48 protein-coding genes (2 of these 48 only partly in view) are annotated in these 56,633 nt (G+C 68.0%); 27 read left to right on the forward strand and 21 right to left on the reverse strand.

Annotation, left to right across the window (positions count from 1 at the left end; all coding sequences use genetic code 11):
• The 9 genes in view from CLM74_RS00475 to CLM74_RS00515 are tightly spaced (at most 27 nt apart) and all read right to left on the reverse strand, a layout consistent with a single transcriptional unit that may run on beyond the window.
• Window positions 1-1,577, reverse strand: the 5' portion of a protein-coding gene (locus CLM74_RS00475; RefSeq protein WP_105163216.1) for a hypothetical protein. Its footprint begins 235 nt before the window's first position; 1,577 of the gene's 1,812 nt are visible here — the first part of the coding sequence; its start codon is at window positions 1,575-1,577; its stop codon lies beyond the left edge, outside the window.
• Window positions 1,574-3,739 carry a hypothetical protein gene (locus tag CLM74_RS00480; protein WP_105163217.1) on the reverse strand — a complete coding sequence of 722 codons (2,166 nt, stop codon included), beginning with the start codon at window positions 3,737-3,739 and terminating at the stop codon, window positions 1,574-1,576. The genes CLM74_RS00475 and CLM74_RS00480 overlap by 4 nt, the downstream gene beginning before the upstream one ends.
• Complete coding sequence (locus CLM74_RS00485; protein WP_080150263.1) at window positions 3,736-4,857, reverse strand: BatA domain-containing protein; 1,122 nt, start codon at window positions 4,855-4,857, stop codon at window positions 3,736-3,738. The genes CLM74_RS00480 and CLM74_RS00485 overlap by 4 nt, the downstream gene beginning before the upstream one ends.
• Window positions 4,854-5,750: a DUF58 domain-containing protein gene (locus tag CLM74_RS00490; RefSeq protein WP_105163218.1), complete on the reverse strand. Its 897-nt coding sequence runs from the start codon at window positions 5,748-5,750 to the stop codon at window positions 4,854-4,856. Before CLM74_RS00490 ends, CLM74_RS00485 begins: the two co-directional genes overlap by 4 nt.
• 7 nt (window positions 5,751-5,757) lie before the next feature.
• Entirely contained in the window at window positions 5,758-6,741 is a 984-nt protein-coding gene (locus CLM74_RS00495; protein WP_033832691.1) for a MoxR family ATPase, read from the reverse strand.
• Between the two features lie 13 nt (window positions 6,742-6,754).
• Entirely contained in the window at window positions 6,755-7,462 is a 708-nt protein-coding gene (locus CLM74_RS00500; RefSeq protein ID WP_025876014.1) for a DUF4159 domain-containing protein, read from the reverse strand.
• Window positions 7,462-8,796, reverse strand: a complete 1,335-nt coding sequence (locus CLM74_RS00505; RefSeq protein ID WP_099786305.1) for a TldD/PmbA family protein — start codon at window positions 8,794-8,796, stop codon at window positions 7,462-7,464. Before CLM74_RS00505 ends, CLM74_RS00500 begins: the two co-directional genes overlap by 1 nt.
• A gap of 21 nt (window positions 8,797-8,817) precedes the next feature.
• A complete protein-coding gene (locus CLM74_RS00510; protein ID WP_105163219.1) occupies window positions 8,818-10,452 on the reverse strand; it encodes a TldD/PmbA family protein in 1,635 nt (544 codons plus the stop codon).
• 27 nt (window positions 10,453-10,479) lie between these two features.
• Complete coding sequence (locus CLM74_RS00515) at window positions 10,480-12,111, reverse strand: TldD/PmbA family protein (protein ID WP_025876008.1); 1,632 nt, start codon at window positions 12,109-12,111, stop codon at window positions 10,480-10,482.
• A 775-nt stretch (window positions 12,112-12,886) separates the two neighbouring features.
• Between CLM74_RS00515 and CLM74_RS00520 the strand changes: the two genes are divergently transcribed.
• On the forward strand, window positions 12,887-13,501 hold the full coding sequence (locus CLM74_RS00520) for a DUF938 domain-containing protein (protein WP_105163220.1): 615 nt from the start codon (window positions 12,887-12,889) through the stop codon (window positions 13,499-13,501).
• A gap of 88 nt (window positions 13,502-13,589) precedes the next feature.
• Here CLM74_RS00520 and CLM74_RS00525 read toward each other — a convergent pair whose 3' ends face one another.
• On the reverse strand, window positions 13,590-17,276 hold the full coding sequence (locus tag CLM74_RS00525; protein ID WP_105163221.1) for an indolepyruvate ferredoxin oxidoreductase family protein: 3,687 nt from the start codon (window positions 17,274-17,276) through the stop codon (window positions 13,590-13,592).
• A gap of 171 nt (window positions 17,277-17,447) precedes the next feature.
• Here CLM74_RS00525 and CLM74_RS00530 point away from each other — a divergent pair, with 171 nt between their 5' ends.
• A complete protein-coding gene (locus CLM74_RS00530; RefSeq protein WP_105163222.1) occupies window positions 17,448-18,083 on the forward strand; it encodes a hypothetical protein in 636 nt (211 codons plus the stop codon).
• A 575-nt stretch (window positions 18,084-18,658) separates the two neighbouring features.
• On the opposite strand, the gene CLM74_RS00535 is transcribed toward CLM74_RS00530, so the two are convergent.
• On the reverse strand, window positions 18,659-20,143 hold the full coding sequence (locus CLM74_RS00535) for an AAA family ATPase (protein WP_025875996.1): 1,485 nt from the start codon (window positions 20,141-20,143) through the stop codon (window positions 18,659-18,661).
• Between the two features lie 123 nt (window positions 20,144-20,266).
• On the opposite strand from CLM74_RS00535, the gene CLM74_RS00540 reads away from it, so the two are divergent.
• From CLM74_RS00540 to CLM74_RS00580, 9 genes are all read left to right on the forward strand, one after another.
• Window positions 20,267-20,896 carry a ParA family protein gene (locus CLM74_RS00540; protein WP_025875994.1) on the forward strand — a complete coding sequence of 210 codons (630 nt, stop codon included), beginning with the start codon at window positions 20,267-20,269 and terminating at the stop codon, window positions 20,894-20,896.
• Window positions 20,897-20,933: 37 nt separating this feature from the next.
• Window positions 20,934-21,410 (forward strand): histidine phosphatase family protein, encoded by a 477-nt coding sequence (locus CLM74_RS00545; RefSeq protein WP_032977995.1) that lies wholly within the window; start codon window positions 20,934-20,936, stop codon window positions 21,408-21,410.
• A gap of 4 nt (window positions 21,411-21,414) precedes the next feature.
• A complete protein-coding gene (locus CLM74_RS00550) occupies window positions 21,415-22,032 on the forward strand; it encodes a YceI family protein (protein ID WP_033832699.1) in 618 nt (205 codons plus the stop codon).
• Window positions 22,029-24,086: a phospholipase D family protein gene (locus tag CLM74_RS00555; RefSeq protein WP_025875988.1), complete on the forward strand. Its 2,058-nt coding sequence runs from the start codon at window positions 22,029-22,031 to the stop codon at window positions 24,084-24,086. The genes CLM74_RS00550 and CLM74_RS00555 overlap by 4 nt, the downstream gene beginning before the upstream one ends.
• Window positions 24,087-24,096: 10 nt before the next feature.
• Window positions 24,097-24,531, forward strand: coding sequence for a hotdog fold thioesterase (locus CLM74_RS00560; RefSeq protein ID WP_105163223.1), 435 nt, complete (start codon window positions 24,097-24,099; stop codon window positions 24,529-24,531).
• 119 nt (window positions 24,532-24,650) lie between these two features.
• Window positions 24,651-25,442: a lysophospholipid acyltransferase family protein gene (locus tag CLM74_RS00565; protein WP_025875984.1), complete on the forward strand. Its 792-nt coding sequence runs from the start codon at window positions 24,651-24,653 to the stop codon at window positions 25,440-25,442.
• 7 nt (window positions 25,443-25,449) lie between these two features.
• The gene (locus tag CLM74_RS00570) at window positions 25,450-26,484 is read left to right on the forward strand and encodes an alpha/beta fold hydrolase (protein ID WP_025875982.1); all 1,035 of its coding nucleotides are present in this window, start codon (window positions 25,450-25,452) and stop codon (window positions 26,482-26,484) included.
• 56 nt (window positions 26,485-26,540) lie between these two features.
• Window positions 26,541-28,619 (forward strand): tetratricopeptide repeat protein, encoded by a 2,079-nt coding sequence (locus CLM74_RS00575; protein ID WP_025875980.1) that lies wholly within the window; start codon window positions 26,541-26,543, stop codon window positions 28,617-28,619.
• Between the two features lie 10 nt (window positions 28,620-28,629).
• Window positions 28,630-29,241: a YbhB/YbcL family Raf kinase inhibitor-like protein gene (locus CLM74_RS00580; protein WP_105163224.1), complete on the forward strand. Its 612-nt coding sequence runs from the start codon at window positions 28,630-28,632 to the stop codon at window positions 29,239-29,241.
• 110 nt (window positions 29,242-29,351) lie between these two features.
• Here the strand turns inward: CLM74_RS00580 and CLM74_RS00585 are convergent, their stop codons facing one another.
• The 3 genes from CLM74_RS00585 to CLM74_RS00595 form a co-directional block, all read right to left on the reverse strand.
• On the reverse strand, window positions 29,352-29,807 hold the full coding sequence (locus tag CLM74_RS00585; RefSeq protein ID WP_234003406.1) for an META domain-containing protein: 456 nt from the start codon (window positions 29,805-29,807) through the stop codon (window positions 29,352-29,354).
• Between the two features lie 155 nt (window positions 29,808-29,962).
• On the reverse strand, window positions 29,963-30,790 hold the full coding sequence (locus CLM74_RS00590) for an META and DUF4377 domain-containing protein (protein WP_025875974.1): 828 nt from the start codon (window positions 30,788-30,790) through the stop codon (window positions 29,963-29,965).
• 73 nt (window positions 30,791-30,863) lie between these two features.
• Window positions 30,864-31,658, reverse strand: coding sequence for an undecaprenyl-diphosphate phosphatase (locus CLM74_RS00595; RefSeq protein ID WP_033832703.1), 795 nt, complete (start codon window positions 31,656-31,658; stop codon window positions 30,864-30,866).
• Between the two features lie 219 nt (window positions 31,659-31,877).
• Here CLM74_RS00595 and glnA point away from each other — a divergent pair, with 219 nt between their 5' ends.
• The 4 genes from glnA (at window position 31,878) to CLM74_RS00615 (ending at window position 36,529) form a co-directional block, all read left to right on the forward strand.
• The gene (glnA, locus tag CLM74_RS00600; RefSeq protein ID WP_059063220.1) at window positions 31,878-33,287 is read left to right on the forward strand and encodes a type I glutamate--ammonia ligase; all 1,410 of its coding nucleotides are present in this window, start codon (window positions 31,878-31,880) and stop codon (window positions 33,285-33,287) included.
• Window positions 33,288-33,632: 345 nt separating this feature from the next.
• Complete coding sequence (locus tag CLM74_RS00605; RefSeq protein ID WP_004134334.1) at window positions 33,633-33,971, forward strand: P-II family nitrogen regulator; 339 nt, start codon at window positions 33,633-33,635, stop codon at window positions 33,969-33,971.
• Between the two features lie 22 nt (window positions 33,972-33,993).
• The gene (gene amt, locus CLM74_RS00610; protein ID WP_093820204.1) at window positions 33,994-35,424 is read left to right on the forward strand and encodes an ammonium transporter; all 1,431 of its coding nucleotides are present in this window, start codon (window positions 33,994-33,996) and stop codon (window positions 35,422-35,424) included.
• Window positions 35,425-35,782: 358 nt separating this feature from the next.
• Window positions 35,783-36,529, forward strand: a complete 747-nt coding sequence (locus CLM74_RS00615) for an N-acetylmuramoyl-L-alanine amidase (RefSeq protein WP_025875963.1) — start codon at window positions 35,783-35,785, stop codon at window positions 36,527-36,529.
• Between the two features lie 78 nt (window positions 36,530-36,607).
• On the opposite strand, the gene CLM74_RS00620 is transcribed toward CLM74_RS00615, so the two are convergent.
• Both CLM74_RS00620 and CLM74_RS00625 read right to left on the reverse strand, forming a co-directional pair.
• The gene (locus CLM74_RS00620; RefSeq protein WP_059063147.1) at window positions 36,608-37,315 is read right to left on the reverse strand and encodes a LytTR family DNA-binding domain-containing protein; all 708 of its coding nucleotides are present in this window, start codon (window positions 37,313-37,315) and stop codon (window positions 36,608-36,610) included.
• Window positions 37,303-39,012 carry a sensor histidine kinase gene (locus CLM74_RS00625; protein ID WP_105164910.1) on the reverse strand — a complete coding sequence of 570 codons (1,710 nt, stop codon included), beginning with the start codon at window positions 39,010-39,012 and terminating at the stop codon, window positions 37,303-37,305. The genes CLM74_RS00620 and CLM74_RS00625 overlap by 13 nt, the downstream gene beginning before the upstream one ends.
• A gap of 127 nt (window positions 39,013-39,139) precedes the next feature.
• Here CLM74_RS00625 and CLM74_RS00630 point away from each other — a divergent pair, with 127 nt between their 5' ends.
• From CLM74_RS00630 to CLM74_RS00665, 8 genes are all read left to right on the forward strand, one after another.
• Window positions 39,140-40,648 carry an alpha/beta hydrolase gene (locus tag CLM74_RS00630; RefSeq protein WP_059063224.1) on the forward strand — a complete coding sequence of 503 codons (1,509 nt, stop codon included), beginning with the start codon at window positions 39,140-39,142 and terminating at the stop codon, window positions 40,646-40,648.
• A gap of 67 nt (window positions 40,649-40,715) precedes the next feature.
• Window positions 40,716-41,873 (forward strand): MltA domain-containing protein, encoded by a 1,158-nt coding sequence (locus tag CLM74_RS00635; RefSeq protein ID WP_105163225.1) that lies wholly within the window; start codon window positions 40,716-40,718, stop codon window positions 41,871-41,873.
• Window positions 41,874-41,982: 109 nt separating this feature from the next.
• Window positions 41,983-42,285, forward strand: a complete 303-nt coding sequence (locus CLM74_RS00640; protein WP_025875959.1) for a hypothetical protein — start codon at window positions 41,983-41,985, stop codon at window positions 42,283-42,285.
• An 83-nt stretch (window positions 42,286-42,368) separates the two neighbouring features.
• The gene (locus CLM74_RS00645) at window positions 42,369-44,414 is read left to right on the forward strand and encodes a TonB-dependent receptor (RefSeq protein WP_105163226.1); all 2,046 of its coding nucleotides are present in this window, start codon (window positions 42,369-42,371) and stop codon (window positions 44,412-44,414) included.
• Window positions 44,415-44,571: 157 nt separating this feature from the next.
• Window positions 44,572-45,633 (forward strand): ATP-binding protein, encoded by a 1,062-nt coding sequence (locus CLM74_RS00650; protein ID WP_105164911.1) that lies wholly within the window; start codon window positions 44,572-44,574, stop codon window positions 45,631-45,633.
• Window positions 45,626-47,074, forward strand: a complete 1,449-nt coding sequence (gene ntrC, locus CLM74_RS00655) for a nitrogen regulation protein NR(I) (RefSeq protein WP_100437163.1) — start codon at window positions 45,626-45,628, stop codon at window positions 47,072-47,074. The genes CLM74_RS00650 and ntrC overlap by 8 nt, the downstream gene beginning before the upstream one ends.
• 93 nt (window positions 47,075-47,167) lie before the next feature.
• Window positions 47,168-47,737, forward strand: coding sequence for a superoxide dismutase family protein (locus CLM74_RS00660; protein WP_025875951.1), 570 nt, complete (start codon window positions 47,168-47,170; stop codon window positions 47,735-47,737).
• Between the two features lie 33 nt (window positions 47,738-47,770).
• The gene (locus CLM74_RS00665; RefSeq protein WP_105163227.1) at window positions 47,771-48,403 is read left to right on the forward strand and encodes a superoxide dismutase family protein; all 633 of its coding nucleotides are present in this window, start codon (window positions 47,771-47,773) and stop codon (window positions 48,401-48,403) included.
• Between the two features lie 133 nt (window positions 48,404-48,536).
• Here CLM74_RS00665 and CLM74_RS00670 read toward each other — a convergent pair whose 3' ends face one another.
• Entirely contained in the window at window positions 48,537-49,607 is a 1,071-nt protein-coding gene (locus tag CLM74_RS00670; RefSeq protein ID WP_033832714.1) for a TonB family protein, read from the reverse strand.
• A gap of 99 nt (window positions 49,608-49,706) precedes the next feature.
• Window positions 49,707-50,594, reverse strand: a complete 888-nt coding sequence (locus tag CLM74_RS00675; protein ID WP_105163228.1) for a hypothetical protein — start codon at window positions 50,592-50,594, stop codon at window positions 49,707-49,709.
• Window positions 50,595-50,687: 93 nt separating this feature from the next.
• On the opposite strand from CLM74_RS00675, the gene CLM74_RS00680 reads away from it, so the two are divergent.
• Window positions 50,688-51,983, forward strand: coding sequence for an acetyl-CoA C-acetyltransferase (locus CLM74_RS00680; RefSeq protein WP_105163229.1), 1,296 nt, complete (start codon window positions 50,688-50,690; stop codon window positions 51,981-51,983).
• A gap of 152 nt (window positions 51,984-52,135) precedes the next feature.
• On the opposite strand, the gene CLM74_RS00685 is transcribed toward CLM74_RS00680, so the two are convergent.
• The 3 genes from CLM74_RS00685 to CLM74_RS00695 all read right to left on the reverse strand — a co-directional run bounded on the left by CLM74_RS00685 (window position 52,136) and on the right by CLM74_RS00695 (window position 55,323).
• On the reverse strand, window positions 52,136-53,443 hold the full coding sequence (locus CLM74_RS00685; protein WP_105163230.1) for a heme biosynthesis HemY N-terminal domain-containing protein: 1,308 nt from the start codon (window positions 53,441-53,443) through the stop codon (window positions 52,136-52,138).
• 6 nt (window positions 53,444-53,449) lie between these two features.
• Window positions 53,450-54,430, reverse strand: a complete 981-nt coding sequence (locus CLM74_RS00690) for a uroporphyrinogen-III C-methyltransferase (protein ID WP_105163231.1) — start codon at window positions 54,428-54,430, stop codon at window positions 53,450-53,452.
• Between the two features lie 104 nt (window positions 54,431-54,534).
• Window positions 54,535-55,323 carry a uroporphyrinogen-III synthase gene (locus tag CLM74_RS00695; RefSeq protein ID WP_105163232.1) on the reverse strand — a complete coding sequence of 263 codons (789 nt, stop codon included), beginning with the start codon at window positions 55,321-55,323 and terminating at the stop codon, window positions 54,535-54,537.
• A gap of 33 nt (window positions 55,324-55,356) precedes the next feature.
• Here CLM74_RS00695 and CLM74_RS00700 point away from each other — a divergent pair, with 33 nt between their 5' ends.
• The 3 genes in view from CLM74_RS00700 to CLM74_RS00710 are tightly spaced (at most 57 nt apart) and all read left to right on the forward strand, a layout consistent with a single transcriptional unit that may run on beyond the window.
• Window positions 55,357-55,824 carry a YiiD C-terminal domain-containing protein gene (locus CLM74_RS00700; protein ID WP_032951885.1) on the forward strand — a complete coding sequence of 156 codons (468 nt, stop codon included), beginning with the start codon at window positions 55,357-55,359 and terminating at the stop codon, window positions 55,822-55,824.
• 32 nt (window positions 55,825-55,856) lie between these two features.
• Complete coding sequence (locus CLM74_RS00705) at window positions 55,857-56,288, forward strand: hypothetical protein (RefSeq protein ID WP_032978037.1); 432 nt, start codon at window positions 55,857-55,859, stop codon at window positions 56,286-56,288.
• Window positions 56,289-56,345: 57 nt separating this feature from the next.
• Window positions 56,346-56,633 carry the 5' portion of a rhodanese-like domain-containing protein gene (locus CLM74_RS00710; protein ID WP_025875933.1) on the forward strand. It continues 150 nt past the right edge of the window, so only the first 288 of its 438 coding nucleotides appear in the window; its start codon is at window positions 56,346-56,348; its stop codon lies off the right edge, out of view.

Consider the following 56,633-nt stretch of genomic DNA (forward strand, 5'->3'; position numbering starts at 1 on the left):
GCCTGGCGCGGCCACCAGCCCGCGCATCGTGCTGTGCCGGTGGTGCTGTCGACGATCAGCGGCACGCCATCGCCGCGTCCGCCGAAGGCCCGCAGCGGTGCCTGCACGCCGCACAGCGACTGCCGTTCGCCGGCCCAGGCCAGTGCCTGTGCCTGTGCCGGCCATGGACCTTCGGTACCGGGCTGCGCGCGAGCGAGGGAGGCGAACACCGTGCTCCACAACTCACCGTGGCGATCCTCGCGACCGGCCAGTACCCAGCGCCAGCTGTCCGTGATCGGCAGCAGCCCGATGCGCCCCTTGCCGACGGCGCGCCACCCACCGATGGGCTTGCCGTCGCGATCCTGCAGCAGGGGGCGGCTGTCGGCTGCCTGCAGCGCCAGGTACTCCAGCGCCGGCAGCGCCGCGGCGTGCGACGCGCGGTCGGCGTCTTCGCCATCAGCGGTGGGCAGAGTGCCGGCGGCAAGCGGCCCGCGACGTGCCTGCAGCATCGTTGCGTCACCCTCGCCGGGCATTGCCGCAACCTGGCTGCCGGCATCGCCCTGCACGGGCAGGCCGAGATCGCGCAGGCGTTGCCGTGCGCTGGCTGATGGCGCGCCGGTACTGCGCACCAGCAGGCCCAGGCCATCGCGCAGGGCCTGGCGCACGGCCGCCAGCTGAGCGGCACCGAGCGCGGCCAGGCTGCGTTCGTCGAGCAGCAGCAGATCGCTGCGCGCCAGCGTGGAGGCGTCCAACGCCACGTTGCCGTCGCCCAGGCTGAGGCCTGCGCCGGTCTCGGCCTGCACCTGTACGCGGATGCCGGCATCGGTGGCCCAGCGCCGCAGGTACTTCAGTTCGGCGCCGGGGGCAGCCGAGCGCACCAGCACGCGCAGCGGAGCGGCGGCCAGTGTCTGCTGCGGCACCGGCACGCTGTCGGCCACATGGCCCTGCGCATCCAGCAGGCGCAGTTGGAACACGCTGCGGCCCTCGGCGCGGGCGATGCCGCTGAGCTGCACATGGCCGTCCGCCGCCAGTGGTGCACGATCGACCACCGCACCGGCCGGGTCCAGCAGTTCGGCCTGCGCGCGGTCTACCCCACGTGCCTGTGCGTGCACATCGAAGCGCGCACCGGGAGCGGTGTCCACGGGCGGCTGCAGGGCGATCCATCCGTTGGCTGCAGGGGGTGCCTGCCAGCGCGTGTCGGCGGGCAGTGCGGCATCGCGGTCACGCGCGGCCAGGCCGGCACCGATCAGTGTCACCGTGGAGGACGGATAGCGGCGCAGTGCAGTGGCCAGGTCCGGCACGCGCGCTGCACCGGCCATATCGGTTGCTTCCGGCAGCAGCACCCGGGTGCCGCCGGTGGGCAGTGCACCGGTCTTGTCGGCCCCGGCGCCGATCACCACCAGGCCGGCCAGGGAGGCGCGCTGTGAGGGCGGCAGCAGGCAGACGTACAGCAGCGCAGCGGCGGCCGCCTGCAGCGTGAGCACGGCGATAAGACGGCCGCGCCTCTGCGTGGGCGAACGCAGCTGGCGCGCACTGGCGACCAGCACGATCAGCGCCAGCGCCACTGCGACCCACACGTTCAATGCCGATGTGCTCATGGCTGTGCTTCCAGCGCGTCGAGGTAGCGCTGCCCCATGGCATCTGCCGCACGGCGTCGCATCACCTGCGGCAGTGGCCGCTGCAGTGCGCGCCACAGCTGCGCGCGCAGGCGCTGCCGGCACTCGTTGCAGCCGGCGTCGATGCGTAGTTGTTCGATGGCGGCAGCCAGGTCCAGTGCATCGGGCAGGAAGGCGTTGTTGCGCTGCTGCCAGGCGGCCAGCATGTCCAGATCGGGCGTGCCGTCCTCGTCGCCCAATCGCTGCCAGGCCTCGACGACGGCCGGATCGGGCGGCGTGCGCGCGGCCAGCGGCAGGTTGCGGCTGGCCAGCCCGGCACGGTCGCCGCTCAGGCGCCGGCTCTCGTCGATCGGCGGCAGCTCCGGGCCGACGCGCGCCAGATAGATGCGCTCGGCCTGCTGCACCTGCTTGATGAACGCCAGCGCTTTGTAGGCAAACGGCAGGGCCTGCTCGGGGCGGCCCTGGCGCAGCTCGCCTTCGGCCGACCACATCTGGTCCAGCGCGGCCTTCAAGGTGGCGCGTGTCTGCGGGTCAAGCAGCGTCGCCGCCTCGGCGTGGTCGTGGGTATGCCCGTACTCGGACAGCACGTCGGTGGCGCTGCCGAACACCGGTGGCGTGTCATTGCCGCTGGCTGCGCCACCGTGGTCGTGGCCGTGCTCGTCGTGTGCGCCGGCCTCGGCGCCGTGACCGTGCTCATGATCGTCATCGTGTGCGTCTGCCGCCGGCGTATCGCTGGTGGGCAGGTCGCTGGTCGGCGGTGGCTTCGGCGCGCCCTCGCTTTCTTCGCCCAGGAACTGGCCGTAGCGCAGTCGCAGGATGCGCTGGTCGACGCCGATCGCATCGCTGCGCTTGACGAAGGTATCAGCGGCTACGCTCCGGCGTTCGCGGATCAACGCCTCGGCGTCGATGATGATCTGCCGCTGGCTGCGGAAGTACGCGGGCAGGGTCTTCTTGATGCGGCCTTCCAGTTCGGCACCGAGCACGGCCTCGGCGCTGGGCAGGCGCAGGATCACGCTGCTGCTGCGACCGACCTGTGCTGCCGGCGCGTGGTTGTCGCGCACTTCCAGTTGGGCGATCACATCGTTGCCGGGCTGTGCGCCCAGCGCGGCCAGATCAAGGGTATGGGCAAAACGCCGTGCCTTCGCCTCGCCACTGCCGCTGAGCGCCACGCTGCGGCGTACGAAGGTGATGTTCTCACCGCTGCCCTGGGTGATGGTGATCGACAGCGTCGCCTGCGCGGAGACGCCATGATCGTCGCTGGCCTCGAAGCGCAGCGTCCACTGCCGTTGCCCGGGGGTGCCCAGCACCAGGCTGGTGGCAGGCTCGATCACGCGCACCGTCGGCGCACGGTCGGCGACCACGTCGAGCCGATGCAGGCGGGTGTCGGCCAGCGCCGGTTGGCTGACCACGCGATACAGCACCGGGGTACGCGCTACGTCCTGCGCCTGCCATTCACCATTGCGCTCGCGCAACGGAAGGCGTCGACCGTCGTGGAACTGCAGCCAGGCGCTGCTGGGTGCACGGTCGAAGCGCAGTGACCAGGACAGGCGACTGTCGGCGGCGACCTTGGCGTCGAGTGCGTTCTGCGTACGCGTGGGTTGGCCGGTGTAGGCCGGTGCGTCGATGCGCAGTCGAGTGGACTGCAGGCGCAATGGACCGGCCTTGGTGCTGCTTTGCGGCGAGGCAGGCGCCGTGGGGCGCGGTGCGCCGCTGTGCGGCCAGCCCAGTGCCAGCACGGCGACGGCGATGCCGCCGATCCAGCACAGCGCCACTGCCCTGCGTGGCCAGCGTGGTCGCAGCTCGGGGAGGTTGTGTTCAAGTGCAGCCAGCACGTGGGTGCGCTGGCGCTGTTGCAATGGGTTGAGCGCAGCGCCATCGGCAAACAGCAGATCGGCGCTGTCTTCGCTGGCGCCACTGGCATCGAGCCTGCGCTGCAACCAGCGTCGGTCCAGCTGCCGGGCGCGCATCGTCGCGGCGGCCGCAATGATCAGCAGGGCCACGGTCGCCACGACGCAGGCGATATCGAAACCGGACACGCGCAGCGCGAGTGCCGCTGACGCCAGCGCCCACGGCAGGCCCAGCAGCAGGGTGATCGCCGCGCGGCGCCGACGTGCGCGCTGCCATGCCTGTTGCAGCGCCTTCATGGTGCAGCCCTGCGTCGCGCGCTGCTCGCCATCCAGCGCTCAAGCGCGAACAGCAGCACGATCACCAGCAGCAGCCAGGCGGTGGGTTCGCGCAGGGGCGGCGTTGCGGCGGGCAGGGCCGCCTGGCGTGGTGTCTGGTCCTGCGCATCACCCAGCTGCGGCGTTGATGGCGGTTGCAGGGCCTGCAGCAGGTCGCGCGGCAGGCCGTCATCGCGCAGTGCACTGTTGCGGGCCACGTTCCATTCGCCGGGCAGATGCAGCAGGCGGCCCTGGCCGATGCGTTGCTGCCACAGCAGCGGTGCATTGTCTGCATCGCGCAGCAGTACGGGTGCACCCGCTGGCGGTTTCGCAGCGGTCAGCACCGTGCCGCCCTGCTGCAGCCAGCGCTGCCAGGTGCCAGGCAGCGCATCGGTGGCGGTCCATACGCCGATCTCGCCGCGGGCAGGCAACGCGTCGTCGGCCAGGGGGGCCGCCAATGGTTGCGTGCTCCACGCGCGCTGCAACGCGCCCAGCCATTGCAGCGCAGCGGCCGGTGCATCGCTGCGCGTACGCAGGCGTGGTGCCGGGGAAGCGTGTGGCGGCGCGGTGACGGCCAGCGCGTGTGGCTGCCACTGCACCTCGCGCGACAGCTGCAGGCGGGCACCATCAAGGCCGGGCAAGGGATCCGGTACGTGTACGGTCAGCGCGGTGCCGGCCGGCAACTGCGCGTCCAGCTCGCGCAGCAGGCTGGGCAGGGCAGCAGCGTCTGCCGGCGTGGGCTGGTCGATGGTGGGGAAGCCCGGCGCCAGCCAATGCCAGTTGCGCGCATCGGTGCTGCCGCGCAGCGCGGTCGCGTCCAGGCCCGGTGCCACCACCGTCCACGCTGCTGGCACGGGCGCAGGACCGGTCAGCGCCGGGCGCGCCAGCAGCAGGGCCAGTGCGGCCAGCAACAGCAAGCGCACCAGCAACAGCGGCCAATCATCGAAGCGGATGCGCTGGCGCGGTCGCACCTGGGCGCGCAGCCAGCGCAGCGCAGCGAAATCCAGCGGCGTGTAGGGATGACGGCGGGCGAGGTGGATAAGCAATGGCAGCAGCCATGCGGCCAGCGCCGCCAGGCCCAGCGGGAACAGCAGGCTCATGCGCCGCCCCTGCGGCCGAACAGCGCCTGCAGCGGCTGGTCCAGCGGCTGATCCAGCCAACCGGTCGCGCAGGCGATGCCACTGGCCTGCAGGCGCGACTGCAGCGCGGCGCGCGCCTGGGTGAAGCGCTGCAGGTAGTCGGCGCGGATCGCGGCGCCATCGCCGAGAAGTTCATCGCCCGTTTCCGGATCGCGGAAACGATGGCCTGCGTCGAAGGGGAAATCGCGCTCGTCGGTCGTCAGCACCTGCAGCAGCATCACCTCGCGGCGGGCGCTGGCCAACTGCTCCAGCAGCACGATGCCCGCGTCGTCGAAGCCATCGCCGATGGCCAGCAGCAGATCGCCGGGGCGCACGCGCTCCCACAGCGGTCGCAGCCGCTCTGCGGCCGGCCATGCGCCGCGCGCCTGCAGGGAATGCAGCTGCAGATGCACGCGGTCGCGCTGGCGCGCGCCATGCGCGGCCGGCACCAGCTGCAGGCCTTCGCCGTTGATCGCCAGCAGGCCGAAGCGATCACCCTGCTGCAGCGTCAGCTCGACCACGCAGGCAGCCAGCTGCCGCATGTGATCCAGGCGGCTGCGTCCGGGCGCTGTATGGTCGGACTGGCCCGCCGAGGCCGTGGCATCGAGCAGCAGCCAGACGGTGATCGGGCTTTCGCGCTCGGATTCGCGCACGAAGAAGCGGTCCGAGCGCGCATACAGCTTCCAGTCGATCTGGCGCAGTTCGTCACCGGGCTCGTACGCGCGGTACTGGGCGAATTCCAGGCCGGCGCCGCGGCTGCGGCTGGCATGCTGGCCGATGCCGCTCGCACCGCTGGCCAGGCGTGGCCGCAGGCGCAGCGCACGCAGGCGCGCACGCAGGTCGGGTGGCAGCAGCAGCGGCGTGCCTGCGATCACCAGTGGATCAACCCGGGAAGGGAACGGCCTGCAGCAGTGCGGCGACCACATCGTCGGCCCGCTTCTGCTCGGCTTCGGCGGCAAAGGACAGCAGCAGGCGATGGCGCATCACCGGTGCCGCCAGCGCCTGCACATCCTCGCGGGTGGCGGCGAAGCGTCCCTGCAGCAGTGCGCGCGCCTTGGCGGCCAGTACCAGCGACTGCCCGGCACGCGGACCCGCGCCCCACTTCACCCACTGGTTGATCGCCGCCGGTGCGCCATCGCCGGGGCGGCTGGCGCGGACCAGGCGGGTGATCCAGGCCAGCACGTCGGGACTGACATGCACCTGGCGCACCGCCGCCTGCAGCGCGACCACCGCTTCGGCATCCATCACCTTCGGCACGCTTTCCGTGGCACCGCCGGTGGTCTGTTCGAGGATCTGCCGCTCTTCTTCCTCGCTGGGGTAATCGACCAGCACATGCAGCAGGAAGCGGTCCAGCTGTGCTTCGGGCAAGGGGTAGGTGCCGGCCTGTTCGATCGGATTCTGCGTGGCCAGCACGAAGAACGGCGCCGGCAGCGTGTAGGTCGTGCCGGCGTAGCTGACCGTACGCTCCTGCATCGCTTCCAGCAGCGCCGCCTGGGTCTTGGGCGGGGTGCGGTTGAGCTCGTCGGCCAGCAGCAGGTTGGTGAAGATCGGGCCCTGCTGGAAGCGGAAATGGCGATGACCGGTGCCGTGGTCTTCTTCCAGCAGTTCGGTGCCCAGGATGTCGCTGGGCATCAGGTCCGGGGTGAACTGCACGCGCCGGAACTGCAGTTCCAGTGCCTGCCCCAGCGAGCGCACCAGCAGGGTCTTGCCCAGCCCCGGCGCGCCTTCCAGCAGGCAGTGGCCACCGGCCAGCAGGCCGATCAGCAGCTGCTCGACCACGGTGTGCTGGCCGACCACGGCGTGGGCCAGGGCGCTGCGCAGCGCGTGCAGGCGCGGCAGCAGGGAATCGAGGTCGGGGGAGGTCATGGGCGTGGTCCGTTCAATTGTTCAATGCGTACATCACGATGTTGACGCCGAAGCGGGTGTTGTCTTCGGCCAGGAAACGCTTGTTGCGCCAGTCGTAGTCCCACTCGCAGCCGTAATCCTTGTTGCTGTAGAGCAGACCCAGCCGGCCATCGACCTCGATGCCTTTCAGGTAGTCGTGCACCAGGTCATCGCCCCAGCCGTTGAGCTCGAAGCTGGTCGCGGGCGGGCCGTCGGGGAAGCGGAAGAAGCTGCGGTACAGCGCGTGGCTGTTGGGCAGTTTCTGCAGCGCCTTCGGCCCGAACAGCCGGCCCATCTGCGCTTCGAACGAGGTGGCGAACAGGCCGTCGATATCGTGGTTGCAGTCGTCGACGAAGACGAAGCCACCATTGCGCACGTAGCGCACGAAGTTCTGCCGTTCGGCGGCGTTGAACTCGACCAGGGTGTGCCCGGCCAGGTAGCAGAACGGCGCCTCCAGCATGCGCGGGTCGGCCAACGCCACCACGCGTTCCTGCGGGTCCACCCGCAGGGAGGTGTAGTCGATCAGCGAGGTGATCAGGTTGGACGGCATGCGCGCGTCCACGTCCCAATCGCCGGAGTCGTACTGCAGGCGTGTGAACCAGAAGTCGTAGCGCGAACTGCGCGGGCCTGCCTGCGCCCATGCCGGCAGCGCCGCCGCCGAAGCGGCAGCGGCCAACCAGCGCAGGCAGGCCCGCCGATCCATCAGACCGCGTCGGACAACGAGGTAAAGGTGAAATCGCGCAACTTCATCGGCGGAATCATCATCACGAAGTTGGACTCGTCACCGGCCACGCGCACCGGCTTGCCCAGCTCTTCGATGTTGTTGAGCATGATCACCGGCGATTCGTTGAAGCGGAAGTTCTTCACCGGGTACTTGATCTGCCCGTTCTCGATGTAGAAGGTGCCATCGCGGGTCAGGCCGGTCAGCAGCACGGTCTGCGGATCGACCATGCGGATGTACCAGGTACGGGTGACCAGGATGCCCTTCTGGGTGCCGCGCACCAGTTCGGCGGTGCTCTTCTCGCCACCGCTCATCAGCAGGTTGCCGGGCGTGGCCTTGGCGGTCTTGCCCTGCTTCTGTGCCCAGAAGCGCGAGTAGTCGAGGTTGGCGACCTTGCCGTTCTCGATGATGGCGATGCGCTCACGCGGCATGCCCTCGTTGTCCCACGGCAGCACCGGCGCGTCCGGGTGCCACGGGTCGGCATGCATGTTCACGCGCGGATCGTAGACCTGCTCGCCCAGCTTGTTGCCACCGCCCTTCTTCGACAGGAAGCTGCGCCCTTCATCGGCCGAGCGTGCGCTGAAGAAGTTCATCATGAAGCTGATCAGGCCGGCGGCTGCTGCCGGCTCCAGGATCACCGTGTACTTGCCGGGTTCCAGTGCCTTGGCTTCCTGCGACTCGGTCGCCTTGCGCATGGCGATGCGGATGTCCTGGTCAGCCTTGAAGTCGGCAGCGTCCTTCAGGTTGCGACCCACCCAGCCCGAACCACGGCCGTCTTCGGTGCGCACGGTGCAGGTGTAGTCGAAGTTGGTGGTGCGCTGGTAGCCGAAGTTGCCATTGCTGTTGGCCGTGGCGTAGAAACCCTGGCCGTCTTCGAGGAAGCCGGCAGCGATCAGCCCGTTGCCACGGCACGGCGCGATCGAATCGGCGGCGACCTTGGCGCGGAAGGCCGGATCGATGGCGGCGGTGGATTCGCTGAAGGTCGGGCTGGGGCGGTAGGTCTGCTTGCCGATGGCCGGCATGAACTCCGGGTTTTCCGGGGCCAGGCGGGCCAGGTCTTCGGCGCGACGCACCACGCGCTGCAGCGCCGCGTCGTCGAACTCGTTGATCGAGGCGGTACCCACGCGCTTGCCGAAGGCCACGGTGACGGCCAGTTCGGTGTTGTCGACGATGCCGCTGGTGGACACGTTGTTCAGGGCGAAACGGATGTTGCCGTTGATGGAACCGGCCAGTACGGCCGTGCACTCATCGGCCTTGGACAGGGCGATGACCTTGTCGAGGATGGCCTTGGCCTGGGCTTCGGTGAAGATACTCATGGTGTAAGGGCTCCTGACCGGTCAGCCGAGGCTGCGTGCGGTGTTGATGACGTTGATGCCGTTGAAGCGCGCGGTGGACGAACCGTGCGAGACCGCCGAGACCTGGCCGGGCTGGCCCTTGCCGTCGAAGAACGAACCGCCCAGGCGATAGTCGCGTTCATCGGCCACGGCGCTGCAGGCATTCCAGAATTCCGGTGTACGGATCTGGTAGGCCACGTCTTCGAGCATGCGGGTGATCTTTCCGTTCTTGATCTCGTAGAACAGCTGGCCGCCGAACTGCGCGTTGTAGCGCTGCTGGTCGATCGAGAACGAACCATCCCCGATGATGTAGATGCCGTTCTCCACGTCCTTGATCATGTCCGACACGCTCAGCGGCGACTTGCCCGGCGCCATCGACACGTTGGCCATGCGCTGGAACTGCACGCTGGACCACGAGTCGGCATAGCAGCAGCCATCGGATTCGGTCTTGCCGAGGATGTGGGCCTGGTCGCGGATGGTCTGGTAGTCGACCAGCTTGCCGTTGCTGATCAGGTCCCAGCGCTTGCACTTCACGCCTTCATCGTCGTACGCGACGGCGCCGAGGCTGCCCGGCTGGGTCTTGTCGGCGAAGATGTTGACCTTGTCGCTGCCGTACTGGAAATGCTGCTCGCGCTTGTCCAGGGTGGCGAAGCTGGTGCCGGCGTAGTTGGCTTCGTAGCCGAGCACGCGGTCCAGTTCCAGCGGGTGGCCGATCGACTCGTGGATGGTCAGCCAGGTGTGCGACGGATCCAGGATCAGGTCGTACTTGCCGGGCTTCACCGACGGCGCCTTCAGCTTCTCCTGCGCCTGCTTGGCCGCCGCGATGGCATCTTCCTTCATGTCGTAGGACGAGCCGTAGTTGACCACGCCATTGGGCGTGAGCACCTTGCCGGCAGCCGCGCCATCGAGGTACTCGTAGCCCAGGCCCATCGGTGCGGACAGGCCTTCGCGGGTGCGGAACTTGCCGCTGGCCTTGTCGATGGCGGTGATCGTCATCGGTGCCCAGATGCGGTGCACGTCCTGGTCGATGTAGGAACCGTCGGTGGAGGCGAAGTACTTCTGCTCGTTCACCAGGAACAGCATCGAGTTGACGAAGCTGGCACCGGCGCCCATCGCCGCAGCATTGACGTCCAGCAGCAGGTCGACCTTCTCCTTGATCGGCACCTCCATCGCGTTCTTGCGGATCGGCGTCTTCCAGCTGACCTCGCCGACGCCCGGCGCCTTGGCCAGCTGCACCGGCGCGGTCTGCACGCCCGCGTTGGCCTTGGCGATCGCCGCGGCCTGCTGCGCGGCACGGGCCACGTCGGCGGTGCTGAGCGCATTGGTGGCGGCAAAGCCCCAGGCGCCGTTGACGATCACGCGGATGCCCACACCGGTGGACTCGGTGTTGACCACGTTCTGCACCTTGTCCTCGCGGGTGATCACGAACTGCCGCAGGTAGCGGCCGATGCGCACGTCGCAGTAGGTGGCGCCGGCGCTGCGCGCAGCCTGCAGGGCGGCGTCGGCCAGGCGCTTCTTCAGCGCAGGGTCGAGGCTGGACTGCAGTTGCTCGGCGGCGATCGCCTTGCCGAAGAACGACGGCACGATCAGGCCGCCAGCGGTAAGCCCGGTCAGGGCCAGGAAGTCACGTCTGTGCAAGGCTGCTCTCCATGAAGGACGGGTGGCTCAAGCGCCGAGACTGCGCGCGGTGTTGATGATGTTGATGCCGTTGAAACGGGTGGTGGACGAACCGTGCGAGACCGCCGACACCTGGCCGGGCTGGCCCTTGCCGTCGAAGAACGAACCGCCAAGGCGGAAGTCGCGTTCATCGCAGATGGCGGTGCAGGCGTTCCAGAACTCCGGCGTGCGGATCTGGTAGGCCGCATCCTCGACCATGCCGGTGATCTTTCCGTTCCTGATCTGGTAGTACAGCTGGCCGCCAAACTGCGCGTTGTAGCGCTGCTGGTCGATGGAATAGGAGCCACGGCCATGGATGTAGATGCCGTTCTCCACGTCCTTGATCATGTCCTCCACGCTGAGCGGTGTCCTGCCCGGCGCCAGCGAGACATTGGCCATGCGCTGGAACTGCACGCTGGACCACGAGTCGGCATAGCTGCAGCCATGCGAGGCATCGCGGCCGAGGATGTGCGCCTCATCGCGCGTCGCCTGGTAGTCGACCAGGATGCCGTCGCGCACCAGGTCCCAGCGCTGGGTCTTCACCCCTTCGTCGTCGTAGCCGACCGCGCCGAGGCTGCCCGGCTGGGTCTTGTCGGCGAAGAAGGTGACGATGTCGCTGCCCCAACGGAAACCAGCATCGCGCTTGTCCAGCGTGGCGAAGCTGGTGCCGGCGTAGTTGGCCTCGTAGCCGAGCACGCGGTCCAGTTCCAGCGGGTGGCCGACGTTCTCGTGGATGGTGAGGAACAGGTTGGACGGATCCAGCACCAGGTCGTACTTGCCGGGCTTCACCGAGGGCGCCTTCAGCTTCTCGCGCGCCTGGCGGGCGGCGGCGATGGCGTCCTCGACCGGGTCATAGGAATCACGGTACGCAGTGATGCCACCGGGCAGCTGCACCTTGCCGCGTGCATCGCCATCAAGGAACTCGTAGCCCATGCCCATCGGCGAGGACAGGCCCGCACGGGTGCGGAACTTGCCGCTGGCCTTGTCGATGGCAGTGGCGGTGAACGGCAGCCAGATACGGTGGATGTCCTGGTCGATGAACGAGCCGTCGCTGGAAGCGAAGTACTTCTGCTCGTTGACCAGGAACAGGGTGGAATTGATGTAGTCGGCACCCGCATTCAGTGCGGCCGCATTGAGCGCCAGCAGCAGCTCGACCTTGTCCTGGATCGGCACTTCCATCGCATTGCGGCGGATGGGTGTCTGCCAACGCACCTCGCCGACCGCCGGGGTGGGCGCCAGCTGCACCGGGCGGGACTGGATGCTGGCATTGGCGCGGGCGATGGCGGTGGCCTGTTCGACGGCGGTGCGCACCGCCGCTTCGGTCTGCTGGTGGGTGGCGGCGAAACCCCACGCACCGTTGACGATCACCCGCACGCCCACACCGGAAGATTCGCGGTTGGTCACGTTGCCGACCTGGTGCTCGCGGGTGATCACCGACTGGTTGAGGTAGCGCCCGATGCGCACGTCGCAGTAGCTGGCCTTGGCCGAACGCGCGGCAGCGAGGGCGACCTCGGCCAGGCGCCGGCGCTTGGCCGGGTCGACCGGGGCCAGCAACTGCTCGGCGGCGATCAGCCGCGAATGCGGCAGGGCCAGGCCCGCCAGGCCCAGAGCGGAAAATGCCAGGAACTCACGTCGTTGCACAGCGTCTCTCTCTCACTTCCGTGCGGCCGGCAAAGGACCGATCCGATCACGTCAACTCCTCGACTTTCGCCAGCGGCGGGCATTCGGGCAAGTGACTGCAGTCATGGTCGGGGAGGGGTTCGGCAGGGCTTGCAGCCCTGCACCTGCTGTAGTGCCGGCCGCTGGCCGGCAACCTCAGCAGCAACGTCAACGTCAAAAGCGGGCTCTCCGTGGGATGGTGGGGCGGTGTGGGGTGGCAGGACACGCCGTAAACCCGTCCATGGGGGCTCGATGGCGCCATCCATGGCGCCAACGGTCCTGCCACCCCACACCACCCCACCTCTGACAGATCTCCGTGGCTGTTGGTAGGTGTCGACCTTGGTCGACACATCTGTCAGGTATCGAAATAAATCTGGGGTCAGATCCGTTTTCCGCAGGAAAACGGATCTGACCCCAAGAGCCGTTCCAGCAGATCGCGGAAAACTGTCGAAGGCGGGATGGGTCCGGTGGCGGGGGTGTCCGCGGCATGGATGCCGCGGCCAAGCCCCCAAGGGTGAGGGCGCTTTGCTTGCGAAGCACTGCTTCGCAAGCGCCCGAACGTACAGCCGCCAGCGGCTGGGCCGGTCTGGGGGTTTACGGCGTCCCCCGCCACCGGACCCACCCCGCCATCCCGCAGGAGCCAGCTTCTGCTGTTGCTCTGGCAGTTGCCGCGGCCTCTGCAGGTGCAGGGCGCAGCCCTGCCGAGCAATACCCCCCTCGTGCACAATGAGGCCGACCCCGCCTGGACGCCGTCTCGATGTCGAGCAAGCCGTATTCAGAAGCCTGCGAACGCAACCGCGAACCGATCGCCGCTGCGCTCGACCCGTGGATGGGAGATCGCCACCGGGTGCTGGAGATCGGTAGCGGCACCGGCCAGCATGCTGCTTTCTTCGCCGAGCGCTGGCCATGGCTGCGCTGGCAGCCCAGCGACCATCCGGATCATCTGCCGGGCATCGAGTCCTGGCGCGCGGAGGCGGCGCTGCTGAACCTGCTGCCACCGGTGGCGCTGCAGGTGGAGCTGCCGCCAGCGCCCGGCCTGAGCTTGCCGAAAGGCAGCACGTTCGACGCTGCATTCAGTGCCAATACCCTGCACATCATGAGCTGGGAGCACGTGCAGGCGTTGTTTGCCGCACTTCCCCCCCTGCTGCGCCACGGCGCTCTGCTGGCGGTGTACGGCCCGTTCAACTACGGCGGTCGCTACACCAGCGACAGCAATGCGCAGTTCGATGCGTGGCTGAAGGCGCGTGATCCGCGCAGCGGCATCCGCGATAGCGAAGCGGTGCAGGCGCTGGCCGCCGACAACGGCTTTACCCGCCTGGGGGATGTGGCGATGCCGGCCAACAACCGCCTGCTGCTGTGGCGGTTGGGGTGAATCACCGGTAGTGCCGGCCGCTGGCCGGCAACACATTGTCCGGGAAGGGCAGATGCCGGCCAACGGCCGGCACTACCACCTGCCACTATTACGCCACCTGCACGATATGCAGCGCCTTCGGGTTGCGCCACTGCGCCAGCAGCACTGCTTCGCGGGCCTTGGCCTTCTCGAAGTGCGCTTCCTTGACGTGGCCGAAGCCGCGGATGTGCTCGGGCACGCTGGCAATCTCCACCGCCAGCGCCAGGCGGTCGTCATCCAGTCCGTCGATCAGCTGCTGCACGGTTGCCTCGTAATCGGTGATCAGCTGGCGCTCCATGCGATGCTCTTGGGTGCGGCCGAACACATCCAGGCGACCACCGCGCAGGAACTTCAGCTTCGCCAGCAGGCCGAACGCCTTGAACATCCACGGGCCGTATTCCTTCTTCTGCAGCCGGCCCTGTTCGTCCTTCCTGGCGAACAGCGGCGGTGCCAGATGGAAGCGCAGCTGGTAATCGCCTTCGAACTGCTGCTGCAGGCGCCGCTGGAAGTCGCCGCTGGTGTACAGGCGCGCCACTTCGTACTCGTCCTTGTACGCCATCAGCTTGAACAGGTAGCGGGCCACGGTTTCGGTCAACGCGGTGGAGCCGCCGATGCGCTCGGCTTCGGCCGCGCGTACGCGCTCGACCAGGCTGCGGTAGCGGTTGGCGTAGGCCGCATCCTGGTAGTCGGTCAGGAAGGCCGAGCGGCGCTCGATCATCTCGTCCAGCGAGCGCGACAGGCGCGCGTCGTCCAGCGGCAGGAAGGCGACATCACCACCGTGCGTCGGCAGCCCGCGCAGCTCGCGCTCGTCACCGGTGTTGCGCGGTGCGGCGGTAGCGCCCCATTCGTTGCCTTCCCATTCGCCCGGCGGCAGCGCATGCAGCGGCCCGGGCGTGTTCTCGGTGTCGGTGTGGCGGTTGCGCACCAGGCCGGCCGCCTGCTGCACGGCCTGCGGATCGACCGCGGCCAGGCGGCCCCAGGCGAAGGCCTGCTGGTTCATCGCCACGGCCGCGCCGTTGAGTTCGATGGCGCGCATCAGCGACTCGAACGACAGCGGCACCAGGCCCTGCTGCCAGGCGTAGCCGAGGATGAACAGGTTGGCGGCGATCGCATCGCCGAGCAGCGCGGTGGCCAGCTGGGTTGCGTCCAGCAGCAGCGGCTCCTCGCCACCCAGGGCCACGCGCACGCCGGCGATGATGTCGGCGGCGGGGAACTGCATGTCCGGGCGGGTGGTGAAGGTGCCCGGCATCGCTTCGTAGGTATTGAGCACCACCTGCGAACGGCCGGCGCGTACCTTCGACAGCGCCCAGTAGTCGTTGACCACCACCATGTCGCAGCCCAGCACCAGATCGGCTTCACCAGCGGCGATGCGCACCGCATGGATATCGTTCGGGCGGCGGGCGATGCGGATGTGCGTGGTCACCGCGCCACCCTTCTGCGCCAGGCCGGTCTGGTCGAGCACCGAGGCGCCCTTGCCTTCAAGGTGACCGGCCATGCCCAGCAGGGCGCCGATGGTCACCACGCCGGTACCGCCAACGCCGGTGATCAGGATGTTCCAGGGTTGCTCCAGGGTGCCGCGAACCACCGGTGCCGGCAGGTTGTCCAGCAGCGTGGAGGCATCGCGCTTGCTGCCCTTGCGCGGTTGCCCACCGTGCACGGTGACGAAGCTCGGGCAGAAGCCGTTGACGCAGGAATAGTCCTTGTTGCAGTTGGACTGGTCGATGTCGCGCTTGCGACCGAACTCGGTCTCCTTCGGCAGCACCGACACGCAGAAACTCTTCTTGCCGCAGTCGCCGCAGCCTTCGCAGACCAGCGAATTGATCATCACCCGCTTGGCCGGGTCTTCCAGCTTGCCGCGCTTGCGGCGGCGACGCTTCTCGGTGGCGCAGGTCTGTTCGTAGATCAGGATCGAAACACCCTTCACTTCGCGCAGGCGCTTCTGCACCGCATCCAGCTCGCTGCGGTCGTGGAACTCCACGTCGCTGGGGAAATGCTCGCGCTGGCGCGTCCACTTGGCGATGTTGTCCGACAACACCATGATGGTATGGATGCCCTCGGCCCGCATCTGCTTTGCGATGTCCGGCACGCTCAACGGGCCGTCCACCGGCTGCCCGCCGGTCATCGCCACCGCGTCGTTGTAGAGGATCTTGTAGGTGATGTTGACGCCGGCGGCGATCGCCTGGCGGATGGCCAGCGAACCGCTATGGAAATAGGTGCCGTCGCCCAGGTTCTGGAACACGTGCTGGGTGTCGGTGAACGCGGCCTGCCCGGCCCACGTCACGCCTTCGCCACCCATGTGGGTGAAGGTGTCGGTGCTGCGGTCCATCCAGGTCACCATGTAATGGCAACCGATGCCAGCCAGCGCACGCGAACCGTCCGGCACGGTGGTGGAGGTGTTGTGCGGGCAGCCGGAGCAGTAGTGCGGCACGCGCGGGAAGCTGGCGCGCGGCAACGCAAGCTCGGCTTCCTTCTCCTGCATCCACTGCAGGCGCTGCTCGATGGATTCGTTGTTGAAGAACTTCTGGATGCGGCGACCGATCACGCCGGCGATGGTGGCCGGGGTCAGTTCGCCGGTGGACGGCAGGATCCACTCGCCGGCCTCGTCGTACTTGCCGACGATGGACGGGCGCTGGCCCCAGCTGGCCGGCCAGTTGAAGAACTGCTCCTTCATCTGGCGCTCGATGAAGGCACGCTTCTCCTCCACCACGATGATGTCTTCCAGGCCCTGCGCAAAGCGCGCGATGCCTTCCGGTTCCAGCGGCCAGGTCATGCCGACCTTGTACACGCGGATGCCGATGTCGGCGCAGGCCTGCTCGTCCAGGCCCAGGTATTCCAGTGCCTGCAGCACGTCCAGGTAGCTCTTGCCGGTGGTGACGATGCCCAGCCGCGCACGCGGCGCGTCCATCACCACCTTGTCGATGCCGTTGGCACGCGCGAAGGCCTGCGCGGCTTTCACCGCATAGCGGTGCAGGCGCATCTCCTGGTCCAGCGGCGGATCGGGCCAGCGGATGTTGAGGCCGCCGGCGGGCATGTCGAAGTCCTCCGGCAGCACGATGCGCCGGGCCAGCGGATCAACCTCGACCGAGGCCGACGATTCCACCGTCTCGGCAATCGTCTTGAAGCCGACCCAGCGCCCGGTGTAACGGCTCATCGCCCAGCCGAGCAGGCCCATGTCGAGGATGTCCTGCACGCCGGCCGGGTTCAGCACCGGCATCATCGCGCTGACGAATTCGTCCTCGCTGCCATGCGGCAGGGTCGAGCTGCGGCAGGCATGGTCATCGGCGGCCAGTGCCAGCACACCACCATGGCGCGACGTGCCGGCGGCATTGGCGTGCTTGAACACGTCGCCGCAGCGGTCCACGCCCGGGCCCTTGCCGTACCACATGCCGAACACGCCCTGCACGTTGGCACCGGGGAACAGGTTGGTCTGCTGGGTACCCCACACCATGGTGGCGCCCAGGTCCTCGTTGAGGCCCGGGGTGAACTTCACCTTGGCCGTTTCCAGGTGCTTGCGCGCGCGCCACAGTTCCAGGTCGAAGCCGCCCAGCGGGCTGCCGCGATAGCCACTGATGAAACCGGCGCTGTCGATGCCCGCAGCTTCGTCGCGCAGGCGCTGCATCAGCGGCAGCCGCACCAGCGCCTGCACGCCACTCAGGTAGATCCGCCCTTCGTTGCGGGTGTACTTGTGGTCGAGCGTGTAATCACGGTCGAGCAGGTCGGCTGAAGCGGGCGAGGTGAGTTGCGCGGTACTGGTCATGGCTGGCCTGTCAGGATCGGCTGGCACCGGCCGCGCAGGTGCACGCGGCGGGAAAGGCGCGAATTGTAACAGTGGGGGGCCAGGGCCCCCGGCACTCGCGCCGGGGCCGTGCTGGGGTTAGGATCGGGGAGAGAGAGGGAGGGTTGGTGTTTCAACCTTGGGGGAATTGGGATGTCAGTTGCAGGACAGTTCCTGGCCGGCGTGTTGCTGGTTTCGGGAGCGGCCACTGTGTGGGCCGCGCCGGCATTGCCGGCACCGCAGGAGTTCTATTTCGACAGCGACGCCGCTGCCGCGCCGATCACGGTGGTGCAGGGTGAAGGCGAAGACCTGGTGGCACAGCTGCTGAAGCATCGCGAGCGTGGCCGCAAGGGGCTGGAAGCCACGGCGCAGCTGGCGTCGGTGGCCATCGCGCAGGGGCGCGCGGAACTGGGCGACAAGCTCTATCGCGAGGCACTGGCCGAGGCGCCGGTGCAGAGCGCGCTGGGCCGCAGCGTACGCTGGAACTATGGCTGGGACCTGTTGCGGCAGGGCCTGGCGCTGGCCGCGCTGGAACAGTGGCAGGCCGCTGCCAGCACCCTGCGCAGCAATCCGGGCTGGGTACCGCCGAGCTATGCGTTGGCGCTGTGGCGGGCCGGCCAGCAGCAGGAGGCGGTGAAGTGGTATGCCGCCGCCGTACGGACCGAGCCGGGGCAATGGCGCGACAGCAGCCATTACGCGCAGCTGTTGCCGCAATGGCGCGACGACGAACGCGCGACGTTGGCCGAAGTACAGCAGGCCTGGGCGGCCGCGCCTCCAGCCTGGCCCTGAGGTTGGGGGTTCGGCCGGGTTGCGCCCGGCACCCGGAGAGGCAACGGCCGAAGCCGAAGCAAAAGCGGGTTTGCTGAGGGATGGCGGGGTGGTGTGGACAGGCAGGACACGTCGTAAACCCATCCCTGGGGGCTCGATGGCGCCATCCATGGCGCCAACGGTCCTGCCTGCCCACGCCACCCCACCTCTGACAGATTCCCGCTGCTGTTGGTAGGTGTCGACCTTGGTCGACACGTAGATCCACGCCATGCGTGGATGAATCTGCATCGGAGTCGAATTATCGATATCTGATCGAAATGCAGCCGAGGGTGGGCTCGTCGCTACAAAAAGCGGCCAGCCAACCGCTTTTGCTTTTGCTCTTCTTTTTTCTTTTCCGTGGCTGATCGCCCCCGGAAACTGTCAGAGGTCGGGCGGGGTGGGTTCGCGGGGGTGTCCGCGGCATGGATGCCGCGGCCAAGCCTCCAGGGACGGATTCACGGCGTCCCCCGCGAATCCACCCCGCCCGACCAAGCGCGGCTTTTGATTCTTGCGGCCAACCAGCAGCCACGAGGGGCTGCGCCGTTCGCAGGAAACCCTCAGTCGTCCGCGGACACCGTGCGCCCCGACGCCCATTCCCGCAACGCCGCCACCTGCTCGGCCATCAGCACCGACAACGGCCGTGTCGTGCGGATCTCGCCCATCAGCAGCTCGGTGTCCAGTGGCCGGCCTTCGGCATGCGCCGAATACAGCCCGGCCACGATCGCCTGCTCGATTTCCGCACCGGAAAACCCGTTGGCCGCTGCGGCCAGTGCCGGCAGCGCGAAGTCGTCGGCATTGAGCTGGCGCCGTCCCAAGTGCAGCCGCAGCAGTTCCACGCGCACATCGGCCGAGGGCAGGTCGACGAAGAAGATCTCGTCGAAGCGGCCCTTGCGCAGCAGCTCGGCCGGCAGCTCGTGCACCTGGTTGGCGGTGGCCACGATGAACACCGGCGCCTTGCGCTCGGCCATCCAGGTCAGCAGGTAGCCGAGCACGCGGCGCGACACGCCGCCATCCTCGGTGCCGGTGGCCAGGCCCTTTTCGATCTCATCCATCCACAGCACGCACGGCGCCAGCTGCTCGGCCGAGGCCAGTGCCTGGCGCAGGTTGGCTTCGGTCTCGCCGTGGTACTTGTTGTACAGCGCGCCCACGTCCAGGCGCAGCAGCGGCACGCCGAAGCCGGCGGCGGTGGCCTTGGCCAGCATCGACTTGCCGCAGCCCTGCACGCCCAGCAGCAGCATGCCGCGCGGCGGGTCCAGCCCGGCCGGTGCCGAGCCGGCGATGAAGGCGACGCGACGCTGGTTGATCCAGCGCTTGAGCCGGTTGGCGCCGGCCACATCGCCGAAGCGCGCGCTGTCATGTTCAAAGAACAGGTGGCCGCTGCGGTTGAGCAACTCGAACTTCAGCCGCGCCAACTGTGGCAGGTCGTCGTCGCGCAGCGCGCCATCGGCATAGATCAGCTGCCGCGCGATGCGCCGCGCATCGACCAGGCTCAGGCCCTGCAGGTTCTTCAGGATCTTCTTGACCGCCTCGCTGTCCACTTCCACCCGGCGCCCGCCGTGTTCGCGTGCATAGGCATCGGCTTCCTCGCGCAGCATCTTCAGCAGTGCATTGGCGTCGGGCAGGCGCGGGTTGAAGCGCACTGCCAGGGCTTCCAGTTCGGCGGGCAGTTCCACCTTGGCGCCGATCAGCACCAGCACGTGCGGTTCGCTGTGGCGGCGCTGGATCAGGTCGCGCAGGGCACGCTGGTGGCTGGCGTAGCCCAGGTAGGGGTGGAAATCGAGCAGCAGGTACACGCCGCGCTGGTCGGCCTGGCGGATCATCTGCAGTGCGGCGCTGGCATCGGGCGGACCGACCGGCTCGTCCTCGCGCTCCAGATCGATGCGACGCAGGCCCTCGGTGATCGACCAGCGGTGCAGGGCCCGCCAGACATGCATCAGCGTCTGCCGGAACAGCTCGACGATGCGACCCTCATCCTGGGTCTCGACCACGATCAACGGCGTGTTGGCGCGGATCAGTGCGCTCAGGTCCTGCAGTTCGCTCATGGCGGTTCGATCCTTCGGGGGCGCCACGATAGCAAAGGCCGGGGGCACTGGTTCAGCACGGCTCTACCTTCCGTCACCATCGGCGGTGTACGCTCGGGGCACGTACCCGGAAGCGAGGCTGGCATGAAGACGATCCTGGTGGCCGGTTCCAAAGGCGGGGTGGGCAAGACCACCATCGCCACCCACCTGGCCGCGTACGCGGCATTGCAAGGCAAGGCCACGGTGATCGCCGATGCCGACCCGCAGGGCTCCAGCACCCGCTGGGCACAGCGCCGGGCCGGGCTGGAAAGCGCGGTGCTGCCGATCGACGTGTACCGCAAGAAGCAATGGGCGCAGAAGCTGCCCGACGGTACCGATACCGTGGTGATCGATGCACCGGCCGGCGCGCTGGCCGACGATATCCCGCATTTCCTCGACGCTGCCGATGCCGTGGTGGTGCCGGTGCTGCCCTCGGCACTGGACATCGAAGCCATCGTCGGCTTCCTCAACAGCCTGGCCCAGGTACCGCGCGTGCACAGCCGCAAGCTGCCGGTCGGGCTGGTGCTGAACCGCACCAAGCCCTGGACCCAGACCTCGCAGCAGGCCCTGCAGATGCTGGCTGACTGGCCCTATCCGGTGGTCGCCCAGCTGCGCGACAGCCAGAGCTATGTGGTCATGACCGGCCTGGGCCGCAGTCTTTTCGATTACCGCTCCGCCCAGGTGCGCGAGCACCAGGCCGACTGGGAACCCCTGTTGTCCTGGCTGAAGCTGTAACAGCCGTAGGTCTCCATCCCTTCATTGGAATCCCGCAATGCGCGAACTGATCCTGCTCCGCCACGCCCACGCCGAACCGGCCACCACCGGCCAGGCCGACCTCGACCGGCCGTTGTCGCCGGTGGGGCTCGCTGAAGCCGAAGCCGCCGGCAAGTGGCTGAAGGAGAACAACCTGCTGCCGGACTGCGTGCTGTGTTCACCGTCGCGGCGGACCCGCGAAACCCTGGAAGCGGTGATGGCAGCCATCGGCTATGTCGAAAAGCGCCTGGAAGACCGAATCTACGAGGCCACCCCCGGCACCCTGGCCGCGCTGGTGGACGAGCGCCGTGACCTGGACCGGGTGCTGATCGTCGGCCACAACCCCGGGCTGGAGCAGCTGGTGGCGCTGATGACCGATGGCACCAGCAGTGATTACCGTGGCATGCCGCCGGGCGGCGTGGCCGTGCTCGGTTTCGCCCGCGAGGCGACGATCGAGCCGGGCGTGGCCAGCCTGAACGCCTTCTGGTGGCCGTGAGCCGATGAGGTTGGCGTTGCCGGGCCGCTGTCTGCTGCCAGTCGTTCTGGCGATCGGCCCGGCCTGGGCCGCCACACCGCCACCGACCGCGCTGCCGGCGGTCGTGGCCGAACCGCCGCGTACGCTGCAGCTGGATGTGGTGCGCTCGCAGATCGGTTTCGAAGTCCGCACCCGCTTCGGCCAGCGCATCGAGGGCGTGTTCCCCCGTTTCGAGGGGCGTATCGAGGTGCTGTCCGATGGCCGCCACCAGGTCCACCTGAAGATGTTCACCCGCACCGTGGAGATTCCCGGCAAGGACCGCTATACCGGCTGGATGCGCGGCCCCGAGTTCTTCGATGCCGGCCGTTACCCGTTCGTGGAGTTCGACTCGCTGCCGTACTGGCCGGAGACGGTCGCCGAGGGCGGCGGTATCGACGGCCGGTTGACCCTGCGCGGGGTCAGCCATCCGGAGACGCTCAAGGTCGAGAAAGCGGAATGTGCCCGACCCGGCTATGATTGCGACGTCGTCAGCCGCGGTACCGTGCAACGAGGTCGGTATGGCATGGACAGCTGGCAGCTTGCCTTGAGTGACCGAGTGACTTTCGTATTGCGTGCGCGCCTCAGCGAGGCGCCGAAACCGTGAATCCCTTGCTGCGTGTATTGGCGCTGGCAACCGTGTTGCTGGGCAGCGGCTGCGCGTCGCTGTCGCATGCCCAGCGTGATCGCGCCGAGGCGATTGCCGTGCAGGCGCGCTCGACCCAGGTCGATTGCCAGCAGGCCGACCGCTGCGCGCTGGATTCGCCCCTGCGGGCACTGGCCGGCCGGGCGTTCAGCGAATCGACCCCGGACCAGCCGCGGCACTACGCCACCCTGCTGGACGAGGGCGAAGGTGCGCTGGTCGCGCGTCTGAACCTGCTGCGCAGCGCCACCCGCAGCATCGACCTGCAGACCTACATCTTCGACAAGGACGACAGCGCCCGCCTGGTCATCGACGAGCTGCTGGCGGCATCGCGGCGCGGGGTGAAGGTGCGGTTGCTGATCGACCAGCTTTCGGCGATCTCCGACCTGCAGATCCTCGGCGCACTGGCCGGTGCCCACGAGAACTTCCAGCTGCGGGTCTACAACCCGACCTTCGGCAAGGCCCGTCTGAACTACTTCGACTATGCCGGCAGCGTGCTGTGCTGCTTCCGCCGCTTCAACCAGCGCATGCACAACAAGCTGCTGGTGGTTGACGATGCGATCGGCGTGGTCGGTGGGCGCAACTACCAGGACGACTATTACGACTGGGACCGCGAATACAACTTCCGCGACCGTGACGTGCTGATCGCCGGCCCCGAAGCACGCGCGATGGCGGCCAACTTCGATGCCTTCTGGCGCGCGCAGCGCAGCGTGCCGGCCGAGCGCCTGAACGATGTCGGCCGTACCCTGCTCAAGCAGGGCGTGCCGCTGCTGCCGCCGGCACAGTTCCGCAGGCCCGAGCGGGTGGAGCGGGTCAGCGAGGAAGCCAACGACGTCGCCTTCGTCACCCGTTCGTTCGTGGATACCGCCCTGCCGGTCGCCTCGGTGCGCTATGTGGCCGATCTGCCGCGCAAGCACCGGCGTGAGCGCGCCGACGCCCCACTGGCCGGGCAGCATGTCACCGAGCCGCAGCTGGACGCACTGATCTCCAGTGCGCAGCACGAAGTGATTCTGCAGACGCCCTACCTGGTGCTGTCCAAGCCGGCACAGAAACTGTTCCGCGAGCTGCGCAAGCGCCCGCAGCCGCCGCGCGTGGTGGTATCCAGCAACAGCCTGGCCGCCACCGACAACCCGATCGTGTATGCGCTGTCCTACAAGTACAAGCGGCGCAACATGCGCGAGCTGGGCTTCAACATCTTCGAATTCAAGCCGTTCCCGCTGGATGCCCCGGTCGATTACCGCAACCTGCTGCCCGACCCGATCGCAGCGCCGGGCAGCGATACCGGCCGCAATCCGCTGCTCGGTGGCAGCGCGGCGGGCAGCAATGCCGGTGGCGGTAGTGGTGGTGATGCGGTGGCCGCTGCGGATGTGGACGACCGGCCGGCGCGGGTGATCCATCCGCGTACCGGCAGTGCGTATGAGAATGCCCGTGCGCGCCGGCGTGCTGCCGGCAGCGAAGTCGAGACCCGCCTGCTGCGTACCGAAACGCGCCCCTCGTTCCTGGGCAGCAAGGCGGTCAACAAGCCGCTGCCGGTCACCCGCAAGGGCGCGCGCATGGGCTTGCATGCGAAGTCGCTGGTGGTCGACCGCCGCATCGGCGTGGTCGGCACCCACAACTTCGATCCGCGCAGCGAGAACTACAACACCGAAGGCGCGGTGATCATCGACGATCCGGCCTTCGCCGAGCAGCTGGCCCAGAGCATCCTGCGCGATACCCACCCGCAGAACTCCTGGACGGTGGCGCCGCGTGCCAAGCCGCCGGTCCTGTCCGGCCTGAACTACAGCGTCGGCAAGGCCTCCGAGGCGCTGCCGATCCTCGACTTCTGGCCGTGGCGCTACGCCACCGACTACGAGTTCAAGCCCGGCCCGGACTGCCCGCAGCCACTGCCGCGGCAGAGCGCCGATTTCCACCGTTGCTATGTCGCGGTGGGCGACTTCCCCGAGGTCAATGTCGGGCCGAAGTGGCTGCTGGTGCGCATGCTGACCGCATTCGGCGCCGGCCTCGTTCCCATCCTCTGAAGGTAGCCGCATGACCCAGGTATTCCGCGAAGCCGTTTCCATCGAGCAGCTCAACGCACTCAGCCGCAATACCGCCATCGATACCCTCGGCATCATCTTCAGCGCCGCTGGCGAGGACTGGCTGCAGGCGACCATGCCGGTGGATGAGCGCACCCGCCAGCCGTACGGCATCCTGCACGGTGGCGCCTCGGTGGTGCTGGCCGAAACCCTCGGCAGCAGCGCCGGCAACCTCTGCGTGGATACCGCCAAGCAGGTCTGCGTGGGCCTGGAGATCAACGCCAACCACGTACGCGCCGTGCGTTCGGGTACGGTCACCGGCACCGCGCGCGCGGTGCACGTGGGCCGCAGCACCCAGCTGTGGGAAATCCGCATCGAGGACGAGCAGGGCCGGCTGGTCTGCATCTCGCGGCTGACCCTGGCCGTGGTGGCGGCCGGGCACGGTTGAGCCGTCGCGGCATCGGTGACGGCGGCGGAACCCAGCGTTCCCCGCCGATGGCCGCCGTCAATGAGACTTATGGCCGAATTCGGCTGGCAGCGATGGCAGCCCTCCGGTATCGTGCGTGGATGACTTCCCCCACTCCGGCCCCCCGCGGCGGCGTGGCGCGTGTGTGCCGTTACCTGTACCGCGTACCGCTGCTGTTGGTCCACATCACCGTGTTCCTGCCGCTGATCCTGATCGGCATGCTTCCGCCATGGGGCGAGCTGCGCGTGGGCGATGCCACCTTCGGCGCCAAGGTAGTGAACTGGTGGCAGGGCGGCCTGATGTGGATCTTCGGCTTCCGCCTGTCGCGCGTCGGCCAGCCGCTGCCGGGCGCAGTGCTGTTCGTCGCCAACCATGTCAGCTGGGTCGATATCTCCATCCTGCACAGCCAGCGCATGATGGGCTTTGTCGCCAAGCGCGAGATCGCCAGCTGGCCGGTGGTCGGTTGGCTTGCCGCGCGCGGCCAGACCATTTTCCACCAGCGTGGCAACACCGAATCGCTCGGTGGGGTGATGCAGGTGATGGCCGACCGCCTGCGCGCCGGCAAGGCGGTGGGCGTGTTCCCGGAAGGGCGTACCCGCGGCGGCCATGACGTTGGCCCGTTCCATGCGCGCATCTTCCAGGCCGCCGTCGAAACCAGCGTGCCGGTGCAGCCGGTGGCGCTGATCTACGGCGTGCGCGGGGATGCACAGACCATCGTGGCCTTCGGCCCGGGCGAGAGTTTCTTCGCCAATTTCCTGCGCCTGCTCGGTGAGCCGGCGCGGCATACCGAAGTGCATTTCCTGGAGCCGATCGGCACCCAGGACCTGGAAGGCCGTCGGCGCATCGCGGAAACCTCGCGCGCGCGCATCGTGGCGGCCATGAGCGGGGATTGAGGCGAGGGTGGCCGTGTCTCCGCCACCGACCCTCGACGCTGATGCGCCGATGCTCACCGCGTCCGACTATCAGCCGCCGCGCTGGCTGCGCAATCCGCACCTGCAGTCGATGCTCAGCTCCAGCCGCATGCGCCTGCAGCGCGGCCTGCTGCTGCTGGCCGCCACCGGCGCGGTCAGCGAGGAGCTGATCCTCGATGGTGGCGAAGGTGTGCGGCTGCAGGGCTGGCACAGCCATGTCGAAGGACGCGAACCGCGCGGCATTGCCCTGCTGCTGCACGGCTGGGAAGGCAGCGCCGAATCCAGCTACATGCGCATGGCCGCTGCCCGCATGCTGGAGCAGGGGTTCGACGTGGTGCGGCTGAATTTCCGCGACCACGGCAACACCCATCACCTCAATCCCGGCATCTTCCACTCCAACCTCATCGACGAAGTGGTGCATGCCGCAGGCGATGTCGCCCAGCGCTGGCCCGATCTGCCGCTGGTTGCAGCCGGCTATTCACTGGGCGGCAACTTCGTGCTGCGGCTGGCCCTGCGCGCGCCGGCCGCCGGTGTACCGCTGCAGCACGTGGCCGCGGTCTGCCCGGTGCTCGACCCCGGGCTGACCATGGAGAACATCGAGAACGGCCCGGCGATGTACGACTGGTACTTCCGCCGCAAGTGGGCCGGCTCGCTGCGGCGCAAGCGCGATCTGTTCCCCGAACTGAGCGACTGCGACGACCGTGTGCTGAACATGGACATCCGTTCGCTGACCGCCTGGCTGGTCGAGCGGCACACCACGTTCGGTTCGTTGCAGGCCTATTTCGATGGCTACTCCATCGCCGGCGACCGCCTGTCCACGCTGCAGGTACCTGCTGACATCCTGATGGCGCAGGACGATCCGGTGATCCCCTACGCGACCTTCCGCGATTGGCAGCTTCCGCAGCAGGCGCGGCTGGAAACCGCCTGCTGGGGCGGCCACTGTGGCTTCCTGGAAAACTGGCGCGGCGATGGGTTCTCCGAGCGCTGGGTCGCACAGCGCCTGCGGCGGGTCCTGCCGGGCTGAACCGGCACCGGCGCGCGGCCCGCTACAATGCGGGTTTGACCTTGAACCGGACGGCCATGCAAGACCAGATCCTCCAAGCGTTGCGCCAGAACGATGCCGGCCAGGCCGTGCAGCTGGCCCAGGCGTGGACCCGTGACGAACCCGGCAAGGCCGAGGCCCACCGCTGGCTGGCGCTTGCGCTGCAGCAGCAGGGCCAGGCCGAGGCCGCGATGGAGGCGTTGCAGCAGGCGCTGCAGCTGGCCCCCGATGATGCGCAGCTGCACCTGCAGCACGCCGGCCTGCTGCTGGCACTGCGCCAGTTCGACGGGGCCGATGAAGCCCTGCTGCGCACCACCGGGCTGGACCCCAACGCCTTCCCGGCCTACCTGATGCAGGCGCACCTGGCGGTGGGCCGCAACGATTTCGACGAGGCCCAGCGGCTGTCGACCCTGGCCTCGCGGCTGGAGCCGGACCATCCGGAACTGCTGACCATCGATGGCATGGTCGCGCTGCGCCGCGGCGACGCCGACCGTGCGCTGGCCCTGCTGTCGGCGGCCAGCCAGGCGCTGCCGGACGATACCCGCGTGCTGTACGCACTGGGCTTTGCCTATCTGGGCAAGGACATGCTGGCGTTTGCCGAGCAGGCGTTCCGTCGCGTGCTGGCGTTGAACCCGAAGATGTCCTCGCTGCACGGCATGGTGGTGCAGCTGGCCTTGCGCCAGGGCAACGTGGAGGCCGCCGCCGAGGCAATGCAGCAGGCGCTGCAGGAGCCGGAGCTGGACGTGCCGCCGATGCGCCGCCTGGCCGGCGAACTGGCACTGCGCAGTGGCCAGCCGCTGCAGGCGCTGGAGCACCTGCTGCCGCTGCTGCAATCGCTGCAGGGTGATCGCCAGGTGCTGCAGCTGCTGCTGATGTCCTGGCAGCGCCTGGGCCGCGAAGATGAAGCCCGCACACGCCTGGATGACGCTCTGGAAAGCAATGACCAGCTGCATGACCTGTGGCTGGCACGACTGGCCGTGGAAGACGTCGGCAGTGCCGGCGCCGTAGCCGTCGTGGAGCGCTGGATGGCAGCGATGCCCGGCCACCTGCCGGCGCTGGAAGCGCGCATGCGCCTGCATGACATGGCCGGCGAGCATGAGCAGGGCGAAGCCATCGCCGAGCGCATCACCACCCTGGAACCGGGCCGCGTCAGCGGTGAAAGCCGTCGCGTCGAGGGGCTGCTGCAGCGTGACCCGGCCGCCGCCGTGGAGCGCGTGCAGGCCCTGATCGCACAGGCACCGGAGGGACACCGCGCTGATCTGCGGACCTGGCTGGGCGAGATCCAGGATCGCGCCGGGCAGCCGGAAGAAGCGCTGCGTACGTGGATGGCGCTGCAGACCGACCAGGCTTCGCAGCGGCTGCCGTTGCCGCCGCAGGCCAAGGCACCGCCGAGCTGGCCGGAGATGGCCAGCATCGACGAAGCGACGCGCGACAGCGGCTCGGCGCCGATCTTCCTGTGGGGCGCCCCGGGTTCGGGCGTGGAGCGGGTGGCAACCGGCCTGGCCGCTGCCAGCCCGGTGCTGCGCAGTGATCGTTACACCGCCACGCCACCGGACGATGCCTTCCAGAACTACAACACGCTGCAGGACCTGGCGTCGGGCGTGCTGAGCCCGGAACGCCTGGTCGAGCGTTGGCGCGAGCACCTGCCCGCCCGCGGCCTGGAAAGTGACACCGTGATCGACTGGCTGCTGTGGTGGGACAACGCGCTGTTGTGGGCATTGCGTCCGCAGCTGCCGCAGGGTCGCCTGCTGCTGGTGCTGCGCGACCCGCGCGACATGCTGCTGGACTGGATCGCCTATGGTGCCGCCGCTCCGCTGGCGATGACCTCGATGGCCGAAGCCAGCCAGTGGCTGGTGCGTTCGCTGACCCAGATCGCCGCGCTGCACGAGGAAGACCTGTATCCGCACGTGCTGCTGCGCATCGACGACATCGGCAACGATGCGCATGCGATGGCCGACCTGCTGGGCCGCGTGTTCGGGCGTCCGATGCCGCCGGCTGCACAGCTGGGTGCACCGCGCCTGCCTGCCGGCCACTGGCGCAGGTATCGCGACGTGATGGGCGCCGCGTTCGCCCAGCTCACCCCGGTCGCGGTGCGCTTGGGTTACCCGGAAGAGTGAGGAGCATTTGATGCAACTGAGCAGTCACAGCCTGGCCAACGGTGCGCCGATCGACCGTGAGTTCGCCGCCGGCGATGCCGCCGGCTTCGCCCCCGACCGCAACCCGCACCTGGCCTGGAGCGGTGTGCCCGATGGCACCCGCTCGTTCCTGCTGGTGTGCGTGGACCCGGACGTGCCAACGGTGCCGGAAACGGTCGGCCGCGATGACATGAGCGTGCCGCGCGATCAGCCGCGCTGCGATTTCGTGCACTGGGTGATGGCCGACATTCCGGCTTCGGTGCAGGAGATCGCCGCTGGCAGCTGCAGCGATGGTTTCGTGGTGAAGGGCAAGACCGCGCCGGCCGGCCCGGCCGGCAGCCGCCAGGGCCTGAATGATTTCACCGGCTGGTTCGCCGGCAATCCGGACATGGCCGGTGATTACCCCGGCTACGACGGCCCGTACCCGCCGTTCAACGACGAGCGCGTGCACCGCTACTTCTTCCGCGTGTTTGCGCTGGATGTGGCCACGCTGTCGTTGCCAGAACGCTTCACCGCCGCCGATGCGTACCGTGCCATGCACGGCCACGTACTGGCCGAAGCGGCGCTGCACGGCACCTACACGTTGAACCCGGCATTGGCCTGATAACAGCCTTCGGGTAGTGCCGGCCGCTGGCCGACATCCGCTGTACGTGGCAGCCGGCCAGCGGCCGGCTCTACCCACCAGCGAAGAAGGGCGGCCAGTGGCCGTCCTCTTCATTTCGCCGGCAGCGGCGCGGGTTTGAACACCAGCACTTCGCCCTTGGCATTGCGCACGACCAATGCACCGGTGTCGTCCAACGCGAGGGTGGGTGCGGTATCGCGACCGTGAAACAGCGTTTCGGCTCGCCTTTCCTGCGCATCCACCTTGGGATTGATGCACAGCGCGGTGGTCCGGATGCCGCTCTCCAGGATCAGCCGGTCGTCCTGCAGGTGGTAATGACTGCTAGCCTGGTTGCACAGGTTCAACTCGCTCATGTAGCCGGGCTGGAAGCGCAGCGTGTACGGCGCCCGGCCCCTGACGAACAACGCGTCGATACGCTTGCCCTGCGCGTCGGTGGCGCGCGTGAGCTGCCACGGATGGGCTTCAAGCTGGTCGGTGGTGGGTGTGCTGGCGGCGCGTGCACTGCTGCCAATGCCAATGCCGATGGCCAGCCAGGCCAGTGCGAGCATGTACGTCCGTTTCATGCCGATCTCCCTGATGCATGTGGGTAGTGCCGGCCGCTGGCCGGCATGTTCCGCAGGTCGCCTGAGCTGTGTGCAGCCGCCGGCCAGCGGCCGGCCCTACCCACAACGAAGAAGGGCGACCTCGCGGCCGCCCTTCTGCATTACTTCTTCTCGATGGCCGACTCGACCACCATGTCCAGCACGTACGCCTGCGACGGCGCATCGGCCGGCGGGTTCTTCACTTCGTAGCGCTTCACACGCACCACGTTGCGCACGCCGTCTTCGTGGGTGTAACCCTCGATGTTGCCGTAGAAGTTCTCGAACTTGCCCGGCTCGCCCTGCTTCAGGCCCTTGTCGTCGAACTTCACTTCGCGCACCTGCAGGCACTGGTAATCCGGGATCAGCGGGTGCGAGCACTTCTCGGTCTTCGCAGCCACTTCCAGGAACACGGTTTCGCCGGCGCCGCCATAGCGCGTTTCAGCGGTCGGTTCCGGGTTGAACACCAGCACGTCGCCCTTGGCGGTGGTCAGGGTCAGCACGCCGTTGGCATCCTGTTCGGCTTTCAGTTCGCCCTGCAGACGGCTGGAGACGGCTTCGTCCAGCGCCATCAGCGCTTTGTCGGTGCAGGCCATCATGGTCGAGGCCATCGCGCTCACGCTCAGCTTGCCATCGGCCAGGGTGTAACCGCCGCCCATGCGGTTGCAGGTGTTGCTGACCGACAGGCGGCCATCAACGAAGTCCAGGGTGACCGGCTTGTCTTCGCGGGCGAACAGCGCATCGATGCGCTTGCCATCGGCCGCGGTGGCCTGCTGCAGCAGCCAGTGCTGGCTCTGCAGGCGCTGCGCATCCAGGTGTGCCAGCGCCTTCTGGTCGCCGGCCTTGGCCGCGGCCGGGGCCAGATCGTCACCGCCGGTACCGGCCGGGGCAGGGGTCTGGCTGCAGGCGGCCAGCAGGGCCAGCGGGAGGAGCAGGGTGAGCTTGCGGTTCATGGTGATTCTCCTTGGGGAACCGAGGGGGAAACGGACCGGGGCCGGCAACGGGGTTGCCGTGCCCCGGCGCTGTTCAGCTGCCGGACGGCAACCACAGCAGCAATGCAGCGCCCAGGGCGATGCGGTAAATCGCGAAAGCGGTGAAGCGATGCGACTTGATGTAGCCCATCAGCCACTTCACTACGACGAAGCCGGTGATGGCTGCGGCAAGGAAGGCCACGCCAACGTCGGTCCAGTTCTCGCTGCCCAGGTTCCCTTCCTTGGCCAGCTCCAGGAAGGTGTAGGCGCTGGCAGCGAACATGGTGGGAATGCCGACCAGGAACACGAACTCGGCAGCGGCCGCGCGGCGGCTCAGGCCCAGCAGCATGGCCAGGAAGATCGCCGAGGCCGAGCGCGAGGTACCGGGGAACACGCCGGCCAGCACCTGCGCCAGGCCAACACCGATGGCCACCGTCCAGGTCACCTGGTCGCGATCGGGCAGGCGCGCGGTATAAGCCTCCACCAGCAGCATCCAGATGCCGCCGATGATCAGCGCCCAGGCCACCGGGCTGACGGTTTCCGGCAGCGACCAGCCGGCCTTGCGCACCACCAGGCCGACCACGGCGGTTACCAGGAAGGCCGCGCCGAGCTTGAACACGTACTCGCGGTTCTCGCGCTGGCCGAAGCCGGTGGCCAGCTGCAGCAGGCGCTGGCGGAACACCAGCACCACGGCCAGGATCGCACCGGCCTGGATGATGATGTTGAAGAAGTCCGATCGCGCGCCCAGCCAGTGCTGGGCGATCAGCAGGTGGCCGGTGCTGGAGATCGGCAGGAATTCGGTCAAGCCTTCGAGGATGCCCAGCAGCAGGGCGGAGAGCAGGTCGGACATGGACGGTGCGGGCGCGGGCGGCGGAAGAAGCCCGAGAGAATAGACGATCCATGCCGCACCAAACGGGTGCGTGCGGTAATCCGCGCACCCGTTTGGTGCATGTGCGTCTGCACCGCGCTGGGGCAGGCGCTTTGAAATCAACAACTTGTGAAGGCCGAAAAGTTGGCACGGTCGTTGCTGTACCTCAGCAGGCATTCATTCCCATCCGAGGTCGTACCGATGTCCGTGGAAAACGTTGAGAAGCTGATCAAGGACAACCAGATCGAGTTCGTCGATCTGCGTTTCGTCGACATGCGTGGCGTCGAGCAGCACGTCACCTTCCCGGTCAGCATCATCGAGCCGTCGCTGTTCGAAGAAGGCAAGATGTTCGATGGCAGCTCGATCGCCGGCTGGAAGGGCATCAACGAATCGGACATGGTGCTGCTGCCCGATACCGCCAGCGCCTACGTCGACCCGTTCTATGCCGATCCGACCATCGTGATCAGCTGCGACATCCTCGACCCGGCCACCATGCAGCCGTACGGCCGCTGCCCGCGCGGCATCGCCAAGCGCGCCGAGGCCTACCTGAAGTCCTCGGGCATCGCCGAAACCGCGTTCTTCGGCCCGGAGCCGGAATTCTTCATCTTCGATTCGGTCCGTTTCGCCAATGAAATGGGCAACACCTTCTTCAAGGTCGATTCGGAAGAAGCCGCCTGGAACAGCGGCGCCAAGTACGACGGCGCCAACAGCGGCTACCGTCCGGGCGTGAAGGGCGGTTACTTCCCCGTGCCGCCGACCGACACCCTGCACGACCTGCGTGCGGAGATGTGCAAGACCCTGGAACAGGTCGGCATCGAAGTGGAAGTGCAGCACCACGAAGTGGCCACCGCCGGCCAGTGCGAGATCGGCACCAAGTTCAGCACCCTGGTGCAGAAGGCCGACGAACTGCTGCGGATGAAGTACGTCATCAAGAACGTCGCCCACCGCAACGGCAAGACCGTCACCTTCATGCCCAAGCCGATCGTCGGCGACAACGGCAGCGGCATGCACGTGCACCAGTCGTTGTCCAAGGGCGGCACCAACCTGTTCTCCGGTGACGGCTACGGCGGCCTGAGCCAGCTGGCGCTGTGGTACATCGGCGGCATCTTCAAGCACGCCAAGGCCATCAACGCCTTCGCCAACTCGGGCACCAACAGCTACAAGCGCCTGGTGCCGGGCTACGAAGCCCCGGTGATGCTGGCCTACTCGGCGCGCAACCGTTCGGCCTCGTGCCGCATTCCGTGGGTGTCCAACCCGAAGGCACGCCGCATTGAAATGCGCTTCCCCGATCCGATCCAGTCGGGCTACCTGACCTTCACCGCGCTGATGATGGCCGGCCTGGACGGCATCAAGAACCAGATCGACCCGGGCGCACCGAGCGACAAGGATCTGTACGACCTGCCGCCGGAAGAAGAGAAGCTGATCCCGCAGGTCTGCTCCTCGCTGGACCAGGCGCTGGAAGCGCTGGACAAGGACCGCGAGTTCCTCAAGGCCGGTGGCGTGATGAGCGATGACTTCATCGACGGTTACATCGCGCTGAAGATGCAGGAAGTGACCAAGTTCCGCGCGGCGACCCACCCGCTGGAATACCAGCTGTACTACGCCAGCTGACCGGCTGCGATGGCGGTGGGTAACCCCTCCCACCCGCCGCCATCGCATCCGTCTTTGCGGCTGGGGAGCCGCAGGGCGGGCTCCGGCCCGCCGTGGTAGAGCGGACCGTTGGTCCGCTGCATTGGAAACGCGGGCCCTTGGCCCGCAGATCCAGGGGCAAGAGAGACCGGACACGCGACATGGGCCGCCCTCCCTCCCGCGTCGGCCGTGCAAGGAGAGAGGCACGGCTGTCCCGGCCCGATTCGTGTCCGGTGCAACAGCCACGGCCATCACCACGATGGCCCGTGGTTGCCTGATGCCATCGCGCGTTCGCGCGCTGGCCCCATCCACCATCGGGACATGCGCATGAAACTGATCTCCGCCATCATCCGACCGTTCAAGCTCGACGAGGTCCGAGAGGCCCTGTCCGATGCCGGCGTGTCGGGCATCACCGTGACCGAAGTGAAAGGCTTCGGCCGCCAGAAGGGCCACACCGAGCTGTATCGCGGTGCCGAGTACGTTGTCGACTTCCTGCCCAAGATCAAGATCGAAACCGTGGTCACCGACGAACGTGCCGACGCAGTGATCGAAGCGATCCAGTCGTCTGCAGGCACCGGCAAGATCGGCGACGGCAAGATCTTCGTGACCGCTGTCGAGCAGGTCATCCGCATCCGCACCGGCGAAATCGGCGCCGACGCGCTGTAAGCCCCCTTCCGGAGACTCCCCCATGAAGATGCGCCTTCTCACCGGGTGGCAAGCCCGGTTCCATCTGGTGTGCCTGCTGATGCTGTTCAGTGCGCTGGCCGCCGGTGCCTGGCCAGGCAGTGCACATGCCCAGGCCCAGGTCACGCCGCTGCAGAGCGAAGCCGTGGCCGTCGAGCCCTTGCAGGACCCGACCGCCGCTGCGCCTGCGGCTGCCGAAGCAGTGGCCGCGCCCGCCTATGACCACGGCGACGTCGCCTGGATGCTCACCTCCACCCTGCTGGTGCTGTTGATGGTGGTACCGGGCCTGGCCCTGTTCTACGGCGGCCTGGTGCGTTCGAAAAACGTGCTGTCGGTGCTCAGCCAGATCCTGGTGGTGTTCTCGCTGGTGCTGCTGTTGTGGGTGGCCTATGGCTACAGCGCAGTGTTCAGCGCCGGCAATCCGTTCTTCGGCTCGTTCACCGAATTCGCCTTCCTCAAGGGCTTCACCCCGGAGTCGGTGGGCAACACGCCGATCAAGGGACTGCCGGACTACCTGTTCGTCGCCTTCCAGTCGACCTTCGCCGGCATCACCACCGCGCTGATCGTCGGTGCCTTCGCCGAGCGCATCAAGTTCCGCGCGGTGCTGCTGTTCTCGGCGCTGTGGTTCACCCTCAGCTACATCCCGATGGCGCACATCGTCTGGGGCGGCGGCTACCTGGGCGAACTGGGCGCGATCGATTTCGCCGGTGGCACCGTGGTGCACATCAACGCCGGCGTGGCCGGTCTGGTGGCTGCATGGTTCGTCGGCAAGCGGCTGGGCTACGGGCAGACCGCGTTGAAGCCGCACAACGTGCCGTTCACCTATATCGGCGCGATGCTGCTGTGGGTCGGCTGGTTCGGCTTCAATGCCGGTTCCGCCGCCGCCGCCGACACCGTCGCCTCGCTGGCCTTCCTCAACACTGTGCTGGCCACCGCTGCTGCGGTGCTGGGCTGGACGCTGGTTGAAGCGATCAGCAAGGGCAAGCCGTCGGCACTGGGCGCCGCCTCGGGTGCGGTGGCAGGCCTGGTTGGCATCACCCCGGCGTGCGGTACCGTCGGCCCGCTCGGCGCGATCGTCATCGGCCTGGTTGCCGGCGTGGTCTGCGTGTGGGGCGTGACCGGCCTCAAGCGCCTGCTGAAGGTGGACGACACCGCCGACGTGTTCGGTGTGCATGGCGTGGGCGGCATCGTCGGTGCGATCCTCACCGGTGTGTTCAGCGCGCAGTCGCTGGGCGGCACCAAGGCCGATCTGGATATCGGCCACCAGGTGTGGGTGCAGGTGGTCAGCGTCGGCCTCACCGTGCTGTGGTCGGCCGTGGTGACCGCAGCCATCCTGCTGCTGGTCAAGGTGGTGGTCGGCCTGCGGGTCACCGAGGAGGCCGAGCGTACCGGCCTGGATGTCACCTCGCATGGTGAATCGGCCTACGAGGCCTGATGCATCTACATGGTGGGTGCCGACCGTTGGTCGGCACTGCACCTGCTCTGGTAGGTGCCAAGCTTGCTTGGCACTGCTCCTGCGCTGGACTACTCCTGCTCTGGAGGGTGCCGACCGTTGGTCGGCACTGCATCTGCTCTGGTAGTTGCCAAGCTTGCTTGGCACTGCTCCTGCGCTGGATTGCTCCCGCTCTGGTGGGTGCCGACCGTTGGTCGGCACGGTCGGTGGCCCAGCCACGCATGGCGTGGCTCTACTCCTGCTCTGGTGGGTGCCGACCGTTGGTCGGCACGGTCGGTGGCCCAGCCACGCATGGCGTGGCTCTACTGCATCGTCCCGGCTTATCGCGCACAATCGGGGCATGCACCCGATCCGCACTTCCCTGATGCTCTCGGCCTGCCTGCTGCTGGCCGCCTGTGCCTCCACGCCGCAGGAAACCCGCAACCCGCTTGCCACCTGGGTGCCGTCGCCGAACCAGAACGCGCGCACGCCGGTCATCATCGTCATCCACCACACCGAGCAGAAATCGGTGCAGCAGAGCCTGCACACGCTGCGTACCGCCAACAGCGGCGGGCGGGTCAGTGCGCATTACCTGATCGGCGCCGATGGCCATCGCTACCAGCTGGTGGCCGATGAGCGCCGCGCTTGGCACGCCGGCTCCGGGCGCTGGGGCACCATCACCGATCTGAACTCCGCGTCCATCGGCATCGAGCTGGACAATGATGGTCGTACGCCCTTCAGCCCCGCGCAGATCGAATCGCTGATCGTGCTGCTGCGCGACCTCACCGAACGGCTGAACATCCCGCCGCGACAGGTGATCGGTCACGCCGACCTGGCGCCGACGCGCAAGGAAGATCCCAGCCGCTTCTTCCCGTGGCAACAGTTGGCCGAAGCCGGTTTCGGCGTGTGGCCGCGCGCTGCCGATGGTGCTGCGCCGGAAGGATTCGATGCATGGGCCGCGCTGGCGCGCTTCGGTTATCCGCTCGACAACCGCGAAGCAGCGGTACGGGCGTTCCACCGCCGTTTCCGTGGCAGCGACACCCTGCCGAAAGCCCTCGACGCGGAAGACGCGCGCATCCTGCATTCGCTGTTGCTGCAGACCCCGTGACCAACCTGGTAGCGCCGGGCCATGCCCGGCGAGCGCGAAGCGCGGCCCCGGTTGGGAACCGCCGGGCCATGCCCGGCGCTACCCGCCTTCCATGCCCAACGCTTCGCGCAGCGTGGCCACATGCGCGCGCCCAACCGGCAGCTCGCTGCCGTCACTCAACACCAGCCAGTAGCGACTGCCCGAGGCCGCATGCAGCGTGCGGACCTGGCGCAGGTTGACCAGGTAGGAACGGTGGCAGCGGACGAAATCCGCCGGCAGCACGCTGGCCAGCGCGGCCAGGGATTTGTCATGCAGTTCACTGCGGCCGTCGCGCAGACGCACCTGGCTGTAGTCGCCGTCGGCGCGGATCCAGAGCACGTCCGCCAGTTCGACGGTCGCTGTGCCCTGCGCGCGCCAGATACCCAGATAACGCGCGCGACCGGCGCGGACACCCCCGGTGTCGAGCAGCCGTTCCAGCGCCTGGGCGAGGCGCTCGCGTGAGAAGGGCTTGGGCACGAAGTCGAGTACGCCGTGTTCGAATGCCTGCAATGCGCGCTCACGGTGTGCCGACACCACCACGCACTGGTAGCGCCCGGCCACCGCGCGGCGCAGCAGTTCGAAGCCATCATCGCCGCCAAGGTTGAGATCCAGCAGAAGGCCGTCGTAGACGCTGCGCTGCAACCGGTCGCCGGCCGCTTCCAGATCGGCCACCGCATCGAAACGCGCCCGTGCGCCGGCCAACTCGCCGCACATGCGCAGCAGGCGCTGTCGCACCAGGGGCTCGTCCTCGACGATCAGGATGCGCATGTCAGCTCGATCCGGCCGCACCAGCAGTCGCCGTCGATGCCCTGCACGAAGCTCCAGCCGGCGGGGCTGGCCGCCGCCAGGCTCGCCTCGATGTAACGGGTACCCGTGCCACGGCCGCGGTGCGGGGCCGAGCCTCGCGCACTGCGCAGTTCCAGTATCCAGCGCGCGTTGTCGCGCTGCACGTGCAGGCGGAAAGGGTGCCGTGCGCAGGCAACAGCGCCGGCATGGGTCAACGCGTTTTCCACCTGCGCATGCAGGATGCCGGGCGGCAGCGAAATCGCCGCATCCTCGCCATCGACCTCCAGCACCATGCGCTGGTCCAGGGCAAGGCCGACGATATCCAGATGGCTGCGGCACAAGGCCAACTCATCCTGCAGGGGAACGCTCTGGCGGGTGCTGCTGTCGCGCAGGCGATCGAACTGATCGGCCAGCGACTCCACCAGGCGGCTGGCGCGCATCGGCGACTGCTCGATCAGTTCCTGCAGGCAGGTCAGCGTGTTCATCAGCCAGTGCGGCTGGATGCCCCGTTGCAGCAACTGCAACGAAAGCCGCGCGCGTTCTTCGCGCAGCCAGGCGTTGTGCCGGTCCAGCGCCTGCAACTGGGCGGCGTGGCGCAGCAGAAGGAACACCATCAGCACCGCCAGCAGCAGGAAGTAGGGGCCATCCAGGAAGGCGCCGCGTGCAACCAGCAACGCCAGCAGGCCTGCAGACAGCAACGCCAGGATCGGCCATCGGTCCTCCTGGTCGGCAGGCGCCCGCAACAGCACCCAGGTCGAAGCGAGCAGGCTCAACAGCAGCACCGCCGCAGAGCGGGTGTCGAAACCGGGCAGGGCGATGACGGCGGCCGCGATCAGCGCCAGATAGCTGAAACAACCGGCTCTGGGCAAGGCCACTTCGAAGCGACGCGCAAGATAGGCCGGCAGCAGCAGCGCCGCGATCACATGCAGGGCCAGCAGCGCGACCAGGCGAACGCCATGCCAGGGATAGGGGTAGCCCAGCAATGATCGCCACGCCTCGACCGCGGGCAGTGCCAGCCCCACCACACCCAGTGCCAGCAGCAGGCGCGCGCCAGGCGTGCGCGTCTGCCCACGCAGCACCGCCAGGAAATACAGGCAGGCGGCTGCCAGCGCACCGGTGGCGAAGGCCGCGATCAGCCATGGCAGAATGATCTGGCCGTAAAGCACGGGCGCGGGCGCGATCAGCACCATCGCATCGGCGCCATGCAGGGTGAAGCGCTGCTGCTGGCTGGATGCAAGCACCAGCAGCTCATCGGTGGCGTTGCCCGACGCCGGTGGCAGCACGCGCACGACGTCTACGCGCCCCGGCGTCTCTTCTTCCGGCGTGCGACCGACAACGCCATTGCTGATCCATGGCACCCCGTTCCAGTACAACTGGCTGGCAGCGCGCAACGACAGCCTCACTGTACGTCCATGATCGGCGCCGCTTTCCGGCGCTGGCACCTGCCAGCGCAGCCAGTACGGGCCAAGCCACTGCGCCAGCTGTTGCTGGTCCAGCGGCCGCCACGCCAGGTTCTGCGGTGGGTGCGTTGGCAGGCCGCCGGATGCACCGGCAATCGCAGGTGCCATCTGCGCGCCCTGCACAACCCTCATTTCCGGCGGCGGCATCGACACGATCAGCCACGCAGCCACTGCCGCAAGCAGCGCAGCAAGGACAGCCAGGGTTCGTGTGATCTGCATGGCGGCCATCGTATCGGTTGTGTGGAGACATTGGACCGGCGTCTGGAGACGTTCGGCGGATGGACGCGACCGCAGCGCTGCAAGGGAGCAGATGCTGGCGGCGCACATCCTTCCATCGGAGTTCAACATGACCCGCAGCGCCTGTACGTCTTCCGGCAGTTTCCAGGCTCGTCGCCCTGTCGTGGCCCTCACCCTCGCCGCGCTCTGCCTGGCCCTCGCGGCCGCCCTTCCCGCGCAGGCCGGTCCGGCAGCGCTGGCCTTCGAACCCTACACGCTGCAGACCAGGAACCATGGCGATATTGCCGCCGAGATCGCCACGCTGGAGGTCCCGCGCCGGCACAGCGAGCCGGATGGTCCGCGCCTGCACCTGAAGGTGGTGCGCCTGCGTGCGACGGCTGGCACTGGCCGCGCCGCACCGGTGGTCTACCTGGCCGGTGGTCCGGGTGGTTCTGGCATCGATACCGCACGTGGTCCGCGCTGGCCGGTGTTCGACCAGGTGCGGCGCGAATCCGACGTGCTCCTGCTCGACCAGCGCGGCGCCGGCTTGTCCGAGCCGCCGCCGGAATGTCCGCATGAAACACGTTTCGACGACGCCCAACCGCTGCAGCGCGATACGGCCCTGGCCGCAGTGCAGGCCACGGCGGCGAAGTGTGTAGCGTTCTGGCGTCAGGCTGGTGTCGATCTCGGCGCTTACACCACGGCCGAGAGTGCCGGCGACCTCGATGACCTGCGGCGCGCGCTGGACGTGCCGAAGATCAGCCTGTGGGGCATGAGCTATGGCACCCATCTGGCCTTGGCCACGGTGCGCCTGCACGGTGCCGGTCTTGATCGCGTGGTGCTGATGGGATCCGAAGGTCCCGACGATACGCTGAAACTGCCCCTGAGCAGCGACGCGCTGCTGCAGGAGCTGGCAGTGCTTGCGCGCAAAGACGGCTTCGACGATCTCGCCGGATCGGTCACCCGCGTGCTGCAGGCACTGCGTGAGCAGCCGCGACAAGGCCACAGCCACATGCACGACGGTCGCCAGGTCACCATCGGCCTGTACGACGCGCAGATCGTCATCGCCAACATGCTGGGGCAGCGCATCACCCAGCAGTGGCTGCCGTTGGTGCTGCGTGAGGCCGATAGGGGCAACTACGACCCGCTGGCCGATCTGGTGCTGATCGGGCGCGCCCAGTTCGTACAGTTCCCGGCCATGGGCCTGGCAATGGACGTCGCCTCCGGGCAGAGCCCGCAGCGCCGGGCGCTGGCCGAAGCACAAGCACGCCAGAGCCAGTTCGGCGACGGGCTGAACTTCCCGTTCCCGGCCATCGGCGAGAGCCTCGGCCTGGCCGATCTGGGTGATGGCTTCCGCGGCCCGCTGCACAGTGAAGTGCCGGTTCTGTTCATCAGCGGCACGCTGGATGGGCGTACGCCCCCGGCCAATGCCGATGCGCTGCGGCCGGGCTTCAGCAACGGTCACTCGCTGCTGGTGCGCAATGCCAGCCATCACAACGAGTTGTGGACAGGCAACCCGGCCATCGCCCGCAACATCGTCGACTTCCTCGCCGGCCGCGTTGTCAGCGATACCGTGTTGGACGTGCCGCCGCCGGTGTTCGCCACCCGCAGCAGTGAGCTTCTGGGCGGCAAGCGATAAGGCCCGTCGTGTGGTGCAGGATGCGATCCCGGTCCTGCGCCACGCCCGATTGCACTACATTGGGGCAATGACTGACCTCATCGCCCCCTTCAACCGCACGTGCTGGAGCCTTCTCGCGCTTGCCGTGCTTGCTGGCTGTTCCACCACCGGCACCCGTCCGCAAGCGCCTGCCGCAGCAACGCCTGCCGCCACCTACGCCAAGGTCGACTGGAAGGCTCTCCCGGCCGTATCCGATACCGACCTGCAGGCCGGCTTCGCCGCTTGGCGCAGCAGCTGCACCCGCCTGAAGAACGATGCGACCTGGGCCAAGCCCTGCGCGACCGCCAGCACCGTGTCCGACAAGGACGCTGCTGCGATCCGCGCATTCCTGCAGCGCGATCTCGATGTCTATTCCCTGCGCGCCGGCGGCCATCGCGCCGACGGCCTGATCACCGGCTACTACGAACCCATCTATCCGGGCAGCCTCACCCGTACCGACACCGCCACCGTGCCTGTGTACGGCACACCCGATGATCTGGTGGTGGTGCAGCTGGACAGCGTCTATCCCGAACTGAAGGGCAAGCGCCTGCGCGGTCGCGTTGAGGGCAAGGTGCTCAAGCCCTACGACGATGCCGGCAGCATCGCCAGCAAGGGGGCCAAGGCGCCGGTGCTGGCCTGGCTGACCGATCCGATGGACCTGCAGCTGCTGCAGATCCAGGGTTCGGGGCGGGTGCGCCTGGCCGATGGCAAGCAGGTGCGGCTGGCCTATGCCGAACAGAACGGCCATCCCTATCGCGCGATCGGCCGCTGGCTGGTGGAGCAGGGCGAGCTGAAGAAGGAAGACGTCACCATGGACGCGATCCGGGCGTGGGCGAAGGCACATCCGACACGCGTACCGGAACTGCTGCGCAGCAATCCCAGCTACGTGTTCTTCGTGCGCAGCGCGGACAGCCCGGAAGGTCCGCGCGGTTCGTTGAACGTGCCGCTGACCGCCGGCTACAGCGTGGCGGTGGATCGCACCGTGGTGCCGCTGGGCAGCCTGCTGTGGCTGTCCACCACGCGCCCGGACGGCACGCCGGTGGTACGCCCGGTGGCCGCGCAGGACACCGGTGGCGCCATTGCCGGCGAGGTACGTGCCGATCTGTACTGGGGCAGCGGCGATGCCGCCGGCAAGCTGGCCGGCGACATGAAGCAGCAGGGCAACCTGTGGCTGCTGTGGCCGAAGGGTGTGGCGTTGCCGCAGTAGGTCAGCAGGGGGCAGATCCCCCTCCGCAGGAAAGGGATCTGACCCCCATATGCCTGATAATGGCGCCATTCCGAACTTTCCGGTCGCGCATGCGGCCAGGACCCATGCAATGAAATACGCAAAGAACAACGCAAAATCCAACACGAAGAAGTACTACAAGCACTGGGCCGAATCGGGCCTGGGCAAGGGCAACGTGCTGATGGAAGCCCGTGGCGAGAAGATCGTGCGCCAGGTGGAAATCTACGGGGCCAAGGTCGTGTGGGCCGATGAAACCGGCCATAGCGATGACCGCTTCGTGCTGGCCGACCAGCCGGTGTCGTTCATGGACTTCGACGAAGACGACGAGATCAGCGCGCGCGAGTTTGAAATTGCCTGGAAGAAGGCCCGGGAAGCCACCGGCTACCCCGTCTAAGGTCGAGGGAGCTGCAGTCATCGGATGGCTGGCGGAATCGAAATGTTATAAAGTTTCATTTCCAGCCTCCCGCCCGCCCCCTGATGAAGACTCCCACGCTGGTGGCCGCGCTCGCGGCCGCCCCGTTCGCCCCTGAAGCATTCGCCCAGTCCGCCGACGCCGCGCTCACCCTGGGCAAGGTCGATGTGCACCAGCACAGCGAGGGGCAGCTGAGCGCACACCAGGTGCTGACCTCGGTGGACGTGCTGGGCGCGGACCAGATCGAAAACCGCAACGTGTCGCACAGCTGGGAACTGCTCGGGCAGATGCCCGGCATCCAGCTGACCGAAACCCGGCAGGGTGCAGAGTCGGGCAAGGTCAGCTTCCGCGCCTTCAACGGCGAGGGCTACCTCAATGCCATCAAGACGCTGATCGACGGTATCCCCAGCAACGTCAACAGTGGCAACCAGCGCTTCATCGACATGCTGTTTCCGCTGGAAATCAGCTACATCGAAGTGGTGCGCGGTACCAACGATCCGCGCTACGGCCTGCACAACATCGGCGGCAACGTGAACTTCGGCACGCGCCAAGGCGGCACCTACACCGACGGGCGACTGGCCTATGGCAGCTACAACACCCGCGATGTGCAGCTGGCGGTGGGCCGCGAAGCCGACGGCTTCGCGCAGAACTACTTCGTCGGTACCCAGGCCAGCGACGGCTACCGCGACCACGACAGCTCGAAGAAATACGCGTTGGGCGGCAAGTGGTTCTTCGGCTCGCTGGAGGAGGGGCTGCGCATCGGCCTGACCGCGCGCGCCTACCATCACGAGGCCGACGAACCCGGTTTCATGACGGCGGAAGAGCTGCATGCGGGCCGCCGCCGCAGCGACCTGCGCAACGCCAATGACGGCGATGACCGCGACATGCGCCAGTTCGCCGCGCACCTGGACATGAAGCTGTCCGACGCGGTGACCTTCGGCACGCGGCTGTACTACAACCGCTATGAAGACGACCGTCGTGTGACCTTCAGTGACCTGCCCAGCGGCAACCTGCCGCGCCAGCGTCGTGTCTGGGACGAGCGCCAGACTGGCCTGCTCGGCACGCTCACCTGGCAGGCCAGCCCCACGCTTACCGTGGAAGGCGGGCTGAACTACGAGCAGCAGGACAACGGCTACCGTCGCGAGCGCTACGCCTACGCCGAGCCCACCGATTTCAGCCAGGCACCGGCACGCGTGCAGAACAACGACCGCCACAGCTTCGACAACTGGGGCGCTTACGTGCAGGCCATCTACCAGCCAGCCGACGCATGGAAGATCGTGCCGGCTTACCGTGTGGACCGTTTCAGCGGCCGCACCCGGCTGATGAACGGCGCCACCGGCCGCCTGCAGGACTACGGCAGCATCGGCCAGCCCAAGCTGAGTGTCATCCACAGCCTGGGTGAGCACACCCACGTCTACGCCAACTGGGGCCGTACCTTCCAGGTGCTGACCGGTTCCACCGCGCCGGCCTACCTCACCCCGGGGCAGGCACCGATGCAGCCCTCCACCAACACCGGCATGGAGCTGGGCCTGAAATTCCAGCCCTTCGCCGGCAGCCAGGCCCGGCTGGCGGTATGGCAGCAGGACGCGGAAAACGAAGTGTCCAACATGCCGGCCACCGGCACCACGGTCATGCTGGGCAAGACCCGCCGCCGCGGCGTGGATGCGCAGATCAGCGCGCAGCTGGGTGACGCGTGGACGCTGTGGGCCTCGCATGCCTACCAGGAGGCGAAGATCACCCGCGACGACCGCGCCGCCGGCGTGACCCTGCAGGGACGCGAAGTGGCCGCCACCCCGCGCCACATCAGCAACCTCGGCCTGGATTATCAGGCCAGCGATGCCCTGCAACTGGGCCTGCAGGTGCGCGCGCAGGGCGATTACTACCTGGAAGAGCGCAACGCCACTGGCAAGTTCGGCGGCCTCGCCGTGCTCGACCTCAGCGCGAAGTATCAGATCACCCCGGCCTGGAGCGTGGACCTGCAGCTGAAGAACGTGACCGGCCGCGAGTATGCCTACGCGTGGTACGACAGCTTCTTCTGGGACAGCGCCCGCCCGATGTTCTCGCCCGCCCCGGGCCGCGCGGTCTTCGTCGGCCTCAACATGAAGCTGTAACCGCAAAGCCGGTAGTGGTTGCTCGACCTGCAGGGGTCAGAGCCCTTTCCTGACGGAAAGGGATCCGACCCCGGACCCCGCAGCGCAAGGGGTCAGATCCCTTTCCGCGAGGAAAGGGCTCTGACCCCACACCCACGTTTTGCACTACATTGGTGCAATGTCCGACCCCGCGCCCCCGCCGTCCCTCGATGCCCTCGGCACGCCGCTGGCCTGGGCCGGGCCCGATGGCCGCATCGCCGGCTGCAACCCGGCCTTCGCGCGCTGGCTGGGCGTCAGCGGCCGGCGCCTGCTCGGCCAGCCGTTGGCCGCGCTGGAAGTGCAGGGTGAGGCGCTGGCCCATTTCCTGGCCCGCGATGAGCGCGACAGCCTGCGCCTGAACCGGCTGGCGTTGGCGCTGCCGGGCGAAGCCGCGCGTTTTGCCGAAGGCTGGATGAGCCGCCGCGACGATGGCGGCTGGCTGCTGGAGGCGCATCCGGTCGATGAGTTCCCCGGGCTCGACCCGACCCAGGCCCTGCCCAGCGCGCTCAGCGCAGCGCTGAAGGGCCTGGCGCACGAACTGCGCAATCCGCTGGCCGGGTTGAAGGGCGCCGCACAGCTGCTGGCCCGCCGCGCGGCGCAGCGCGATGCCAGCGAACGCGAACTGATCGACCTGATCGGCTCGGAGATCGAGCGGCTCAATGGCCTGCTCGAGCAGCTGCTGTCACCGGCACCCGCCGCGCCACATGCGGCGCTGAACATCCACGCCGCGCTGGAGCGGGTGCTGCGCCTGGCCGAGAACGAGGCCGGCTGGGCCGTGCGCCTGCAGCGCGACTACGACCCCAGCATCCCCGAATTCGATGGCGACGCCGACCGCCTCACCCAGGCGGTATGGAACCTGGTGCGCAATGCCATCCAGGCCGGTGCCGGCAACATCACCCTGCGCACCCGCGTTGAACACGGTGTGCGCATCGCCGAGCAGCTGCACACCCTGGCGTTGCGGCTGGAAATCGCCGACGACGGCCGTGGCGTGCCCGAAGAACTGGCCGAACATCTGTTCCTGCCCCTGGTCAGCGGTCGCGCCGAAGGCACCGGCCTGGGCCTGGCGCTGGCCCAGCAGGTCGCGCGCGAGCATCGCGGCACGCTGACCTACCGGTCGCGCCCGGGCCATACCGTATTCACCCTGCTGCTGCCGATCGGCAACGGCACCGCCACCGCCGAGGAGGCCCCGCGCGATGTCTGAGTCTTCCGCGTCCCCGCCGTGCATCTGGGTGGTCGACGATGACCGCGCCGTGCGCTTCGTGCTGTGCACCGCGCTGCGCGAGGCCGGCTACCAGGTGGTCGACTTCGACAGCGCCGCCCCCGCACTGCAGGCGCTGGCTGATAGCCCGCCGCCTGCGCTGCTGTTCACCGACGTGCGCATGCCCGGCGACGATGGCCTGGTGCTGCTGGACAAGCTGAAGGCCGCGCTGCCGCAGCTGCCGGTGGTGGTGATGTCGGCCTACACCGACGTCGCCAGTACCGCCGGTGCGTTCCGCGGCGGTGCGCACGAGTTCCTGTCCAAGCCGTTCGATCTGGACGACGCGGTGGCACTGGCCCAGCGCGTGCTGCCTGCGGTGGCGCCGGCCATGGCCGCGCCGACTCCCGCCGCAGAAGCCGCCAGCGACCAGCCGCCGCAACTGGTGGGCGATACGCCACCGATGCGCGCGCTGTTCCGCGCCATCGGCCGCCTCGCGCAGGCGCCATTGGCGGTGCTGATCATCGGCGAAACCGGTACCGGCAAGGAGCTGGTGGCCAACGCGCTGCACCGCGAATCACCGCGTGCGCAGCATCCGTTCGTCGCGCTGAACACCGCCGCCATTCCCGCCGAGCTGCTGGAAAGCGAGCTGTTCGGCCACGAGGCCGGTGCGTTCACCGGCGCGCAGCGGCGCCACATCGGCCGCTTCGAGCAGGCCAACGGCGGTACCCTGTTCCTCGATGAAATCGGTGACATGCCGTTGCCGTTGCAGACGCGCCTGCTGCGCGTGCTCGCCCAGGGCGAATTCTTCCGCGTGGGCGGACGCGAACTGATCCGCGTCGATGTGCGCGTGGTCGCCGCCACCCACCAGGATCTGGAAGGACTGGTCGCGCAGGGAAAATTCCGAGCCGACCTGCTGCACCGCCTGGACGTGGTGCGCCTGCAGCTGCCGCCGCTGCGCGAGCGCCGCGAGGACATCGCGCAACTGGCCACCACGTTCCTGGCGGCTGCCGCGCGCAGGCTCGATACGCCGCCCAAGCGGCTGACCGCCGCCGCCCTGCAGGCGATGCGCGAGCACGATTGGCCGGGCAACGTCCGCGAACTGGAAAACGTGTGCTGGCGCATGGCCGCACTGGCCGCCGCCGATACCATCGGTGTGGCTGATGTTGATACCGCGCTCAACCGCACCCGCAGCCGGCGCAGCAGCGCGGCCGCCGGTGACCCGGGCCAATGGGAAGCGCTGCTGTCCGAATGGGCACGCCGGCAGCTGGCCGAGGGCACCGAGGGCCTGCACGCGCAGGTGCGCGAACGGGTCGACCACGCCCTGTTGGAGGCCGCCCTGCAGATCACCCACGGTCGTCGCGCCGAAGCCGCCGCGCGCCTGGGCCTCGGCCGCAATACGCTTACCCGCAAGCTGGGCGCCGGTCGCCGCCGCGGCGGCCATTGAACGGTGCCTGCACGCGATCCTCGCACCCGCTTGCCGAACTGTTGATCCTCCATGGACGATGCCGTCCGTAGTGTTACCTGCAAGGAGTCCTCGATGCGTTTGTCCTTCGCCCTTCTGCCGCTGTCCGCTGCCGTGCTCCTGTCTGCCTGTGGCAGCGCACCGAAGAAGCCGCAGCCCACACCGCCGCCGGTGGTCACCACGCCCGTGGCCCAGCTGGCCGAAGCAAACCTGGCGCCAGCCTCGGCCAGCATCGTCAGCGGCCGTCTGGTGTTGAAGACCGAAAGCGGTGGCGTGCACTTGACCGGCCTGGTCGGCGGCCTGCAGCCGATGCAGCAGGCCGGCTTCCACATCCACGAGCGCGGTGACTGCAGCGCGGTGGACGCAAGCAGCGCCGGCAACCACTTCAATCCCGCCGGCGTCGCCCACGGTCGTGCCGGCAGCGGCAAGCACCACCTCGGTGACATCGACAACCTGCAGGCAGACGCGCAGGGCCGCGCCAACATCGATGTGCATCTGAAGGGCGTTACCCTGGGCGGAGGCGCCGCCACGGATATCGCCGGGCGTGCACTGGTCGTGCATGCCAGGGCCGACGACTATCGCAGCCAGCCCGCCGGCAATGCCGGCGTCCGCATCGCCTGCGGCGTGATCCGGGTAACCCGCTGATCACACCACCGGCATTTCCCAAGGAGAGTTTCCATGCGTCTGATCCACACTTCGCTGTTCGCGGCCATCGCTGCACTGGGCCTTGCCGCCTGCAACCAGCAACCGGCAGCACCGGCAGCCGAAGCCCCGGCCACCACCCCGGCCGAAGGTTCGGCAGCACCGGCCGATCCGGCCACTGCACCGGCTACCGCAGCGGCCCCGGCAGCCGATGCCTCGGCCACTGCCGAACTGGCACCGACCCAGGGCAATGAAACCAAGGGCTCGATCACCTTCAAGCTGGTCGACGGCAAGGTGCACGCATCCGGCCAGATCAGTGGCCTGAAGCCGGGCAGCGAGCACGGCTTCCATATCCACGAGAAGGGTGACTGCAGCGCGCCGGACGGCATGAGCGCCGGCGGCCACTTCAATCCGGGCAAGCAGGACCACGGCAACGTGGCCACTGATCCGCACCACGGTGGCGACATGCCCAACATCAAGGCCGACGACAAGGGCGTAGCCACCATTGATGGTCCGGTGTCGAGCAACGTCAACATCGGCAAGGGTGATGATTTCGACATCATCGGCCGTGGCCTGATCGTCCACGCCGACGCGGACGACTACAAGACCCAGCCGACCGGCAACGCCGGTGCGCGACTGGCGTGCGCGGTGATCAGCAAGGCTCCGTAAGGGCGGTTCTTCTGGAAATGGAAAACGCCGGCAAACGCCGGCGTTTTTCTCTGCCCCCTGTAGAGCCGGGCCAGGCTCGGCTGCGCTTCAGGCGGCCTGAGTCGAGCATGGGCTCGGCTCTACAAACGATCAGTCAGCGGGACCTCAGGAGCAGTGCATCGCGTCGCTGCCGCAGTTCAGCGCATTCGGCGGGGCTGCTTTCACACAGGATCGAGATGTCGGTCTGCATGTGGGTCTTACCCGTCGTGGCATCGATCACTTCGCGCTTGAATGTGCGCACCACGGCTGGTCCCGTGTGGTGGGGCGGTACCATCACCAGCCAATGGGTCAGGGTCACCGGCTTCAACCGTCCCTTGGTCGTCTCAATTTCCCGCATGATCGCGCCAACACTGGTGTTGTAAAGCGTCACTCCGGGCTGACTGGGCTGATCCGGCGCAAGATCTACGCCCTTCATGTTCGGCAGCTCTTTGACGAAGCCGGCGACGGTGCCGAACTCCAACAGTGCGTCATTTGCGATCACGACATCATCCGGCTCCGGTTCTGACGCCGCCGGGGCCGGCAGCTGGCTCCGCGGTTGGAAGTTGAACGACTGGGTGAAGCTGATCCAAGGGTGCTTCACGGGCGTGTCCCGCGGGCAGGTCAGACGCCAGTTCCGTGCGGCGGTGAGCAGCGTGTCATCGATGCGCGCATCACCACTGCTCCTGCCGATCTTCACCTCCGTTATTGCCGGATCGCCGGCCATCGGGCGCAACCAGACCTCCACCGAGCCGCGCAGACCGCTGGACCGCAGTGCGCTGGAGAACCTGGGCTCGTTGTCCGCCCAGCTCAGGCGGTCCAGCCGGCAGGCCGGCTCCGGAACAGGCACGACCGGTTGCGCGATGCCGCCCTGGCCCTGGCACAGATACTGCCAGCTGAGGGCAGCCTTCCGGGCTGCATCATCCAGCAGCCGGTTGCGGGAGCCGTTCAGCACACGCGCATCGTGGGCGCGGCCCTGCGCATCCACGCTGACCTGCACCTTGACCGTGTTGCTGAAGCTGACATTGCTGTCGTAGACCTCGGGCTCTGCCACGGCAGCAGCGAAGGCCGGCGCAAGTGTGCAGGTGGGTGTCGCGGCAATCGGTGCTGCCGCCTGCGCCATGATGGGAAGGCCACATATGGTGGTGGCAAGCAGGGTCAACCCTGCCGATTGAATCGTATGCAGCATGCAGTTCGTCGTTGTCCGCGCATGAGCGGTCCATGCACAAGCCCGTAATGATCACACATCGAGCCGCCGAACCGGTCGGCGGCGCGTGGTGCGGCTTGATCAGCGCGCCAGCAGCTCGCGCGCGTCCTGGCCGGCTTCGCAATGCACGAACAGCACCGGCACACCGTGCGCTTCCAGCACCGCGGCCATCTGCCGCTGGCGCATCAGGAACTGCTCGTAGATGCCCTGCAGGCGCTCGCAGTCGCCCTTGCCGTGGTTGTAATGCGCGCACCAGCCGGCCGGGTCGAACAGCGCCATGCGCGCTTCGCCCTGCGTATAGCGCAGCAACGGCTCGGGCGCGTCACTCAGCCACTCGTCCTGGCCCGGGGCCAGGATCGCGGTTTCAATCAGCGGCCACAGCGCGGCCAGTCCCTGGTTGTCGTACTGCATCGACATCATCGCGGCCAGGTCGTTCACGGTGAAATAGCGTGCGTGCTCCACGCGCGCACCGAACGTGTTCTGTGCCATCAGCGCGGTATCGGCATGGGCCATGCCATTGGCCAGCAGCACCTCTTCCAGGGCATCGGCCACGGCTGTCGTGGTGGCCACGTCGGTACCGGTCAGCAGGAACGGCACCACCCGCAGGCCACCGCCTACCAGGGTAGCGTCGGCCTGGAACGGCAGCGGCACATCACCGCTGGCATCGGCGCCGAAGGCCAGCACGCGCGGGCCCTGGTTGCTACCGGGCGCGCGCATCTGCAGTTCTTCCAGGCGGCGATGGATCGGCCAGCCGGGGCGAAGCACTTCGGCCGGATCGAAATGGGCGGCGGCGAACACCAGGTCCAGCTCGGCCACCTGTGGCACCAGCTTGGACAGGTCGCGGCCGACGCGTTCGGCCAGTTCACCGGCCTGTTCAGCGCTGAGCACCGCCTGGCGGGGGATTTCGCCGCCGGCCAGTTCCAGGGCCAGCACGCCAAGGGCATTCATCGCAGGGTCGGGTTTGCTCATGGTTCCACGGTTGGCCCATCACAGGGCGGCAGCTACACTTGGCCCCATTATGCCTGCTCTGTCGTGCAGGCCATGTTGCAGACACCCTCATCCATGCCAGGTATCTCCATGCCCAACGCTCGTCCCGTCGCCATCCTCGGTGGCGTCCGCATTCCGTTCTGCCGGCAGAACACCGCGTACTCGGATGTCGGCAACCTCGGCATGTCGGTGCGTACGCTGGGAGCGCTGGTCGAGCGCTTCGGCCTGCACGGCCAGCAGCTGGGCGAAGTGGCGATGGGTGCGGTCATCAAGCACTCCAGCGACTGGAACCTGGGCCGCGAAGCCACGCTGTCCTCGGGCCTGTCGCCGTTGACCCCCGGCATCACCCTGCAGCGCGCCTGCGGCACCTCGCTGGACAGCATCATCACCGTTGCCAACAAGATCGCCCTGGGGCAGATCGAGTCCGGCATCGGCGGTGGTTCGGACACCACCTCCGACGTGCCGATCGTGTATGGCAAGAAGCTGCGTGTGCGCCTGCTGGCTGCCAACCGTGCCAAGAGCACCGGCGACAAGATCCGCGCACTGACCTCCGGCTTCAAGTTCGCCGAGCTCAAGCCGGAGTTTCCGGGCGTGGCCGAGCCGCGTACCGGCAAGAGCATGGGCGACCACTGCGAGGACATGGCCAAGGAGTGGAACATCTCGCGCGACTCGCAGGACGAGTGGGCGGTGTCTTCGCACAAGAAGCTGGCCGCAGCCTATGAGCGCGGCTTCTTCAATGACCTGATCGCACCGTTCCGCGGCGTCGAGCGCGACAACATCCTGCGTGCCGACACCTCGCTGGAGAAGCTGGCCACGCTGAAGCCGGCCTTCGACAAGGTATCCGGCCGTGGCACCCTGACCGCAGCCAATTCCACCCCGCTGACCGATGGCGCCGCCGCCGTGCTGCTGGCCAGCGAAGAGTGGGCACGCGCACATGGCCACGAGCCGCAGGCCTACCTGCGCGACGCACACGTGTCGGCCGTCGATTTCGTGCACGGCGAAGGCCTGTTGATGGCGCCGACCGTGGCCGTGCCGGAGATGCTCAAGCGCAACGGCCTGACCCTGCAGGACTTCGACATCTACGAGATCCACGAAGCCTTCGCCGCACAGGTGCTGTGCACCCTGCGTGCGTGGGAGAGCGAGGATTACTGCCGCAACCGCCTCGGCCTGGATGCGCCGATGGGCCGCATCGACCCGGACAAGATCAACCTGCTGGGTTCGTCGCTGGCCACCGGTCACCCGTTCGCCGCCACCGGTGCACGCGTGATCGCCACGGCGGCCAAGCAGTTGGCCGAGCGCGGCGGTGGCCGTGCGCTGGTGTCGATCTGCACCGCCGGAGGCATGGGCGTGGTGGCGATCGTCGAACGTTGAACGCCACGGTAGTGCCGGCCGCTGGCCGGCAACGTTGGAATTGAAAACGCCGCCCGATGGGCGGCGTTTTCGTTGATTGCATCCCCTGGTGGGTGCCGAGATTGCATCCTCTGGTGGGTGCCGACCGTTGGTCGGCACACCTTCAGCCAGGGTCACGGCATCCGCGGGTTGCCAAACGCGTCGCGCTCTTCATTGGCGTCGTACACCGGCGGCAGCGGTGCAATCGACTGCTCCTCGACGGTCGCATGCCGCGGCGGGTCAACCACCGCTGCCGGTGCACGCACCAGCGCCACGCTGTCTTCGCCACGCTGCAGGCGCAGCGCGTTGGCCAGGCACTGCGCGGCCAGCACGTGTTCGCCACGTTGCGCGAAGGCTTCGCCCAGCGCTTCCCATGCAGGGGCACCAGCACCCGCGGCGATGGCTTCATGCAGGAACGCATCGGCCGCGTCCCACTGCTGCTGCGCCAGCGCGATGCGGCCCTGGGCCAGGCGCAGGGCGGCCGAGTCGTCATGCACATTGCGCCAGCGCTGCAGGTTGGCCTGGCGCGTGGCCAGACGTTCGGCCGGCAGACGGCCATACACGGCCACCAGTTCGTCATCCCAGCGGTGGTCCAGCGCCTGCTCAAGCGCCAGCAGTGCCGGTTCGTCCCAGTCCAGTGCAACTGCACGGGTGGCGTAGGCGGCAACCACGTCCGGCGTCGGTCGCAGCGCCTTCGGCGTGGCTTCCCACTGCGCAGCCAGGGCGTTGACGTCACCCGCTTCCAGCAGTGCCTGCGCGGCCAGGCGTGCTTCCAGCTCGCTGCTGGCCTCGGCCGGAAGCACCTTGGTCTGGCGCAGCGCGCCCAGCTGGCCGTAAGCCTCGTGCGCGCGGCCAGCACGTGCCAGCGCTTCGGTACGCAGCCACAGACCACGCGGCGGCAGCGGCTGGATCGCCGCCACATCCAATGCGTTGATCGCATCCACCGGCAGATCGTTGGCCAACAGCTGCTCGGCACGCAGCAGTGCCTGCAAGGTCGCATCGCTTTCGCCCAGGCGCTGCAGCAGCGCCTCGGCAGCGGGTGCATCGGCCCGCACCTGCGCGCTGCGCACGGCATTGGCCAGGGCAACCCCGCTCACTTCCGGATCCTTGGCGGCGCCATCCAGCAGCTTCTCGGCGCGCTGCCACTGGCCATGCTCATAGGCCAGCAGACCATCGATCAGGCGCACCCGGCCCTGCTTGCGGCGGTAGCGGCCCCAGGCACGGAACGGTGCGGCGATCAGGCTCCACAGCAGCCACAGCACCAGCACGCCGATCACCGACAGCAGCGCTACCTTCGGCAGGTTGCTGTGGTAGTCGTAGCCGCCATAGCGCAGGGTCACTTCGCCGTAGCGGTTCAGGTCATCGGTGCCGAGCCATTGCGCGGCAACTACGCCAATGGCCACTGCCAGCAACAGCACGACCAGTGATTGCAGGGGTTTCATACGGGCTTACCTCCGGTCGGTCTGGGTACGCAGTTGTTGCAGGGTGCTGCCAAGCACGGTGTCATCGGCCTGCAATGGCAGCGAGCGCAGGGCATGGAGTTCAGCACGTTGCGCGCGCAGGTCCGGTGAATCCGGCCAGCGCCGCTGCGCCCAGAGATCGATTCTGTTCAGCGCGGCATCGCGGCCTTTGCCGTCGCCGCGCTCGATCGCTGCGCGGGCCAGGGTCAGTTCCAGCTGCAGCGCCGTATCGATGGTGGTGCGCTCGGCCGACGTCAGCGGGCCGTTCAGGCGGCTCGGGGTGATATCCACGAAGGGCGCCAGCGCGGCCTGCCACCACGGTTTTGCGGTGTTGTTGGCCGGCGTCTGCGCGATCTGCGAAGGCAGGCCCTGCAGGGCCTTGCCCAGCGCGTCCAGGCGTTGCAGTGACAGCACGCGCGGGCCAGCGCCCAACGCATCCAGCGCGTTGCGTTCCTGCACCAGTGCCTGGCGCAGGTTCAGGCCGTCGCTGTCGGGCAGATCGGCCAATGCAGTGGCGGCCAGCGCATACAGCCGGCGTGAGCCTTCCACGTCATCGGCGAAGGCCAGCCGCTGTGCGGCCTGGGTCAGCAGCAGTTCGGCCTCATCGCGCTGCACGGCCTGACGGCCCTGGTTGGCGCTGTCGGCCAGCTTGGCCAGGTTTTCTTCCAGCAGGGCACTGCGTTGCGACAGGCCCAGCACTTCGTCGCGCAGCACCCGGTTGGTGGTGGCCGCATCCTGCAAGCGCTGGCTGGCAGCACGCTGGTCGCGGCGCAGGGCCTCGACCGTAGCCTCCAGCCCCTTCAGCTGCACGGCGGTGGTCTGCGCCTGCGCCAGCTGGTCGCTCTGCTGCTTCTGCCAATAGTGGTAGCCGGCATAGCCGCCCGCGCCCAGCACCGCCAGCACGGCGAGCGGCAGCAGCCAGCGCATGGGGCGATGGGGCGATGGAGCGGGCGGCAGAGTGTCGTTCATCGGGCTTCCTTGTCGGCGGCAATGCCGGAACAGATCCGGCAGGCAGCGTTGTGCACAGCATCACTGTTGCCGACGACACCGGCAAGCCGCTGCCGGGTGCCTGTTCAGGTCGCTGCCGGGCCGGTGAGCGCAGTGTGTGCAGCGGCCATCAACTGAACGCTGGTAGGGCCCTCGCTGCGCACCACCCGGGTCAGCCCCAGGGCCTGCGCCTGCGCGCCCAGCCGGTCGCTGGCGACCAGCGCGATCGCGTTCGCCCGCAGCCGCTGCTGCCAGTGCGCAGGCAGCTGCTGCCAGAAACGCTGCAATGCCTCGCCACTGCTGATGGCCAGCAGCCAAGGCGTTGGAGAACGGGCCAAACGCGCCAGCATGCGCCGTGACAAGCGCAGCGGCAGCCTTCGGTAGACATCAGCGCGGGTGATCTGCGCGCCCGCGGCCTGCAACTCAGCGGCAATCAGGCCCCTGCCTCCCGGTGCGGTCACCAGCCCGATCTGCATGCCCCGCACATCGCCCAGCACCGGCATCGCCAGCAGGCCCTCACTGTCCATCCGCTGGGGCGCATGGACGTCAGCGACGCCATGGGCCAGCAGGGCACGCGCCGTGCCTTCGCCCACCGTCAGCCACGGGCTGCGCTGCGCCGCCGCCAGCGGTAGCAGGCTGGCCGCTGCGGCCACGGCCGCCGGGCTGGTGAACACCACCCGATCGCTGGTCAGCGCCCGTTGCAGTTGCTGGCGCGCGGCGCTGCCCTGCAGACGCTGCAGCCGCCAGGGCGAAAGCGCGACGGTACGGCCTCCCAGCCCTGCTGCGGCGTGGCGCAGCGCCGCCTGCTGGCCCTGCGGGCGCAGCGAGATCAGGGTCCAGCCAGTGGGTATCGTATGGTTGGCCATTACCGTCATTATGCGGGCCCTTCGTTGTCGTGGTTGCTGCTGATGGCTGTTGATGCCCTGACCTCTTCGCTGGCTGCCCTGCAGGACGTGCTGGACTGCATGCCGGCGGTCCGCGCGATGCAGATCCGCCTGGATGGCTATGCCGACGGCGTGCTGCGCATCACCGCGCCGCTGGTGGCCAACGTCAATGACAAGGGCAATGCGTTCGGCGGCAGCCTGGCCTCGGTGCTGACCCTGTCCGGCTGGGCGCTGGTCAGCCTGCGCCTGCGCCTGGCCGGCCACGACGCCGAGGTCTACGTGGCCGACAGCAACCTGCGCTACCTGGCACCGGTCTATGAAGACCTGCATGCCCATGCCGAAGCGGCCGGAAGCGGCGCCTGGGAGACCTTCCTGGCCACCTTCCGCCAGCGCGGCAAGGCCCGCATCAGCATTGTCGCCACCCAGCCCGGTGCCGACGGCAAGGCCGCGGCCGAATTCAGCGGTCGCTTCGTTGCCTTCGCCAAAGGGTAGGATGGCAGGCTGACGCCCTGCGGAACCCACCGATGCGCCGCCTCATCCAGATCCTCCTGTGTTCCCTGCTGCTGCTCAGCGCCGCCGCCGGCGCTGCCGCCGACGACCTCAGCCGCAAGCAGCGCAAGCTGCTGGAAGAGACCCAGATCGCCTACGGTGCCACCATCCGCTGGGGCAGCATGGACGACGCCATCGCCTATCTGGACCCGCAGCTGCGCAAGTCCAAGCCGCCGACCGAGTTCGAGCTCAACCGCTATGCGCAGCTGCGCGTGTCGTCCTACCGCGAGCGCAGCAGCGCATCGCTGGACGGCGGCCAGGTCGAGCGCCGGGTCGAAATCGGGGTGATCAACCAGAACACCCAGGCCGAGCGCACCGTGGTGGTGACCGAGCGCTGGCGCTGGGATCCGGAAGCCAAGCGCTGGTGGCAGAGTGCGGGCCTGCCGGACCTCTGGCAGGGGCAGTGACGGGGCGCTCCCGGCTTGTGCGACAATCGGCGCCCGCTTAATCGACCCGTGACCTGAGTGAATTACGAAGAGTTGCTGGCCTTCGCAGGCCGAAACCCGATGCTGTCCGCGGCCCTGGTCGGCCTGACCGTGGCCCTCATCGTCACCGAAATCCGCCGCCTGTTCCGGGGCTTCAAGGGCATCAAGCCCGCCGAACTGACCCAGCTGATCAACGCGGGCGGCACGGTGGTGGTTGATCTGTCGCCCAGCGCTGATTTCGAAAAGGGCCACATCGCCGGCAGCCGCAGTGCCCAGGCCAGCGCGTTCGGCCCCGAGCACAAGCTGGTGGCCAACGCCAAGCAGGCC

Source organism: Stenotrophomonas sp. MYb57, assembly GCF_002966815.1.
GTDB classification, from domain to species: Bacteria; Pseudomonadota; Gammaproteobacteria; order Xanthomonadales; family Xanthomonadaceae; genus Stenotrophomonas; species Stenotrophomonas indicatrix.

What these genes read in the sequence shown, in the direction of transcription:
- CLM74_RS00665 (WP_105163227.1), top strand. Translation starts at nt 47,771, where the DNA reads ATGCGTCTGATCCACACTTCGCTGTTCGCGGCCATCGCTGCACTGGGC.
- CLM74_RS00650 (WP_105164911.1), top strand. Translation starts at nt 44,572, where the DNA reads ATGTCCGACCCCGCGCCCCCGCCGTCCCTCGATGCCCTCGGCACGCCG.
- amt (WP_093820204.1), top strand. Translation starts at nt 33,994, where the DNA reads ATGAAGATGCGCCTTCTCACCGGGTGGCAAGCCCGGTTCCATCTGGTG.
- CLM74_RS00615 (WP_025875963.1), top strand. Translation starts at nt 35,783, where the DNA reads ATGCACCCGATCCGCACTTCCCTGATGCTCTCGGCCTGCCTGCTGCTG.
- CLM74_RS00530 (WP_105163222.1), top strand. Translation starts at nt 17,448, where the DNA reads ATGTCAGTTGCAGGACAGTTCCTGGCCGGCGTGTTGCTGGTTTCGGGA.
- CLM74_RS00630 (WP_059063224.1), top strand. Translation starts at nt 39,140, where the DNA reads ATGACCCGCAGCGCCTGTACGTCTTCCGGCAGTTTCCAGGCTCGTCGC.
- CLM74_RS00575 (WP_025875980.1), top strand. Translation starts at nt 26,541, where the DNA reads ATGCAAGACCAGATCCTCCAAGCGTTGCGCCAGAACGATGCCGGCCAG.
- CLM74_RS00685 (WP_105163230.1), bottom strand. Translation starts at nt 53,443, where the DNA reads ATGAAACCCCTGCAATCACTGGTCGTGCTGTTGCTGGCAGTGGCCATT.
- CLM74_RS00525 (WP_105163221.1), bottom strand. Translation starts at nt 17,276, where the DNA reads ATGACCAGTACCGCGCAACTCACCTCGCCCGCTTCAGCCGACCTGCTC.
- CLM74_RS00620 (WP_059063147.1), bottom strand. Translation starts at nt 37,315, where the DNA reads ATGCGCATCCTGATCGTCGAGGACGAGCCCCTGGTGCGACAGCGCCTG.
- CLM74_RS00580 (WP_105163224.1), top strand. Translation starts at nt 28,630, where the DNA reads ATGCAACTGAGCAGTCACAGCCTGGCCAACGGTGCGCCGATCGACCGT.
- CLM74_RS00545 (WP_032977995.1), top strand. Translation starts at nt 20,934, where the DNA reads ATGCGCGAACTGATCCTGCTCCGCCACGCCCACGCCGAACCGGCCACC.
- CLM74_RS00595 (WP_033832703.1), bottom strand. Translation starts at nt 31,658, where the DNA reads ATGTCCGACCTGCTCTCCGCCCTGCTGCTGGGCATCCTCGAAGGCTTG.
- CLM74_RS00540 (WP_025875994.1), top strand. Translation starts at nt 20,267, where the DNA reads ATGAAGACGATCCTGGTGGCCGGTTCCAAAGGCGGGGTGGGCAAGACC.
- CLM74_RS00680 (WP_105163229.1), top strand. Translation starts at nt 50,688, where the DNA reads ATGCCAGGTATCTCCATGCCCAACGCTCGTCCCGTCGCCATCCTCGGT.
- glnA (WP_059063220.1), top strand. Translation starts at nt 31,878, where the DNA reads ATGTCCGTGGAAAACGTTGAGAAGCTGATCAAGGACAACCAGATCGAG.
- CLM74_RS00585 (WP_234003406.1), bottom strand. Translation starts at nt 29,807, where the DNA reads ATGCTCGCACTGGCCTGGCTGGCCATCGGCATTGGCATTGGCAGCAGT.
- CLM74_RS00660 (WP_025875951.1), top strand. Translation starts at nt 47,168, where the DNA reads ATGCGTTTGTCCTTCGCCCTTCTGCCGCTGTCCGCTGCCGTGCTCCTG.
- CLM74_RS00645 (WP_105163226.1), top strand. Translation starts at nt 42,369, where the DNA reads ATGAAGACTCCCACGCTGGTGGCCGCGCTCGCGGCCGCCCCGTTCGCC.
- CLM74_RS00485 (WP_080150263.1), bottom strand. Translation starts at nt 4,857, where the DNA reads ATGAGCCTGCTGTTCCCGCTGGGCCTGGCGGCGCTGGCCGCATGGCTG.
- CLM74_RS00640 (WP_025875959.1), top strand. Translation starts at nt 41,983, where the DNA reads ATGAAATACGCAAAGAACAACGCAAAATCCAACACGAAGAAGTACTAC.
- CLM74_RS00565 (WP_025875984.1), top strand. Translation starts at nt 24,651, where the DNA reads ATGACTTCCCCCACTCCGGCCCCCCGCGGCGGCGTGGCGCGTGTGTGC.
- CLM74_RS00505 (WP_099786305.1), bottom strand. Translation starts at nt 8,796, where the DNA reads ATGAGTATCTTCACCGAAGCCCAGGCCAAGGCCATCCTCGACAAGGTC.
- CLM74_RS00560 (WP_105163223.1), top strand. Translation starts at nt 24,097, where the DNA reads ATGACCCAGGTATTCCGCGAAGCCGTTTCCATCGAGCAGCTCAACGCA.
- CLM74_RS00695 (WP_105163232.1), bottom strand. Translation starts at nt 55,323, where the DNA reads ATGACGGTAATGGCCAACCATACGATACCCACTGGCTGGACCCTGATC.
- CLM74_RS00520 (WP_105163220.1), top strand. Translation starts at nt 12,887, where the DNA reads ATGTCGAGCAAGCCGTATTCAGAAGCCTGCGAACGCAACCGCGAACCG.
- ntrC (WP_100437163.1), top strand. Translation starts at nt 45,626, where the DNA reads ATGTCTGAGTCTTCCGCGTCCCCGCCGTGCATCTGGGTGGTCGACGAT.
- CLM74_RS00675 (WP_105163228.1), bottom strand. Translation starts at nt 50,594, where the DNA reads ATGAGCAAACCCGACCCTGCGATGAATGCCCTTGGCGTGCTGGCCCTG.
- CLM74_RS00550 (WP_033832699.1), top strand. Translation starts at nt 21,415, where the DNA reads ATGAGGTTGGCGTTGCCGGGCCGCTGTCTGCTGCCAGTCGTTCTGGCG.
- CLM74_RS00700 (WP_032951885.1), top strand. Translation starts at nt 55,357, where the DNA reads ATGGCTGTTGATGCCCTGACCTCTTCGCTGGCTGCCCTGCAGGACGTG.
- CLM74_RS00605 (WP_004134334.1), top strand. Translation starts at nt 33,633, where the DNA reads ATGAAACTGATCTCCGCCATCATCCGACCGTTCAAGCTCGACGAGGTC.
- CLM74_RS00590 (WP_025875974.1), bottom strand. Translation starts at nt 30,790, where the DNA reads ATGAACCGCAAGCTCACCCTGCTCCTCCCGCTGGCCCTGCTGGCCGCC.
- CLM74_RS00480 (WP_105163217.1), bottom strand. Translation starts at nt 3,739, where the DNA reads ATGAAGGCGCTGCAACAGGCATGGCAGCGCGCACGTCGGCGCCGCGCG.
- CLM74_RS00670 (WP_033832714.1), bottom strand. Translation starts at nt 49,607, where the DNA reads ATGCTGCATACGATTCAATCGGCAGGGTTGACCCTGCTTGCCACCACC.
- CLM74_RS00635 (WP_105163225.1), top strand. Translation starts at nt 40,716, where the DNA reads ATGACTGACCTCATCGCCCCCTTCAACCGCACGTGCTGGAGCCTTCTC.
- CLM74_RS00495 (WP_033832691.1), bottom strand. Translation starts at nt 6,741, where the DNA reads ATGACCTCCCCCGACCTCGATTCCCTGCTGCCGCGCCTGCACGCGCTG.
- CLM74_RS00625 (WP_105164910.1), bottom strand. Translation starts at nt 39,012, where the DNA reads ATGCAGATCACACGAACCCTGGCTGTCCTTGCTGCGCTGCTTGCGGCA.
- CLM74_RS00690 (WP_105163231.1), bottom strand. Translation starts at nt 54,430, where the DNA reads ATGAACGACACTCTGCCGCCCGCTCCATCGCCCCATCGCCCCATGCGC.
- CLM74_RS00500 (WP_025876014.1), bottom strand. Translation starts at nt 7,462, where the DNA reads ATGGATCGGCGGGCCTGCCTGCGCTGGTTGGCCGCTGCCGCTTCGGCG.
- CLM74_RS00535 (WP_025875996.1), bottom strand. Translation starts at nt 20,143, where the DNA reads ATGAGCGAACTGCAGGACCTGAGCGCACTGATCCGCGCCAACACGCCG.
- CLM74_RS00705 (WP_032978037.1), top strand. Translation starts at nt 55,857, where the DNA reads ATGCGCCGCCTCATCCAGATCCTCCTGTGTTCCCTGCTGCTGCTCAGC.